This window comes from Arthrobacter sp. Soil764, assembly GCF_001428075.1.
Classification (GTDB): Bacteria; Actinomycetota; Actinomycetes; order Actinomycetales; family Micrococcaceae; genus Arthrobacter.
On sequence record NZ_LMSI01000021.1, the window covers coordinates 103,233 to 160,903 of the forward strand.

Annotated in this window: 52 protein-coding genes and 3 pseudogenes; 25 read left to right on the plus strand and 30 right to left on the minus strand. The window is 65.6% G+C overall.

Annotation, left to right across the window (positions count from 1 at the left end; genetic code table 11):
* The 6 genes and pseudogenes from ASG86_RS20805 to ASG86_RS14785 all read left to right on the plus strand — a co-directional run.
* Positions 1-397: pseudogene (locus tag ASG86_RS20805) on the plus strand (hypothetical protein); the annotation flags it as partial.
* A gap of 101 nt (positions 398-498) precedes the next feature.
* A complete protein-coding gene (locus ASG86_RS14765) occupies positions 499-1,287 on the plus strand; it encodes a class F sortase (protein ID WP_056335840.1) in 789 nt (262 codons plus the stop codon).
* Positions 1,288-1,376: 89 nt separating this feature from the next.
* A complete protein-coding gene (locus ASG86_RS14770; protein WP_056335843.1) occupies positions 1,377-1,889 on the plus strand; it encodes a universal stress protein in 513 nt (170 codons plus the stop codon).
* Positions 1,890-2,176: 287 nt separating this feature from the next.
* Entirely contained in the window at positions 2,177-2,542 is a 366-nt protein-coding gene (locus ASG86_RS14775) for a metal-sensitive transcriptional regulator (RefSeq protein WP_056335846.1), read from the plus strand.
* Between the two features lie 55 nt (positions 2,543-2,597).
* The gene (locus ASG86_RS14780) at positions 2,598-2,834 is read left to right on the plus strand and encodes a heavy-metal-associated domain-containing protein (RefSeq protein ID WP_056335849.1); all 237 of its coding nucleotides are present in this window, start codon (positions 2,598-2,600) and stop codon (positions 2,832-2,834) included.
* A gap of 27 nt (positions 2,835-2,861) precedes the next feature.
* Positions 2,862-5,216, plus strand: a complete 2,355-nt coding sequence (locus tag ASG86_RS14785; RefSeq protein ID WP_056335852.1) for a heavy metal translocating P-type ATPase — start codon at positions 2,862-2,864, stop codon at positions 5,214-5,216.
* Between the two features lie 4 nt (positions 5,217-5,220).
* Here ASG86_RS14785 and ASG86_RS14790 read toward each other — a convergent pair whose 3' ends face one another.
* The gene (locus ASG86_RS14790; RefSeq protein ID WP_056335855.1) at positions 5,221-5,493 is read right to left on the minus strand and encodes a DUF2277 domain-containing protein; all 273 of its coding nucleotides are present in this window, start codon (positions 5,491-5,493) and stop codon (positions 5,221-5,223) included.
* Positions 5,494-5,705: 212 nt separating this feature from the next.
* On the opposite strand from ASG86_RS14790, the gene ASG86_RS14795 reads away from it, so the two are divergent.
* Positions 5,706-5,969, plus strand: a complete 264-nt coding sequence (locus ASG86_RS14795; RefSeq protein WP_056335858.1) for a WXG100 family type VII secretion target — start codon at positions 5,706-5,708, stop codon at positions 5,967-5,969.
* Positions 5,970-6,068: 99 nt separating this feature from the next.
* On the opposite strand, the gene ASG86_RS14800 is transcribed toward ASG86_RS14795, so the two are convergent.
* Complete coding sequence (locus ASG86_RS14800) at positions 6,069-7,115, minus strand: EamA family transporter (RefSeq protein ID WP_156386195.1); 1,047 nt, start codon at positions 7,113-7,115, stop codon at positions 6,069-6,071.
* A gap of 71 nt (positions 7,116-7,186) precedes the next feature.
* Here ASG86_RS14800 and ASG86_RS14805 point away from each other — a divergent pair, with 71 nt between their 5' ends.
* Positions 7,187-7,732, plus strand: a complete 546-nt coding sequence (locus ASG86_RS14805) for a CGNR zinc finger domain-containing protein (protein WP_056335861.1) — start codon at positions 7,187-7,189, stop codon at positions 7,730-7,732.
* Between the two features lie 57 nt (positions 7,733-7,789).
* Here the strand turns inward: ASG86_RS14805 and ASG86_RS14810 are convergent, their stop codons facing one another.
* The 3 genes from ASG86_RS14810 to ASG86_RS14820 all read right to left on the minus strand — a co-directional run bounded on the left by ASG86_RS14810 (position 7,790) and on the right by ASG86_RS14820 (position 10,277).
* A complete protein-coding gene (locus ASG86_RS14810) occupies positions 7,790-8,167 on the minus strand; it encodes a hypothetical protein (RefSeq protein ID WP_056335864.1) in 378 nt (125 codons plus the stop codon).
* A 99-nt stretch (positions 8,168-8,266) separates the two neighbouring features.
* Positions 8,267-8,857: a hypothetical protein gene (locus ASG86_RS14815; RefSeq protein WP_056335866.1), complete on the minus strand. Its 591-nt coding sequence runs from the start codon at positions 8,855-8,857 to the stop codon at positions 8,267-8,269.
* A 94-nt stretch (positions 8,858-8,951) separates the two neighbouring features.
* Positions 8,952-10,277, minus strand: a complete 1,326-nt coding sequence (locus ASG86_RS14820) for an MATE family efflux transporter (RefSeq protein WP_056335870.1) — start codon at positions 10,275-10,277, stop codon at positions 8,952-8,954.
* Positions 10,278-10,413: 136 nt separating this feature from the next.
* Between ASG86_RS14820 and ASG86_RS14825 the strand changes: the two genes are divergently transcribed.
* The 4 genes and pseudogenes from ASG86_RS14825 to ASG86_RS14835 all read left to right on the plus strand — a co-directional run bounded on the left by ASG86_RS14825 (position 10,414) and on the right by ASG86_RS14835 (position 16,670).
* Positions 10,414-10,848 carry a DoxX family protein gene (locus ASG86_RS14825; protein ID WP_056335873.1) on the plus strand — a complete coding sequence of 145 codons (435 nt, stop codon included), beginning with the start codon at positions 10,414-10,416 and terminating at the stop codon, positions 10,846-10,848.
* A 424-nt stretch (positions 10,849-11,272) separates the two neighbouring features.
* Positions 11,273-13,156 (plus strand): annotated as a pseudogene (locus ASG86_RS21220) (GDSL-type esterase/lipase family protein); the annotation flags it as partial.
* 630 nt (positions 13,157-13,786) lie between these two features.
* Positions 13,787-15,598, plus strand: a pseudogene (locus tag ASG86_RS21225) (rhamnogalacturonan lyase); the annotation flags it as partial.
* A gap of 100 nt (positions 15,599-15,698) precedes the next feature.
* Positions 15,699-16,670, plus strand: a complete 972-nt coding sequence (locus tag ASG86_RS14835; RefSeq protein ID WP_056335880.1) for an acyl-CoA thioesterase — start codon at positions 15,699-15,701, stop codon at positions 16,668-16,670.
* 1 nt (position 16,671) lies between these two features.
* Here ASG86_RS14835 and dnaB read toward each other — a convergent pair whose 3' ends face one another.
* On the minus strand, positions 16,672-18,054 hold the full coding sequence (gene dnaB, locus ASG86_RS14840) for a replicative DNA helicase (RefSeq protein WP_056335884.1): 1,383 nt from the start codon (positions 18,052-18,054) through the stop codon (positions 16,672-16,674).
* 645 nt (positions 18,055-18,699) lie between these two features.
* Here dnaB and ASG86_RS14845 point away from each other — a divergent pair.
* Positions 18,700-19,005, plus strand: coding sequence for a hypothetical protein (locus ASG86_RS14845; RefSeq protein ID WP_056335886.1), 306 nt, complete (start codon positions 18,700-18,702; stop codon positions 19,003-19,005).
* Between the two features lie 13 nt (positions 19,006-19,018).
* Positions 19,019-19,585 (plus strand): hypothetical protein, encoded by a 567-nt coding sequence (locus tag ASG86_RS14850; RefSeq protein WP_056335890.1) that lies wholly within the window; start codon positions 19,019-19,021, stop codon positions 19,583-19,585.
* A 151-nt stretch (positions 19,586-19,736) separates the two neighbouring features.
* Here ASG86_RS14850 and ASG86_RS14855 read toward each other — a convergent pair whose 3' ends face one another.
* From ASG86_RS14855 to rpsF, 7 genes are all read right to left on the minus strand, one after another.
* Positions 19,737-21,038, minus strand: coding sequence for a hypothetical protein (locus tag ASG86_RS14855; RefSeq protein ID WP_056335893.1), 1,302 nt, complete (start codon positions 21,036-21,038; stop codon positions 19,737-19,739).
* Between the two features lie 288 nt (positions 21,039-21,326).
* A complete protein-coding gene (locus tag ASG86_RS14860; RefSeq protein WP_056336124.1) occupies positions 21,327-21,953 on the minus strand; it encodes an FMN reductase in 627 nt (208 codons plus the stop codon).
* A 103-nt stretch (positions 21,954-22,056) separates the two neighbouring features.
* Positions 22,057-22,905: a PhzF family phenazine biosynthesis protein gene (locus ASG86_RS14865; RefSeq protein ID WP_056335896.1), complete on the minus strand. Its 849-nt coding sequence runs from the start codon at positions 22,903-22,905 to the stop codon at positions 22,057-22,059.
* A gap of 78 nt (positions 22,906-22,983) precedes the next feature.
* Complete coding sequence (rplI, locus tag ASG86_RS14870; RefSeq protein ID WP_018769834.1) at positions 22,984-23,436, minus strand: 50S ribosomal protein L9; 453 nt, start codon at positions 23,434-23,436, stop codon at positions 22,984-22,986.
* A gap of 17 nt (positions 23,437-23,453) precedes the next feature.
* A complete protein-coding gene (gene rpsR / locus ASG86_RS14875; RefSeq protein WP_003800144.1) occupies positions 23,454-23,693 on the minus strand; it encodes a 30S ribosomal protein S18 in 240 nt (79 codons plus the stop codon).
* Positions 23,694-23,818: 125 nt separating this feature from the next.
* Positions 23,819-24,394: a single-stranded DNA-binding protein gene (locus ASG86_RS14880; protein ID WP_056335900.1), complete on the minus strand. Its 576-nt coding sequence runs from the start codon at positions 24,392-24,394 to the stop codon at positions 23,819-23,821.
* A 73-nt stretch (positions 24,395-24,467) separates the two neighbouring features.
* Positions 24,468-24,773 carry a 30S ribosomal protein S6 gene (gene rpsF, locus ASG86_RS14885; RefSeq protein ID WP_015939036.1) on the minus strand — a complete coding sequence of 102 codons (306 nt, stop codon included), beginning with the start codon at positions 24,771-24,773 and terminating at the stop codon, positions 24,468-24,470.
* A 238-nt stretch (positions 24,774-25,011) separates the two neighbouring features.
* Between rpsF and ASG86_RS14890 the strand changes: the two genes are divergently transcribed.
* The 8 genes from ASG86_RS14890 (at position 25,012) to ASG86_RS14925 (ending at position 32,599) form a co-directional block, all read left to right on the plus strand.
* Positions 25,012-25,746 (plus strand): glycoside hydrolase family 16 protein, encoded by a 735-nt coding sequence (locus ASG86_RS14890; RefSeq protein WP_235565191.1) that lies wholly within the window; start codon positions 25,012-25,014, stop codon positions 25,744-25,746.
* Between the two features lie 272 nt (positions 25,747-26,018).
* Positions 26,019-27,110 (plus strand): hypothetical protein, encoded by a 1,092-nt coding sequence (locus tag ASG86_RS14895; protein ID WP_056335904.1) that lies wholly within the window; start codon positions 26,019-26,021, stop codon positions 27,108-27,110.
* Between the two features lie 11 nt (positions 27,111-27,121).
* A complete protein-coding gene (locus ASG86_RS14900) occupies positions 27,122-27,940 on the plus strand; it encodes a glycosyltransferase (RefSeq protein ID WP_056335907.1) in 819 nt (272 codons plus the stop codon).
* The gene (locus tag ASG86_RS14905; RefSeq protein WP_056335910.1) at positions 27,930-29,216 is read left to right on the plus strand and encodes a polysaccharide biosynthesis protein; all 1,287 of its coding nucleotides are present in this window, start codon (positions 27,930-27,932) and stop codon (positions 29,214-29,216) included. Before ASG86_RS14900 ends, ASG86_RS14905 begins: the two co-directional genes overlap by 11 nt.
* On the plus strand, positions 29,213-30,991 hold the full coding sequence (locus ASG86_RS14910) for a hypothetical protein (protein ID WP_056335912.1): 1,779 nt from the start codon (positions 29,213-29,215) through the stop codon (positions 30,989-30,991). Before ASG86_RS14905 ends, ASG86_RS14910 begins: the two co-directional genes overlap by 4 nt.
* The gene (locus tag ASG86_RS14915; protein WP_056335915.1) at positions 30,988-31,329 is read left to right on the plus strand and encodes a hypothetical protein; all 342 of its coding nucleotides are present in this window, start codon (positions 30,988-30,990) and stop codon (positions 31,327-31,329) included. The genes ASG86_RS14910 and ASG86_RS14915 overlap by 4 nt, the downstream gene beginning before the upstream one ends.
* Positions 31,326-31,544 carry a hypothetical protein gene (locus tag ASG86_RS14920; protein ID WP_056335917.1) on the plus strand — a complete coding sequence of 73 codons (219 nt, stop codon included), beginning with the start codon at positions 31,326-31,328 and terminating at the stop codon, positions 31,542-31,544. The genes ASG86_RS14915 and ASG86_RS14920 overlap by 4 nt, the downstream gene beginning before the upstream one ends.
* On the plus strand, positions 31,541-32,599 hold the full coding sequence (locus tag ASG86_RS14925) for a hypothetical protein (RefSeq protein WP_056335921.1): 1,059 nt from the start codon (positions 31,541-31,543) through the stop codon (positions 32,597-32,599). Before ASG86_RS14920 ends, ASG86_RS14925 begins: the two co-directional genes overlap by 4 nt.
* A gap of 163 nt (positions 32,600-32,762) precedes the next feature.
* Here ASG86_RS14925 and ASG86_RS14930 read toward each other — a convergent pair whose 3' ends face one another.
* Together ASG86_RS14930 and ASG86_RS14935 are read right to left on the minus strand one after the other, a co-directional pair.
* Positions 32,763-33,761, minus strand: a complete 999-nt coding sequence (locus ASG86_RS14930) for a glycosyltransferase family 2 protein (protein WP_056335925.1) — start codon at positions 33,759-33,761, stop codon at positions 32,763-32,765.
* Between the two features lies 1 nt (position 33,762).
* Positions 33,763-34,578, minus strand: coding sequence for a glycosyltransferase family 2 protein (locus tag ASG86_RS14935; protein WP_056335928.1), 816 nt, complete (start codon positions 34,576-34,578; stop codon positions 33,763-33,765).
* A gap of 619 nt (positions 34,579-35,197) precedes the next feature.
* Between ASG86_RS14935 and ASG86_RS14940 the strand changes: the two genes are divergently transcribed.
* Together ASG86_RS14940 and ASG86_RS14945 are read left to right on the plus strand one after the other, a co-directional pair.
* Positions 35,198-37,939, plus strand: a complete 2,742-nt coding sequence (locus tag ASG86_RS14940; protein WP_056335930.1) for a helix-turn-helix transcriptional regulator — start codon at positions 35,198-35,200, stop codon at positions 37,937-37,939.
* A 191-nt stretch (positions 37,940-38,130) separates the two neighbouring features.
* Positions 38,131-38,790, plus strand: a complete 660-nt coding sequence (locus tag ASG86_RS14945) for a PglD-related sugar-binding protein (RefSeq protein ID WP_056335933.1) — start codon at positions 38,131-38,133, stop codon at positions 38,788-38,790.
* Here the strand turns inward: ASG86_RS14945 and ASG86_RS14950 are convergent.
* From ASG86_RS14950 to ASG86_RS15010, 15 genes are all read right to left on the minus strand, one after another.
* On the minus strand, positions 38,787-40,094 hold the full coding sequence (locus ASG86_RS14950) for a M18 family aminopeptidase (RefSeq protein ID WP_056335934.1): 1,308 nt from the start codon (positions 40,092-40,094) through the stop codon (positions 38,787-38,789). The two genes, ASG86_RS14945 and ASG86_RS14950, sit on opposite strands and share 4 nt — an antisense overlap.
* 22 nt (positions 40,095-40,116) lie before the next feature.
* Entirely contained in the window at positions 40,117-41,523 is a 1,407-nt protein-coding gene (locus ASG86_RS14955; protein ID WP_056335937.1) for an amino acid permease, read from the minus strand.
* Between the two features lie 273 nt (positions 41,524-41,796).
* Complete coding sequence (locus ASG86_RS14960; RefSeq protein WP_056335940.1) at positions 41,797-42,690, minus strand: ABC transporter permease; 894 nt, start codon at positions 42,688-42,690, stop codon at positions 41,797-41,799.
* A complete protein-coding gene (locus ASG86_RS14965; protein ID WP_056335943.1) occupies positions 42,690-43,613 on the minus strand; it encodes an ABC transporter ATP-binding protein in 924 nt (307 codons plus the stop codon). The genes ASG86_RS14960 and ASG86_RS14965 overlap by 1 nt, the downstream gene beginning before the upstream one ends.
* Positions 43,614-43,760: 147 nt before the next feature.
* Positions 43,761-45,257 (minus strand): bifunctional phosphatase PAP2/diacylglycerol kinase family protein, encoded by a 1,497-nt coding sequence (locus tag ASG86_RS14970; protein ID WP_056335946.1) that lies wholly within the window; start codon positions 45,255-45,257, stop codon positions 43,761-43,763.
* Positions 45,258-45,279: 22 nt separating this feature from the next.
* Positions 45,280-46,494, minus strand: a complete 1,215-nt coding sequence (locus ASG86_RS14975) for an MFS transporter (protein ID WP_056335949.1) — start codon at positions 46,492-46,494, stop codon at positions 45,280-45,282.
* Positions 46,491-47,264: a DeoR/GlpR family DNA-binding transcription regulator gene (locus ASG86_RS14980; protein ID WP_056335955.1), complete on the minus strand. Its 774-nt coding sequence runs from the start codon at positions 47,262-47,264 to the stop codon at positions 46,491-46,493. Before ASG86_RS14980 ends, ASG86_RS14975 begins: the two co-directional genes overlap by 4 nt.
* A gap of 120 nt (positions 47,265-47,384) precedes the next feature.
* Positions 47,385-49,067: an ATP-binding cassette domain-containing protein gene (locus ASG86_RS14985; protein ID WP_056335957.1), complete on the minus strand. Its 1,683-nt coding sequence runs from the start codon at positions 49,065-49,067 to the stop codon at positions 47,385-47,387.
* Positions 49,068-49,092: 25 nt separating this feature from the next.
* Positions 49,093-51,081 (minus strand): penicillin-binding transpeptidase domain-containing protein, encoded by a 1,989-nt coding sequence (locus ASG86_RS14990; protein WP_056335961.1) that lies wholly within the window; start codon positions 51,079-51,081, stop codon positions 49,093-49,095.
* 69 nt (positions 51,082-51,150) lie between these two features.
* Positions 51,151-52,590, minus strand: coding sequence for a phytoene desaturase family protein (locus tag ASG86_RS14995; protein WP_056335964.1), 1,440 nt, complete (start codon positions 52,588-52,590; stop codon positions 51,151-51,153).
* Positions 52,583-54,043: a glycosyltransferase family 87 protein gene (locus ASG86_RS15000; protein ID WP_056335967.1), complete on the minus strand. Its 1,461-nt coding sequence runs from the start codon at positions 54,041-54,043 to the stop codon at positions 52,583-52,585. Before ASG86_RS15000 ends, ASG86_RS14995 begins: the two co-directional genes overlap by 8 nt.
* A gap of 48 nt (positions 54,044-54,091) precedes the next feature.
* The gene (locus tag ASG86_RS21115; protein WP_268760610.1) at positions 54,092-54,220 is read right to left on the minus strand and encodes a hypothetical protein; all 129 of its coding nucleotides are present in this window, start codon (positions 54,218-54,220) and stop codon (positions 54,092-54,094) included.
* A gap of 355 nt (positions 54,221-54,575) precedes the next feature.
* Positions 54,576-54,710, minus strand: a complete 135-nt coding sequence (locus tag ASG86_RS21120; RefSeq protein WP_268760611.1) for a hypothetical protein — start codon at positions 54,708-54,710, stop codon at positions 54,576-54,578.
* 155 nt (positions 54,711-54,865) lie between these two features.
* On the minus strand, positions 54,866-55,450 hold the full coding sequence (locus ASG86_RS15005; protein WP_018769863.1) for a histidine phosphatase family protein: 585 nt from the start codon (positions 55,448-55,450) through the stop codon (positions 54,866-54,868).
* A complete protein-coding gene (locus tag ASG86_RS15010) occupies positions 55,447-56,955 on the minus strand; it encodes a CCA tRNA nucleotidyltransferase (RefSeq protein ID WP_056335970.1) in 1,509 nt (502 codons plus the stop codon). Before ASG86_RS15010 ends, ASG86_RS15005 begins: the two co-directional genes overlap by 4 nt.
* Before the next feature lie 208 nt (positions 56,956-57,163).
* On the opposite strand from ASG86_RS15010, the gene ASG86_RS15015 reads away from it, so the two are divergent.
* Positions 57,164-57,664, plus strand: coding sequence for an NUDIX hydrolase (locus ASG86_RS15015; RefSeq protein ID WP_056335973.1), 501 nt, complete (start codon positions 57,164-57,166; stop codon positions 57,662-57,664).
* Positions 57,665-57,671: the final 7 nt, after the last annotated feature.

Consider the following 57,671-nt stretch of genomic DNA (forward strand, 5'->3'; position numbering starts at 1 on the left):
AGGCGGAGGCGGCGACACCAACACCGGAGGCGGAGGCGGCGACACCAACACCGGAGGCGGAGGCGGCGACACCAACACCGGAGGCGGAGGCGGCGACACCAACACCGGAACCAACAACACCGGCGACACCACCAGTGGAACTGCTCCCGTAACCCCGGCTGCTGCGCCCGCACAGCCGGTGCCTGCCAAGCAGGTGGCCGCCGTACCAAAGGCAGCACCAAAGGCCGCCCCGGCCGCAGCACCGGTCAGCGTCGGCACAAACCAGGGCTACAACGCTCAAACCGCGGTGGGAGCACCCGACGCCGGCCCCGGTTGGCTTGCAGGCGTGGGAGCAATGGCTGCCGCAGCGGCAGCAGTGGCCGTACGCCGCCGGACCCGTCCAGAGCAGGCCGGCTAGCCGGCAAACCGCCACTACCAGTGGCCCTTTGACAAGGAAGGCGTCCTGCCAGTGCCCGGCAGGACGTCTTCCTTCCAACCCCGCCAACCGTCAGGAGTGCCATGCGCCAGGATCGAAGCCGGCATGCAGCGCCCACGCGGCGCCGCATCCTCCGCTGGAACCGGGGCGATGCGGCCATCCTGCTGTGCGGGCTCCTCGCGTTCCTGTCCTTCACCCTGGGCGCTCCCCTGTTCCAGGCGGCGCCGTTCCATCCGGCATCACCGCGGGCACACGGAGACGCCACCGCCTCAGCAGCCCTGGTTCCAGGCGGCAATGCTTCCGCCAGCCTTGGCTTAGGAAGCGGGGCGGCTCCCATCGCGGAAACCGGCCTGCAGGATGGGTCAGCGCTGCAGGACCCGGTCCCCGGCAGAACGGCAACGGAGGCTGCGCCGGGACCAGAGCTTCCGCCGGCCGCCCAGCCGGTCCGCATCCGTTACCCGTCGGCGACCGTGGACGTGGCCATCCATCCGCTGGACCTGGACGGCGAAGCCCAGTCCAGCCGGACCATAGAACCTCCAGCCACCAAGGACGGCTACTGGCTCACCACGTTTGGCGTTCCGGGCAACGGCTCCGGCAACACCACCTACATCATCGGCCACAGCTGGGAGGGCGCGGACGCTCCCTTCAACCACCTCAGTTCAGCGGCAGCCGTGGGCGACCGGCTCGAAGTGCAAACAGCCGCCGGAACCATCAGCTACCAGGTGGACAGCGTCACCACCTATTTGAAATCAGGGCTCAAAGACAGCCCCGTCTGGGACATGGTGCCCAACCGGCTGGTCCTCATCAGCTGCTACACCGAGGATCCCTGGGGCAAGAACGTGGTGGTCACGGCGTACCCCGCATTGTCCTGAGTCCTTCCTGCCATGCCCCCTGGCACCCGGGGAGTTATGGGCCCAACGTACCTGTTCACAGCCAGCAGGGCGGGCGGACAATTGTCACCATGACATGGGAAAACTTCGACGTCGCCCCGCTGCTGATGGGAATCATGCCTAAACAGCACCCGGAGGTTCTCCGGACTGCGGCCACGCTTGCGGCCCGGCTCTCCGCGCCGCTGGTCTGCGCCTACGTGGACGAAGCCAGCTACCTGGTGGAATGGGATCCCGCCCGTTCCGCCCACCGGCTTTCCCTGCACCCGGACAAAGATGAGGACATGCTGGCGCTGACAACGGAGTTGAAGGAACAGGTCCAGGCGGCAGTGGACAAGCTCCCGTCCGACGGCGGGCCCATCCAGTGGTCCTTCCGCACCCTTTCGGGGGACCCCGCCCGGGCCCTGGCCCAACTGGCGGCCGAAGTGGATGCCCCAATGATCATTGTGGGCACCTCTGAACGCGGATTCACGCACCGGCTCTCCGAAGCACTCAACGGCTCGGTGGGGCAATGGCTAAGCCACCACCAGGGCCGCCCTGTGCTGGTGGTTCCCTACCGGATGCCCGCCCACGAGGACAGGCCCTGAGCGGGAGGATTTCGGGGAAAATACCCATGGTGGAGGCCTGCTTAAAGTAAAGCGAAAGTAGTTATTCGTGGTGCTGGCGCAGGGCCGGTACCAGCCAGTAAGCTGATTCAAGCAAGGCCGGTCCACACCACTGGTAACCGGAATTGCCCAAGAGCTGCTCCGGAGTGCGTATCCCCCAATAACGCACTCCGGAGCTTTTTTGTGTCCTGAAACCGCAGGCCGGACCGTTGCCGGATACCCCTCGGGGGTACTTGCGTCGATACCCCTCCGGGGTATAGGTTCGACCTATGAACGCTATCGAAGAAGCCGTCGCCGCCTTGGAAGGTGAAGCCTCGGCCACGGAGGCCGGCGCTGCAGCCCACCACGGTTACACGGGAAACAAGGATGCATACCTTCGCCGGCTGAAGCGCATCGAGGGGCAGGTCCGGGGCATTGCCCGGATGGTGGATGAGGACAAATACTGCATCGACATCCTCACCCAGGTTGCCGCCGTCACCAAGGCCCTGCACGCCGTCAGCCTCGGGCTCGTCGAGGAACACATCGGCCACTGCGTGGTGGGTGCCGCCTCGGAACCGGACCCGGGAGCACGCGCTGAGGCCATCGATGCCAAGGTCAAGGAAGCCGCCGACGCCATCGGCCGCCTCCTTCGCTGACACCATTCCACACCCAAACCCCGGCCACCGCCGGCACCCTACAAAGGAGCAAGCCATGAGCACCACCTCCCCCACCACCACCATCAGCGTCTCCGGCATGACCTGCGGGCACTGCGTGTCGGCCGTCAGTGAAGAACTCGAAGCCCTGGAGGGCGTTGAAGCAGTGGACGTCGATCTGAACGCCGGCGGCATTTCAACAGTGACCATTACCTCAAGCAAGGAACTCCACCCTTCCGAGATCGGGGAGGCCGTCGCCGAGGCGGGCTACCTGGTCGTCGCCAACGAGGCCTAGAAGCCCCAACACCCCCGGAAAGCTGACATGAGCCACCAAGAACTGCTGCACCAACCCGGTACCCGAATCGTCGAACTGGACATCGAGGGGATGACCTGCGCGTCCTGCGTCAACCGGGTGGAGAAAAAGCTCGGGAAGCTCGACGGCGTGTCGGCAACGGTAAACCTCCCGCTGGAATCCGCCTACGTCACGGTCCCAGAGGGCATCACCGACGAACAGCTAGTGGATACGGTGAACGCTGCAGGCTACACCGCAAGCGTCCGTGCGCCGCGCCGTCCGGCCGGCGATGGCGGGGACTTGCGGCAGCATGCGTCTAAGCGAGGAACGAGCGAGCATGCAGAGCAAGTGTCCGGCGTCGCCGCGCAGCTCCGCCCGCGCCTCATCCTCGCCGCGGTGCTGACCATCCCGGTGTTCCTTGTCAGCATGGTCCCCGCGTTCCAGTTCCCGAATTGGGGCTGGGCGGCGGCGGTGCTGGCGTTGCCGGTGGTCACGTGGGCGGCCTGGCCCTTCCACCGGGCGGCAGCGGTCAATGCGCGCCATCTGGCCTCCACCATGGATACCTTGGTGTCACTCGGGGTGGCGGCCGCTTACCTGTTTTCGGCGTGGCAGCTGCTGGCGGACCCCCGCATGACGGAGCATCCCGGCATGGAGGGCATGCCCGGGGGCCTGTACTTCGAGGTGGCGTCGGTGGTCACCACCTTCCTGCTCCTGGGCCGGTACCTGGAGGCCAATGCCAAGCAAAAGGCAGGCGACGCGCTCCAGGCCCTGCTGAACCTGGGCGCCAAGGACGCCACCGTCCTGCGTGGCGGCCTGGAAGAGAAGATCCCTGCGGACCGCCTGCAGGTGGGCGATGTCCTGGTGGTCCGGCCGGGCGAGAAGATCGCCACCGACGGCGTGGTGGTGGACGGCGCCTCCGCCGTGGATGCCTCCCTGGTCACGGGTGAGTCCGTCCCCGTCGAAGTGGGCCCGGACAGCCGCGTCACCGGTGCAACCATCAACACCTCCGGCCGCCTGCTGGTCAAGGCAACACGGGTTGGCTCGGAAACCACGCTGGCCCAGATGGCACGCCTGGTATCGCAGGCACAGACCGGCAAGGCCCCCATCGCGCGGCTCGCCGACCGCATCAGCGCCGTCTTTGTCCCGGTGGTCCTGGCCATCGCCGCCCTGACGTTCATCCTCTGGCTGGTCCTCGCCGGCCCGGGAGCCGACGGAAGCAACCTGCGGGAGGCATTCACGGCCGCCGTCGCGGTCCTTGTGATCGCCTGCCCATGCGCACTGGGCCTGGCCACCCCGGTTGGCCTGCTGACGGGCACCGGCCGGGGTGCACAGCTGGGCATCCTGATCAAGGGCCCGCAGGTACTGGAGGACACCCGAACCGTGGACACCATCCTGCTGGACAAGACCGGAACGGTCACCACCGGCGTCCTGGCCGTGGACGCAACGGCAGCGTTCCCCGGCTTCCAGGAAGGGGACGTCCTCCGGCTCGCCGGGGCCGTTGAAGCCGCCAGCGAGCACCCGGTGGCCCGCGCCATTGCGGCAGCAGCAGCTTCCGCCGCACCTTTGGCCCATACAGGGCACGACGGCGGCGCGTCGCCTTCCGCGCGCTTGGCGGCAGTTCACTTGCCGGCAGTCCAGGGGTTCAGTTCCGCCCCCGGCGGTGGCGTATCGGGGACCGTCGAGGGCAGGCGCGTGATGGCTGGGCGGAGCGGCTGGCTGGAGCAGAACGGCATTGCCCTGGACGCCGGCCAGCATGCGCAGCTGGCGGCTGCCGAGGAGGGCGGCGCCACGGCCATCTGCGTCGCAGTGGATGGGACACCGGCCGGAATCATCAGCCTCAGGGACAGTGTCAAGGAAGGTTCCGCCGCCGCCGTCGACCGGCTGAAGGCGTTGGGCCTGCGGCCCATCCTGCTGACCGGGGACAACGCCGCCGTCGCCGCCCGGGTGGCTGCCGCCGTCGGCATCGCTCCGGACGATGTCCAGGCCGGTGTCCTGCCAGAAGGGAAGGTGGAGGCAGTCCGGAAGCTCCAGGCGGGCGGGGCCACGGTGGCCATGGCCGGGGACGGCGTCAATGATGCCGCAGCCCTTGCACAGGCGGACCTCGGAATTGCGATGGGCTCCGGTACTGACGTGGCCATCGAAGCCGCCGACCTGACCGTGATGGGCAACGACCTCGCCCAGGTGGCCCAGGCCATCGAACTGTCCCGGAAGACCCTGGGCACCATCAAAACCAACCTGTTCTGGGCGTTCTTCTACAACGCGGTGGGCATCCCGGTGGCCGCCCTGGGCCTGCTCAACCCCATGATCGCCGGCGGGGCCATGGCGGCCAGCTCGGTCCTGGTGGTGGCCAACTCGCTGCGGCTGCGCAGCTTTGGGAAACGCTGAGGACTCAGGCGGCGCCGTAACGAACCGCGGCGCGCGCCCTGGCCTTGGCCGCTTCGGCCTCCCGGTCCTTCGGTGGAGCCTGCGTCACCAGGGAATCCAGCAGGTGCTGCGTGATGTGGGCTATCTGGTGCACGGCCTCGTCAAAGGCCTCCTGGTTGGCCTTGGACGGTTTGGTGCTGCCGCTGACCTTGCGGACGTACTGCAGCGCGGCGGCATTCACCTCCTCGGACGTGGCGTGCGGCTCGAAGTTGTGGAGGGTTCGGATATTCCGGCACATAACGCCATGCTAGGCTCTTCCAACGCCTGGGATCGACCCCCTTTTTCATGGTCTTCACCCGGCGTCGATGGGGAGCCCGGCATGGGCAGGGCTGCCCATCGACACTGTTGGGGGGCCGGGATAGGTTTTAGGCAATGGATCTTCCGGATGAGCCGGGGGGCCGCTGGGGATGCCGATCTGGTTCGGATCCACTACCTAACAAGGAGAAACTGATGGCTATTTGGGGTGCAGACGTTGAGCAGCTTCGCCAGCTCGGCAGCAAGCTTCAGGCAGGGGCGTCCGAGATCGAGACGCAGAAGTCCACTCTTACCAAGGTCCTGAGCGGCACCGACTGGAAGGGCCCGGACGCTGACAAGTTCCGCCAGGAGTGGTCCGGAACCCACACCACCATGCTGACCAAGGTTGCCGAGGCACTGAAGGAAGCCGGCAGCCAGGCCAAGCGCAACGCCGAGCAGCAGAGCCAGGCATCGAACTAGGCTTATTGCCACATTTTGGCGGGGCAGGGACACCAAAAGGTGTCCCTGCCTTTTTGGTTGGCGTCCGACGGCGGCCCCTGGCTTGGCGGGCCTTCTCGCCTAGGGCACGGGCTCGACGTCGTTCGCGTGGTCCAGCGGCGACGCCGGCACTTGGGTGCCCCTGCCGCCGTCGTTGAAAGCCGCAGCGGCGGACAAACGCAACTCGTCGAGCCGGACCAGGATGACCCCGCCCACGATCAGCAGGCCGCCCACGAGCTGGATGGCACCGGGAAGTTCCCCCAGCAGCAGCCACGCCCAGACCACGGCGAACAGCACCTCGGTGAGTGACACAAAGGACGCCACTTTGGAGCCGAGGGCCCGGGCCGCCATCACTCCCGAAACGTACGCGAGGACGGTGGCCAGCACCACCAGCCCGGCAAGCGAAACCCACCATGGCACGGTCCATGGGCCAAGGGCTGTGTCCGCAGTGCCGAAGGCCATGGGCAGCAGGCCCGTGGCGGCAGCGAGCCACATGACCGCCGCACCCACCATGAGGCCGCCGGAGGCCAGCACGATGGGCGGCAACGTGTCGTTTTCCTTTGCCGTGATGAAGAAATAGATGGCCAGGCAGACCGCGGCCGCCATGCCCCACAGCACACCCACCAGGTCAACCTTGACGGCCCCGGTCAGGTCAAGGACCAGCACCAGCCCGGCCAGGGACAGCAGCGTCCCACCCGCAGTCAAAACGCGCGGGCGCCGGCGGCTCGCGACCCAGAGCCACAGGACGATAATTACCGGGGCCAGGTACTCCAGCAGGAGCGCGACGCCCACGGAGAGCCGGGCCACCGCATTGAAGTAGAACAATTGACAAGCCGCCACCCCAATGAGCCCGAACAGCACGATGGTGAGCCAGTTGTCCTTCAACTGGCCCCAGCGGCCCTTCAGTGCCCATGCTGCGGGCAGCGCAAGGATCAGGGCGGCTCCCGTCAGGCGGGCCGTCACGGCGGCCCCCGGCGTCCAGCCGGTTTCCAGCAGCGATTTGGCGAAGGATCCGGACAGGCCAAAAACAGCAGAGGAAAACAGCGCCATACCCAGCCCGGAGGCCTGGAAGCCGGTACGCCGGGTGGGCAGTTCCCGTGCGGGAGTGTGGTTTTGGGCGGCAGGCACCGTCGCCTCCTGTCAGGAGTAAAGTGGGGTAACGCCCATGACACTACGCTTGGGTGCTGTAAGGAGTCAACATGGTTTTCGCCCCTGACACTGAAGTGGCGCTGCGGACGGTGCTGAACCTCATCAACACATCCGCAAACGGCAGGGAAGGGTTGGCCTCCGTTGCGGACCTGGACAGCTTCCTGGCCGCGGAGGGATTTTCCGGTTCCCGCAGCCGGGATGCCGGGGAACTGGAAAGCGTGCGGCAGTTGCGGCGGGAACTGTGGGCACTGTGGACGGCGGATGAGGACGCCGCCGTGGAGACGGTCAACCGGCTGCTCCGTGATGCCAACGCGCTGCCGCAGCTGATGAAGCACGACGGATGGGACTGGCACCTTCATGCCACGGCGCCGGAGGCACCCCTTGCGGACCGGATGAGCACCGAGGCAGCCATGGCCCTGGCTGATGTAATTCGCAGCAAGGAGATGGAGAGGCTGCGGGTGTGCGGGTCAGAGGACTGCGATGCGGCGGTGCTGGACCTGAGCCGCAACCGGTCCAAGCGGTACTGCGATACCGGCAACTGTGCCAACCGGGCGCATGTTGCGGCCTACCGGGCCCGGCAGGCTGCCGCCGGTTAGCGGTTACGGTGCACGTTGTCCCGGGATCCGGGCTCCGGCGGCATCAAAGTGCCGCAGCTACCGCTGGGGCGTGCCGTCCGTGTCCTCGCCGGATGCGGGCGGGTTCTGGCTGCCGGGAGCACCAAAGCCGTGGCCCGGGGGTGCCTGGGATGGCCTCTTAGGTGCCGAGCTCAGGTTCACCCCTGATCCCTTGCCCAGGTGTTCGGCGTTCTCCTTGTAGCTCATCGACAGCATTGCGGCCACCACCAGGGTGGCAATAAAGGCGATGCCGGCGGCGGTGAAGGCAAGGTCGAACCGGGGTGCGCGGGCGCTTCCCCCGGAGGCGAAGATCAGCACTGCAACGAAGGCGACGACGGCCCAGAATGCCGAAAACATCAGCGGCCCCTTCACCGAGGTCCGCAGCCTGCGCGGTTTTCCTTGATGCTGGTCAGCCACAGTGGTTCCTCCCTGCAGGCGGCGCACGGGCGGCCTGGATTATGAATTACGGTGTTGCGCCGGATTTTCTACACAAAGTAGAAGGGCGCTCCTCCTAGTTTACGGCTTCCCCGCGCCGGCACGGGCATCGTGCCGCAGCGTCAGTCCGGAAAGTACCCACAGGACGCCGGAAATAATGGCGCCTCCACCGGCCACGCCCAGCAGTGCATGGGCGCCCAGGTTGATGAAGAAGGGCAACAGCACTGCAGTTCCGATCCCGATCGCGCCGGACGCGATCCAGTCGCGGGCAAGATCATGGCGCCCCCTGTACTGCAGGCCGCAGGCAAGCTCGAGAATGCCGGCCACGCCCAGGCCCAGGGCTGCGATCACACCGAACAGCAGGTCACTGTGCAGGAGGAGCACGGCAAAACCGGCGCCCGCCAGGACGGCTGCGCCGGCGGACAGCAGCTTGCCGGGCGCCGAATTCTGCGCGAAGCCGGCTGCAGGGACGGTCCGCAGGGAGAGCAGGCCGGACGCCAGGAGGTAGAGTCCACCGGCCCAGCCCATGACCTCCACGGACGGTGACGTCCAGAAGACGGTAATGGCACCAAACACCAGGGCGACGGCGGCGCGGAGCAGGACCGGCTTCCAGAGGTAGTTACGGGGCGTGGTTCCGGGAGCAGCGCCCGCGGGGGTGGATGGTTGCGTCACCGGTCCAGTTTAGTGGCGGCAGCTCGAAGATCTAACCGGGCTGCGTCCCGCCGGATCGTCATGCTGCGCCACGCCCCAGGGCAGAACCTCACTGTCAGGCAGAGCCCAGCACCATCCAGCGGTCCGACCGGGCACGCAGGCCAAGGGTCACGGCACGCGCCGCCATGTACCCCAGCGCGAAGGCCACCCAAAGCCACGCGAGCCCGGCGCTGCCGGCAGCACCCGACAGCGCAACCCCTGCCAGGAGCGGCGCGTAGACCGCAAGGTTCACCAGCCCCGCCAAGGCGAGGTACCGGGCGTCCCCCGCGCCGATCAGCACACCATCCAAAACAAACACGTAGCCGGCGATCGGCTGCCCGGCCGCCAGGATCCAGAGGGCAATGGTGAGCACCTGCTGCACTTCGGGATCCGTGGTGAACAGCACTCCGGCCCACGGGGCGGCCGCTGCCAACAGCAGGCCCGTCACCACGCCGAAGCCCGCACCCCAGCGGATCATCGTCCGGGTCAGCAGCCGGGCCCTGTCCGCATTGGACGCACCAAGCTCCTTGCCAATGAGAGCCTGCGCAGCGATCGCCAGGGCATCCAGGGCGAACGCCAGGAAGGAAAAGATGGTCATGGCCAACTGGTGGGCGGCAAGGTTGACCTCGCCTTGGGCCGTCACCACCAGCACCGTGGCCAGGATGGCGGCGCGCAGGCTGAGCGTGCGCAGCATCAGCCAGGATCCCACCCGCGTCGTGCTGCGGATCCCGCGCCAGCTGGGAAGCAGGCTGACGCCATGCCGGACGGCGCTGCGCCGCACCATCACCACGTAGACACCCGCCATGGCCCACTGTGCCAGGCTGGTCCCCACCGCCGAGCCCACCACGGACATTCCCAGGCCGTACACAAGCCACAGATTCAGGACGATATTGACAGCGAATCCTGCCGTGGCCACCACCAGCGGCGTGCGGGTATCCTGCAGTCCGCGGAGCGCGCCGGTGCCCGCGAAGATCAGGAGCATTGCCACCAATCCGGGCATGGACCAGCGGAAGTAGTCGATGGCAAAGGTCCGGACGCTTCCCTCGGCGCCCATCAGGTCGATCAGCGGCTCTGCCGCCGCGAAGCCCGCCACGGCGAGGAGCACGCCGAGGAGCAATGCCAGCCAGACGCCGTCGCGCCCTGCCGCAAGGGCTTTGCCCAACTGCCCGTCACCAATGGCGCGGGCCACGGCGGGCGTGGTGGAGTAGGCCAGGAAGACCATGAGTCCGACGGCGGTCTGCAGCACCGCGGATGCCAGCCCCACACCTGCGAGCTGGGCAACACCAAGGTGCCCCACGATGGCGGAGTCCGCCAGCAGGAAGAGTGGTTCAGCCACCAGCGCGCCGAAGGCCGGGACGGCAAGGCGGAGAATCTCGCGGGCATGGCCCTGGGTGCCGGTCACGGCGGCGGGAGCGGGTTGTTGGGGCACGGTGCCAGCTTAATGGTGACCGGAGACAGTGAGGCCCGGGGCATGAGAAAGGCCACAGTCCGTCACAATTAGTTGACAGTTCAACTATTAGCTTGGGAGGGTGGTATCCATGAACCAGTCACGACTCACCACCACCGCCCTCGCCGCCCTGCGCATCATCCTCGGCTTCCTGTTCGCAGCCCACGGATGGCAGAAGTTCAATGAATGGACCATCGCCGGCACCCAGGCATCGTTCGCCAAGATGGGCGTACCGGCAGCGGAGGTCATGGCACCCGCCATCGCCGTACTGGAACTCGCGGGCGGCATTGCCCTCATCCTGGGGATCCTCACCCGGGTGGTGGCCGCCCTCCTCGCCCTGGACATGCTGGGCGCCCTCTTCCTGGTGCACGCTCCCGCCGGCGTCTTTGCCGCCAACGGCGGCTACGAACTCGTCCTGCTCCTGGCGGCGGCCGCATTCGCCCTGGCACTCACCGGCGCCGGCCGGCTTTCCCTGGACCGCGCCCTCTTCGGCCGCGGCAATTCCCGGCTGGCCGTCCTGGCCTAGGAACACCTGCCCCAAAGCGTCCGACGGCGGCTGGCCACCCAAGGTGCCCGGCCGCCGTCGGGCATTTAAGGCGCTGCCCCAAGGCCCTCCGGACGCGCCGGCCCATCTCCGACAGAACATTCGGGACCCGTCGGGAAAGTTGGGAAAACGCTTGCTAAGGCGGTGTGAGGGCTGGTAAACCATAAGTTGTTGCAGCGAGAGCTGCATCACCCGCACCCAGGTCTCAGTTATCCACAACGGGTATTTCCCCGGAACCTCATTCCCCGCGCTTTGATCCAACTGGAACGCTGGCGCGTACTTGAATCGTTCCAATACCGCTCCCTGGGAACCGCTTTGCCGCTCATCGAAGGAGATGTCAGTGAACAAACCCCCGCAAGCGATCCCCCGGCCCCCGGAAGGGCCGCCATCCCGCAGACGCCCCGCCATGTCTGCCGTACGTGCGCTGACGGCCACAGCAGCGTCAGCCGCCCTGGCCTTCACCGGCCTGCCCGCGGTCCAGGCCGAGACTGCACTGCCTCCCGTGGGAAGTGGATTCAAGTTCGACTTTGGCCCCGGCGCAACCGCCGAGGGCTATACAGCCGTGGATGCCGGCGCGCAGTATTCGGCGGCAGCAAAATTCGGTTTTACGGACACCACCGTCACCTCCGGCGCTGACCGCAGGACGGGTGATGCCCTCCGGTCCGACTTCGTCCAGGCCCAGGGCAGTACCTTCCTGGTTGACCTGCCCAATGGCGACTACACGGTAAAGCTCATCGCCGGCGACGCCACGGAAGCGACAAACATCGCCATTACCGCGGAGAAAATCGCCAAAGTTCAGGCCACGGACAAGCCTGCAGGCCAATACCTGGAGATGGAATTCCCCATCTCCCTGGTGGACGGACAACTCAACCTCGACTTCAGCGGTACTGCCGCCAAGATCAATTCACTGGTCATCGCTGCGCGGGCCCCCCGCACGGCCACCACCGACCCCGGCGTCTACCTTGCGGGCGACTCCACTGTCCAGACCTACGATGCCGGGTACGTTCCGCAGGCGGGCTGGGGACAAATGATTGACCGCTACTTCGACAGTGCGGTGACGTTCCGGAACCATGCCATCGGCGGCCGGAGCTCCAAGAACTTCATCAGCCAGGGCAGACTGGACGAGATCCTTCGCGTGATCAACCCCGGGGACTACCTGATGGTGCAGTTCGGCCACAACGACGCCACCATCGGCGTTGACGACCGCTACGCCTCCCCCGCCGACTACAAGGAATACCTGCGGACCTATGTCCACGGGGCGCGCCAGCGCGGCGCAGTCCCCATCCTGGTCACCCCTGTGGGCCGGCGCGATTACGACGAAGCCACCGGCAAGTTCAACGTCAGCTTCCCGGAATACGTCGCAAAGATGCAGGAGCTGGCAGCCGAGGAGAGCGTGGCCCTGGTGGATCTCTCCGCTTCCAGCCGCGCCTACTACGACGCCATTGGACCCGAGGACACCAAGTCTGTGTTCCTTCATGTGGACGCCGGGATCTACCCCAACCGGCCCACCGGAACCGTGGACAACACGCACTTCCAGGAGTACGGCGCCATCCAGATCGCACGCCTGGTGGCCAACGGGGTGAAGCAGCTCAACCTTCCCCTTGCTGCGCGCGCCAAGGAAATCGCGCCGCCGTCGTCCGTTCCCGCACAGCCGCAGGGCCTGGTGGCGGGCAGCATCTCGAACGCCGGCGCGCTCTTGAAATGGCAGCCGGTTGACGGCGCGGACATCTACAAGGTGTACCGGAAGCTGGCAGCCGAACCGGACAGCGAATACAAACTCACCACGACGGCGACGGTAGCCACCGCCAACCTCGCAGGCCTTGCTGAGGGCACGGCGTACAGCATCCGGGTGGCGGCCATGAACGGCAAGGGCCTCTCCGAGCCCAGCTCACCACTGGCGGTCACCACAAAGCTGGCCAAGTACAAGTTTGACTTCGGTCCGGCCGGAGCGCCGGTGGAGCCCGGCTACACCGAAGTCAACCGGACCATGCCCTACACACCCGGGCGTGGATTCGGCTTCAAGGACATCTCCGTGCTCAGCGACCGGGACCGGGGCGCCGTCACCAGCAACCTCCTGCGCGACTTCGTGCTCAGTGGGTCCAGCTTCGAATTCCAGCTTGACGTGCCGAACGGCACCTACGCGCTCAAGACCTACCACAGCGACTGGATCGGCTCCACCAGGACCGATGTTGCCGCCGAGGGCACGCCGTTCGGACAAGTGTCCTCCAGCAAGGCTTCGTCCGCCACCAAGATCATCAACCAGGTCCTGGTCACCGACGGCCAACTGAACCTCACCATCAGCGGTTCCGGCCAGCGGTTGAACGGGCTGGAGGTGACCCCGCTGCTGGTGGGGCCCACCAACCTCCACACCACCGCTGTCAATGCCGCAGCCGAACCGCCCACTGTGGACCTGGCCTGGGACGCGGTGCCTGACGCGGATTCGTACAAGGTCTTCCGGCAGGCATCCTTTGAGACCGAACCCCAGGTCATCGCGTCCGGCGTGAAGGACGCGGCATACCGGGACACCACCGCATTTGCAGGGCTGAACTACAAGTACTTCGTCACCGCCGTCGACAACACCGGCCTGGAATCGGTTCCCTCCAACACGCTGGAAACCGCCCTGGTGGATCCCGCCACCCCGGCGCCCGCAGCCCCCGGCAAGGTGGATGTCAAAGCCGTGGAAAAGACGAGCGTCATCCTGAAATGGCAAAAAATCAAGGATGCCGCGGCCTACCAGGTGTACCGCTCCACCTCCCCGGACGGCCCCTTTGAGTACGCAGGCCGCGCCACTGAGGTCAATTTCACGGACTTCACCGTCCTCACCACCATCCGTTACTACTACCGCGTCACGGCAGTGAACAAGGGCGGCGAATCTGCACCCTCCCCTGTGGTGGGCACGGAGAAGGTCACCGTGGTGAACCGGCAGATGGAGAACCTGGACCGTGCACCGGTGGCCCTGCTCACCGGCGACGGCGTGCGGGTGGGCTGGCGCATGCTGGGCCTGGACCCGGAGCAGGTGGGCTTCCACGTCATCCGTGACGGCGTCCAGCTCACCGACGAGCCGATCCGGGACAGCACCACGTTCCTGGACCCGGCAGGAACGGCTTCCTCCACGTACGTCATCAAGGCAGTGGGCAACGGCGGGGACCAGCTGACCGCAGAGTTCCAGCCAATGTCCCGGAACTACCTGGCGGTCAAGCTCGACAAACCGGCGGACGACTACACCAAGGACGGCCAGCCCTACACCTACTCCGCCGGCGACGCCAGCGTGGCGGACCTGGACGGCGACGGGACCTACGAGATCCTCCAGATGTGGTCCCCGTCCAATTCCAAGGACAACTCGCAGTCCGGTTACACCGGAACCGTGTACGTCGATGCCTACAAGATGGACGGCACCAAGCTCTGGCGGATCAACATGGGCCCCAACATCCGTGCCGGCGCCCACTACACCCAGCTGCTCGCCTACGACTTCGACGGCGACGGCAAGGCCGAAGTGGCCATGAAGACGGCTGACGGCACGCGTGACGCGGCCGGAACGGTGATCGGAAACGCCGGCGCTGACTACCGCAACAGCAGTGGCTACGTGCTCACCGGACCCGAGTTCCTCACGGTCTTCCACGGAGCCACCGGCACCATCATGGACACTGTGCCCTACGATCCTCCCCGCGGAGACGTGGGCGCGTGGGGCGATACGTACGGAAACCGGGTGGACCGGTTCCTGGGCGCCGTGGCCTACCTTGACGGCGAGCACCCCTCCATGATGTTCAGCCGCGGCTACTACACCCGGACCGTGCTGGCCACCTATGACCTGGTGGGCGGCAGGATCAGCAAGCGCTGGACCTTCGATTCGGATGTTGCCGGTACCCAGTACCGCGGCCAGGGCAACCACAACATGTCCGTCCTGGACGTGGATGCTGACGGCAAGGACGAATTCGTCTTCGGTTCCATGACCATCGACGACAACGGCAAGCCCCTCTACAGCACCGGCCTGGGCCACGGGGACGCCATCCACACGAGCGACTTCGATCCGTCCCGTCCCGGGCTGGAGACCTTCGCCGTGCACGAGGAAATGGGCGCCAGCGGAAACCTGGGTGCCACCTTCCGGGATTCGAGGACCGGTGAGGTGCTGTGGAGCATCCCCGCCGTCAAGGACACGGGCCGTGGTGCCATGGGAGACGTGGACCCCCGCTATCCCGGCGCCGAGGGCTGGGCCATCGGCGGCGACGCTGCCTGGAATTCCCCCGTAGGGCAGATGCGCTCCGTCAAGGGTGAGCTGATCTCGGAAAAGATCCCCGCGGCCAACTTCCTGGCGTGGTGGGACGGCGACCTGCTGCGCGAAATTGTCGACCACGACTGGGATGCAGCAACCAACAGCGGAACACCCAGCATCGCCAAGTGGAACTGGGAAACCCAGTCGAGCGACCGGTTGCTCACCGCAACGGGTGCCAAGTCCAACAACGGCACCAAGGGAACGCCTGCCATCCAGGCCGATCTCCTTGGCGACTGGCGGGAGGAAATTGCCTGGCCCTCGGCGGACAGCACCGAGCTGCGCATCTACACCACCGCCGCTTCCACGGACGTCCGGCTCCGGACCCTCATGCACGATCCCGTGTACCGGCAGTCCGTGGCCCGCGAAAACGTGGCCTACAACCAGCCCCCGCACCCGGGCTTCTTCATCGGGGCGGGGATGGAACTGCCGGCCCAGCCGGACATCGTTTACACCCGCCGCTAAGCCCTGCACCCACAGCTGCCCCGTCCGCCGTTTCGGCGGGCGGGGCAGTTTGTTTCGGGCCCAACCGGCCGGTAACCCGGGCCCTCAGTAAGATCGCAGCATGACTGAGACCGGCCGTCCCAACTCCGTGACCCTCCGCTTCCTCGCAGCACCCATGGACGTGGGGCACAGCGGCTCGGTGGACGCGGGGACGGTGCTCGAATGGGTGGACAAGGCCGCCTATGCTGCGGCGGTGGGCTGGGCCAAGTCCTACTGCGTGACCGCCTACGTGGGAAACATCCACTTCGCCGATCCCGTCAACAGCGGCGACATGGTGGAGGTGGAAGCCACCATCGTCTACACCGGCCGGTCCTCCATGCACATCCACACCGTGGTTTCCTCCGGCGACCCGAAGGGCGGCCCTGCCACCATGCGCAGCCAATGCATGGTGATCTTCGTAGCTGTCGGCGAGGACGGCAAGCCCATCCCGGTGCAGCAGTTCGAACCAAGCACCCCGGCTGAGATAGAGCAACGGGACCACGCGCTGGCCAGGATCAAGGTCCGGGAACAGATCGTCGAAGCCATGAACCGGCAGGAATATACAGACGCCGGTACCGCCGAACGCGTGACGCTGAGGTTCGTGGCTGCCCCCACCGACGTGAACTGGGGCGGCAAGGTTCACGGCGGCATCGTCATGAAATGGATCGACGAGGCCGCGTACGTGTGTGCCTCACGCTACTGCGGGATGGATACCGTGGCGGTCTTCTCCGGCGGCGTGCGCTTCTACCGCCCGCTGCTGATCGGCCACGTGGTGGAGGTGGAGGCCCGGCTGGTTTACACCGGAACCAAGGGAATGCACATCGCCGTCCACGTCCGTTCCGGCGACCCGAAAGGCCGCGAACTGGCCCTCACCACGTACTGCCTCACCGTGATGGTGGCGCGCGACAACGAGGGCAACTCCGTGCCTGTTCCCGCCTGGGTGCCGGTCAGTGATGAAGACAAACGGCTGCACGACCATGCGCGCGAACTCCTGGAGATCCGGGGAACAGCGCCGGGCAACCGCCTGCCGAACCACCTGCTCACGCAGGGCTGACCTAGAAGCCGCCACCGCCGGTGTCGCCAGCCATGTTGGCGAAGCGGGAATAGTGGCCCTGGAAGGCCACCACGATGTCCTTGGTGGGGCCGTTACGGTGCTTGGCCACCAGGATGTCCGCTTCCCCGGCACGGGGTGATTCCTTGTCATAGACGTCTTCGCGGTGGAGCAGGATGACCATGTCGGCGTCCTGCTCAATGGAACCGGACTCGCGGAGGTCAGACACCATGGGCCGCTTGTCCTGCCGCTGTTCCGATCCACGGTTTAGCTGGGACAGGGCGATCACGGGGACCTGGAGTTCCTTCGCAAGCAGCTTGAGTGCACGCGAAAACTCGGAGACTTCCTGCTGGCGGGACTCCACCTTCTTTCCCGAGCTCATGAGCTGCAGGTAGTCCAGGATGACCAGCTTGAGGTCATGCTGCTGCTTCAGGCGGCGGCACTTGGCCCGGATTTCCATCAGGGACATATTGGGGCTGTCGTCAATGAACAGGGGGGCATCATTCATGCGGCCCATGGTGGTGGCGATCTTGGACCACTGCTCGTCCTTGATGGTTCCCTTGCGGAGGTCCTGGAGGCCAATGGTGGCCTCGGCGGACAGCAGGCGCATCGCGATCTCGTTCCGGCCCATTTCCAGGGAGAACATCACTGTGGAGAGATTGTTCTTAATGGCCGCGGAGCGGGCAAAGTCCAGGGCGAACGTCGACTTACCGACAGCAGGGCGGGCCGCGATGACGATCATCTGGCCCGGGTGGAGCCCGTGGGTGAGTTCGTCGAGCTCGTAGAAGCCCGTTGGCACGCCGGTCATGCCCTCTCCGCGGTGGCCGGACGCCTCGATCTCGTCCACCGTGGACTCCATGACGTCCTTCAGAACCACGTAGTCCTCGGCGGTGCGGCGCTCGGCGACGGCGTAAACCTCCGCCTGCGCCTGGTTGACCAGGTCCTCGACCTCTCCGTCCGAGCCGTAGCCCAGCTGGACGATCTTGGTTCCGGCGTTCACCAGCCGGCGAAGGACTGCCCGTTCGGCCACGATCTCCGCGTAATAGCCGGCGTTGGCTGCGGTGGGGACGGTCTGGATCAGTTCGTGCAGGTAGGCAGGGCCGCCGATCCTGTTGATCTCCGCGCGCTTGGTGAGCTCATCGGACACGGTAACCGCATCCGCAGGCTCCCCGCGGCCATAGAGGTCGATGATGGCCTCATAAATGGTCTCGTGCGCCGGACGGTAGAAATCCTGCCCGCGGAGGATCTCAACGACGTCGGCGATGGCATCCTTGGACAGCATCATGCCGCCCAGGACCGACTGTTCGGCAGCAATGTCCTGCGGAGGCTTCCGGCTTGCGTCCGATCCACGGGTTGCCTCGACAGGGTCCAGATGCGCGATTGACAAAGCTGCCGTCCTCCATTTGTGCCGGGCCTGGCGGCCCGGCGATCCATCCTGTTTGCGGCAGCCGATAACCGGCCCCGCTACCTGTCCAGGTCTACCCGCAGGCCCTGACAATCAAGCGCCGGCGAATCCGGACGCCACGCTCCGGCCCGGAGTTATCCCCACAATCCACAGCTTTTCCACAGAGACGCGTAGGAGGCGGTCCGCCGGGGTCCGAACCATGGCAGGAACGCCCTGTTTGGGCCGTGGAGAACAGGTACCCCGCTACGCTAACCGCCGCGGCCCCAGCGGCAAAGCCAGCAGTCCGCACATGCTGTGGATAACCTGTGCACTACAGGGAATACCTTGTGCACAGTCTGTGGGGAACTCTGTGGATATCAACTTTTTTTGGGGCGTTCCATGGCGCTGACCTGCGGAAACACTCGCACCAGCATGTGGAGTAAATATTTCTTCCACGGAATTTCATCCACAGGCCCTGGAGGGGGCACTCAGGGGAAAGAGGGTGGAAGGCGCTGGCCGGGGAGTGTTTGGCCGGCCACGTGTCGCTCCTCATATTCCCGGCCGGACGTTTGACCTGCCGCTACGGGCCCTGTATGCGAAGCAGTGAATATTGCTGTGGATAACTGCGATCTGGAATAAGCTCTACATATGGGCGATCTACTGCTGGTCCTGTTGCCGGCGATAGTTTTGGTGGCGCTTATGTGGGGCATTGCCACCGCCCTGCGGCCGCGCGATGGCGGGACGTCGGAGGCCGAAAAGTACCAGCGCGAACTCGCTGAGCGTTCTGCCCGGCACTACGCCGCCCAGGTCGAAGCGGCCACCGCCGCACGCGCACGGCTGGAGGCGGCCACCCACCCAAGCCAAAACCGGCAGCAGTACATCCAACAGCAGGAACATGGCTGGGCGAATGGCCAGCCAGGCAACAACACCTGGCGAGGGCCAGGAAGTACATAGAACGGATCATGAAATGGAATCGCTTGTGGTCCCGGTCCTTATCCTGCTCACCGTGGTCGCGGGGGTCACGCTCGCTTACCGCGCCGCCCGCAGCCGCAAAGCAGCCCACGCCTCCTCCCACACCCAGCCTGTTGCCACACCGCAGGAACTGGCCCGTGCTGCTGCAGCCCGGCTGTCCGAAGATGAACACCGCCGACTGTATGCCTTGATCGCGCAGGGCCAGGCCATGGCTGCCATCAAGCTCTACTACGAGGTCACCGGAGACGGGCTGAGGGCCTCGCGCGACGCCGTAGGGGCCCTGGCGGCACACCCGCAGCCCTACCGGAGCCCGGAGCCGGCGCAGGCGCCCGAGGAGGACGACGACGAGCCGCAGCGGTTTCCGTACCGCTACAGGGCGATCGCCAGCAAGGGGGACGTAACCCGCGAAGTGAGCAGCAACATGCTTAACGACGAGATCTACGGCAGGATCCGCACCCTGGCCCGCAGTGGTGACACCGAAGCCGCAGCCACTGCACTAACCAGGCACTCTGACATCTCCCTGAAGCAGGCCCGGGAGTTCATCGCATTGCTGGACGACTGAGACGCTTTCAAAGCAAGCCCGGGCCCCCTACGGTCCATAGGCCAGCATGCAAAAGGAGGCCGGGACCGCATCCTCACGGATACAGTCCCGGCCGTCCTGTTTATTTGCCCATACCTGGCTCAGGGCCAGGATGAGTCGGCTGCAACCCGGCCTACCCGGCGCCGCCAGTGGAATCGTAATAGGACCAGTACCGGTTTGTGGCATTCACATCAGCGAGCACCAGCAGACCGCTGTTGGCCGTGCCACGGGCAGAACTGTTGAGGTTCTGCTTCGTCGACGTCACGTTATGCACATACTGGTCGGCGTCCACGATACGGGCCGTCTTCGTGGTGGTGAATTTAAGGTCGCTCAGTGATGCGGATTTCTCGTAGACCGCACCCCCCGAACTGGTGCAGACACCGGCGTTCGTAGTACCACTCGGCTTCGGGTAGGTCGCAAAAGTACGCACCTTTTTCGCGTACTCGTCAATCATGACGATCACCCTGTTCGGGCACTCAGCCACGGTGGCAATCGTGCTTGCAGTCCAGGTTGAAGTCGACGTATTCAATGACAGCAGCTGGATCAGCGGTTGGGACGATGATGTGTACGAGGTTTTGATTGCAGCAAAGACCTTGTCTGCCGTAGCGTCCAGCCACTTCAGGTTCATGTGGTCGTCGCCGCTCCGCTGCCCCTTCACCGCCGCAACCGGCGTGGTCCAGGTGGTTTTGGACGCTCCGTCGACGTGGTAGCTCCAGTACATGCCGTCAGTGGAGTCCCCCACCTGCCTGCTCCACATCACGCCGATCTTGTTGCCGCTATAGGCGATCACAGCCGAGTTATCGTCCACGGACACACTGCTCAATGACGCCGGATGGGCGAACGGGGTGCCCCACGTGGCACCATCCGTGCCAGTGACGTTCATATAGATCCGGTTCCCCTGCTGCCAGGTGGCCCAGATACGGCCTGTGGAGTCCTTATCAATGGAGATGGTCTCGATTTTTTGGTTGTTGATTTGGGTCGATCCCAGACTCGTGTACGACTTGGTGCTCGAGTTGTAGCTGTAGCGCCGCATCGTCGTCGGGAAGTTCGGTTCGGCCGGCAGGCCGTCGTTGACGAACCGGAAGCTCGCGACATACAACGTCTTCCCGTCCCACAGCACGTCATGATGGGTGTTCGCCCGGGACTCGGTCACCACACCCGTACTGGTCCACGACTTTGTCGAGGCATTGAACCGGAAGATGCGGAAGCTGGAACTGGCTGCATCCCACAGGTTCCCCCACCAGATCCCGTCGTTGAACCACAACGAATTTGTTTGCCGCTTGGTACCGGTCGGCGTCCCCGTTCCTGAGTGCGACGGGCCTTCCGCTCCCACGTCACCTGTGGCCGCGGATGCGCCCACGGGTGCCACCAGCCCAGCAAGCACAACCAGCAGCGCTGTCAGCAGTGCGGGCAACCCCAGCCGGGATCGACGCAAGCGGCCGCTCCCAGGACTGGCAGGTCCCCTTCTGCAAAAAGGCCAGGAAGCTCTGGCAGCGTGATCGTGCCCGTCCCCGTCGGATATTTGATGGTCTCTCAACTTCACTCCCCGGTGTTGAATTATCAGTCAACCCCCAGATTGCTCAGTGTTGGCTGTGGAGCCACCAAAAACAATCCCCGGCGCGCCCCCTAAACCCTGCGGCCCCGAGCCCCTAACCCCCGAGTCTCCACAGGGAGTGACGTCAGTTCCATCGCTGGCCCGGCAGGATGCGGGGCCGACCGCCGGTCAGCGGCCCCCGGAAATGCCGGCCAGCAGCTGCTCGAACGGAAGGGACTCCAGCGGGGCGGGCTTCCGGCCGGGCTGCGGCCCTTCGAGCAGTCGCGCGAGCTCAGCGGCGGCCCGCTCGATCCGGTCGGCGAGTGACGCCCCGCCCTCTTCGGCGGTTCCCCAGTCCTGCGGTCCGGCGAAGACGCCGGTTGCAGCGATGCGTGTGCGGAGGTAACTGAACAGCGGGCGAAGCGCGTAGTCCAGGACCATCTGGTGCCGGTCCGTACCGCCCGTGGCACCCAACAGTACCGCCTTGCCGTCCAGTGATTTCGGGTCGAGGACGTCCATGAAGGATTTGAAGAGACCGCTGTAGGAGGCGCTGAAGACCGGCGTCACGGCAATAATGCCGTCCGAGGCCTCCACGCCGGCAATGACCTGCGCCAGGCGTGGCGCGGCGTAACCGGTGACGAAGTTGTTGGCGATATCCACGGCCAGGTCCCGGAGTTCGACGACGTCCACGGCCACCTCGTAACCACTTGCCCTGAGCTGCCGCTCGGCAGCGGCCGAAAGCTGGTCAGCCAGCAAGCGGCTGGATGAAGGTACGCCCAGTCCTGCGGAAAGGATGGTGAGACGGCGGGTTTCCATGGCGTTCTCCTGGTTCTCGTTCAGCATACATGCAAATGCATCTACACTCCTGAACTGCCGGCGGCAGGGAACTATTCCCGGACACCAACTCCAGCCCACTGGATCAGAGCAGGACACTCCCCCGGATGCACGTGGTGGAATCACCGCCCACCCAGATGTCCCCGCCCTCAGCACTGACGTGGATGCGCCCGGACCGGCCCAGGACGGTCCCCTGCGAGGCGACGTACTCCTCCGGTGCCCTGCCGCTTCCAATGAGCCACTGGGCGGCACCAGCGTTGAAGCTGCCGGTGACCGGATCTTCCGCCATGGCATCACCAGGCAGGAAGGTGCGGACTTCGAAGTCGGTACCGGCGCCGGGCTCGTGGGGCCCGATGACGCCGATCTTCAGGTCACCCATCGCCGCCTGGTCCGGCTCAAGAGCCAGCACCTGCGCGGCTGACTCCAGCAGGACACCGATCCATTCGGGGCCATTCACCAGCCATGACGCGTCAACAATGCCCGAAGCGGGCAACCGCAGCGCCTCGGCCAGCTGCCGGCGCACAGCTGCATCCACCGGGCCGGAACGTGTCAGCGGCGGTGCCGCGAAAGCCAGCCTCCCGCCGTCGCGCTTTATCCGGACCAGCCCGGCGGCGCACTCCTGCACCAGGTGGCCGTCTGACTGGGGTACTCCCCCGGCCTGCAGCCAGGCGTGCGCCGATCCCAGCGTGGGATGGCCTGCGAAGGGGAACTCCTCGGTGCCGGTGAAAATCCGGACCCGGTAATCCGCGAGGGGATCCTCGGGAGGCAGGAGGAAAGTGGTCTCCGAAAGGTTGGTCCAGTTGGCGAAGTGCTGCATTGTTGCCGTGTCCAGCCCTTGGGCGTCAAGCACGACGGCGAGCGGGTTGCCGCGGTAGGCCTGGCCGGCGAAGACATCTACTTGGTGGAAGGGGCGGCTGCGCGGTGTCGGTTTCACCGGAGCAGGCTACCACCGGACAACGAAAGACCCCCGCCGCCGGAACCGGCAACGGGGGTCTTCTGATGCAGTTGAGGACTACTTTCCTGCAACCACGTCGAGTTCGATCACAGCAGCAACGTCAGCGTGGAGGCGGACGTTGGCCTGGTAGGAACCAACCGACTTGATGTGGGCGGGCAGTTCAACCTTGCGCTTGTCGATCTTGCCGAGGCCGGCGGCCTCAACAGCGTCGGCAACGTCGCCCTGCTTGACGGTGCCGAACAGGCGGCCGGACTCGCCGGCCTTGACGACCAGCTTGACCGGCTTTGCGGACAGTGCAGCGGCCTGCTTCTGAGCATCTTCCAGGGAAGCGTGCTCGCGGGCGGCGCGGGCAGCCTTGATGGACTCAACCTGCTTCTCGCCACCCTTCGACCAGGTCAGGGCGAAGTTGCGGGGCAGCAGGTAGTTACGTGCGTAACCATCCTTGACCTCGACAACATCGCCAGCAGCACCGAGACCGGTTACTTCGTGGGTCAGAATGAGCTTTGCCATGTTAGTTAATCCCTTCCTTAGCCGCGGCCAGCGCCGGAGTAAGGCAGCAGAGCAACTTCGCGGGCGTTCTTGATTGCCTGGGCGATCTTGCGCTGTTCCTGCACCGTGACGCCAGTGACGCGACGGGCGCGGATCTTTCCGCGGTCGGAGATGAACTTGCGCAGCAATGCTACGTCCTTGTAGTCGATGACAGTGATGTCAGCGGCCTTCAAGGGGTTGGACTTTGGTTTGGGCTTACGGAGTTCAGCCTTAGCCATCGTGGAGCTCCTATTCTATGGAGCCCGTGGATATTGATCCACGGGATGGTGGTGGTCCGACGGCGGCAGTACCCTGGGTGCCTTTCGGCACCCCGGCAGCCCCGCGCCGGGCCGTTGTTTGGGTTTTAGAAGGGAGGTTCGGAATCGGGGCCGTTGCCCCAGCCACCTGCATTGGAGACTCCGGGCGTAGCCCAGGGGTCGTCCTGTGCAGCCTGCTGGTTGCCGCCGCCCCAGCCTCCGCCGGCGTTGCCGCCCTGGTTTCCACCAGAGTTGCCTCCGCCGAAGCCACCGCCGCTGTTGCCGCCGCCGAAGCCGCCCCCACCCTGTCCGCCTGAGCGCTGGGTGCGGTTGACCTTGGCATTGGCGTAGCGCAGGCTGGGGCCGATCTCGTCGACCTCAAGCTCGATGACGGTGCGCTTTTCGCCTTCTTTTGTTTCGTAGGAACGGCTCTTCAAGCGGCCGGTAACGATGACGCGCATACCCTTGGTCAGGGATTCGGCAACGTTCTCGGCTGCTTCACGCCACACAGCGGCGCGGAGGAACAGGGTCTCCCCGTCCTTCCACTCGTTGGACTGGCGATCAAAGGTACGGGGGGTGGAAGCGATGGTGAAGTTCGCTACTGCCGAACCGGACGGTGTGAACCGCAATTCCGGGTCATTGGTGAGGTTACCGATGACCGTAATGGTGGTCTCGCCTGCCATCTACTGCCTCCTTGTTCGATCCTGGGTGAAGAGTGCGTGTCCTGCGGGGTAAAGAATGAAGAAAGGTGCTGAATTACTCAGCAACAACCTTCTGCTCTTCGGGGCGGGTGATCTTGGTGCGCATGATGGTCTCGTTAAGAGACAGCTGGCGGTCAAGTTCCTTGGCGGTTTCCGGCTTGGCGGTGAAGTTCACCACGGCGTAGATACCTTCGGACTTCTTCTTGATGTCGTAGGCCAGACGGCGACGGCCCCAGATGTCAACCTTTTCGATGGTTCCACCATCGTTGGTGATGACGTTCAGGAACTTCTGAAGCGACGGCTCAACGGTACGCTCTTCGACCTCGGGGTCGATGATTACCATCAATTCGTAAGGACGCATATGTGAACCCACCTCCTTTGGGCTAAGCGGTTACGGCATTTCCGTAACAGGAGGTTCATTTGCGATTCCGTGCGATGCCCCGCTTCCGGAACGGAGGCAGGACGCAGCACAGACTTCAATATCTTAGTGCATTTGGACCCGATAGGCGATTCGCGCTTGACTCAAGGTTAGTGGCGTGTTGCAGCACGTGCAGTCCGTGCCATGGGCTATGTGGAAAACCAGGCCTATCATCTGACGTATGCGTCGACCCCTGATGGCCTTTGGCATGGCGGCCCTGTTCCTGTCCGGGTGCTCGCCTACTTCAGCCCAACCCATGACGGACTCCGCCGCGGCACAGCTGCACTGGGGCATGCCGATTGCCGGCGACGAGTTCAACTACGCCGGGGCTCCGGACGCCGCCAAGTGGTCCGTGTACGACAGTGACGGCCACGCGGGGAACGGCATTCGCAGTCCCCGGCAGGTATTGGTGGATGGTTCCAAAATGGTCATCACCGGAACGCCGGACGGGACAACCGCCGGGATCAGCGCCAGGTTCGGCCTGCAGCAGTACGGCCGCTGGGAGGTCCGCGCGGCCGGTTCCGGTGACGATGAATACCATCTGGTGTCGATCCTGTGGCCGGACAGTGGAAATTGGCCTTGTGACGGCGAAATCGACTACGCAGAGACAACGGGCGACTGGAACCGGATCAGTTTCTTCCATCATTACGGATGTTCGAACTCGAAGACGTCCATTGCCAAGGCCCTCGACGTCAACGAGTTCCACAACTACGCAGTTGATTGGTCTCCCCAAGGCATCGTTGGCTACATCGACGGGGTGAAGTGGTTTGAAGACAACGACCCCGCCCACCAGCCTCCCGGTTCAATGCACCAGACGCTGCAACTGGACTGGTTTCCGGACAGCACTCCCAACGGACCCGGCGAGATGCGGGTGGACTGGGTCCGCGTCTATGCGCAGGGTACCCCCTCTACCTGACCCCTGAAGGGGCTAAACCCCCAACGTACGTAATGCGGCAGTCAGAGCTGCCCCTCCACCCCCGGCCCTGCCGAAAGCGCGCCTTTCCCCACGTAGGAGGCGATACAAAAGGCGAGTACTCACTACCGGTGTTTACCTGCCCGGCCTCACCTACGCTCGATTCTGCCGGCGGCGTTTCACGGCCGGGGGTTTCGAATCCGTCTACGGGCACTGGGTGGATTGGCCCGGGCCGGAGCTGAATTCGGCCGACACCAATCAGACAGGGGAGGACTATGAGCACCAGGCGGGCGAAGGCACTGCACTTCGACATTCACGGCCGCGTCACGATCAGCGTCGACGCGATGGCCCCCACGGCCAGGCAGCTTCAAAGCATGTTGGCGTGTTTCGCCACCGATACCGAACGGCAGCCCGACATCATCGTTGACGACCAGCCGGAACCAATGCCCGATGCCGGTTTGGTCGAGCATGAGCTGGCGTATACCGACAACAGCGTGCGATTCCAGGCTGACCGGGTACAGGTGGTCAGGGATGCAGATCAGTGGCGCGTGCACGGGCCGGGGGAACTGTTGACTTCCGTGGTACCGGTTCTCGATGCCGCCATGATCGGTAAGGGAGCGGCGATGATCCATGCCGCAACCATGGCCTATAAGGGCCACGCAATTGCGCTGCCCGCCGCCGGCGGCACCGGCAAGACGAGCACCGCCGCCAAGTTGATGCGGCGTGAAGGGTGGTCGTTCATGGGCGACGACTGGGCATTCCTCGCAGAGGATGCGACGCTGCTCGGTTACGCGAAGCCCATGTTCATCAAGCCGCATCACCGCGCAATCTACCCGCACCTTTTCGAAGGAGCGCGCAAGCCGCTTGTACCTTCACGGTTCTCCGGGAGCATCGGACGCCTCACCACCGTGGTGCACCCGTTCGTTATCCGCTATCCGCGCCTGGCAGACTTCTCCCGGCGGTGGTCTCCCGAGCACAGGATGGTCACCCCGGAGGCCGCGTTCCCGGGCCGGAAAGTGACCACCTCGGCACCACTGGCCGCAGCCATCTATGTCGAGCGCTACGAGGGTTCACGCTCCCGGGTGGTCGAGAGGTCGCGGGACTGGATGGTGGACCGCATGATCGGCAACTTCCACATCGAGATGGCCGGCTTCTCGCAGCGGGTTGTGACCGGCCTGGCCGCCACATCCGTGGTCCCATGGCGCGAGCACTTTGCGGCGAAGGGGCTGGTCTTGAGCAAAGCCCTTGACGGGCGTCCCTGCCACCTGTTCCAAATCCCATCCGCCTACTCGGCGGACCAGGCATCGGACGATATTGTCCGGCACCTGGACGAGCTGCTTCCGTCGATCCTCGACGAGCAGGCCTAAAGGGGGACACCGTGGGCTACAGTACAGCAGACGTCACCGCGGTCGTCCCGGCCCGCAACGCGGAGCAACTCCTTCCGCGCTGCCTGGAAGCCCTGCGCCAGTCCGGTGTCGCCGAAATCATCCTGGTGGACGGGTTGTCGACCGACCGCACTGTCGAAATCGCCCGTGCGGCCGGCGCCCGGGTACTCAGCGACGAGGGGCGCGGCCTGCCCTGGGCCCGCACCCTCGGTGTCCAAAGCAGCAGCACCCGCTGGGTCCTGCTCGTGGATGCGGACGTGGTCTTCGGTGCCACGGGGGTCGCGGACCTTCTCATTGAGATGGTGGAGGACGGATACGACGCTCTCCAGGCAGGCCTGGAGAGCGTCGCCGGCCCCGGTTACTGGGGGCAGGCCCTGGCGCACCACCATCGCACCGGACGCAGCCGCAACTGGTTCGGACTTGTCGCGACGCTCGTTGACCGGGACCTGATGCTGGGCCTTGGCTTCGACGACGCATTCAAGTCGGGCGAGGACATCGAACTGCGGTGGCGGATGCGGCAGTCAGGGATGAAGACCGGGGTCTCACAGCGGGTCATGGTCGAACACAGGTTTGCCGCAGACGACTTTGACTTCGCACTGGACCAGTTCCTCATGGACGGTACGGGACTTGGACGGATGGTCCGCAAGCATGGCTGGGGCGGTGCCAGGCTGGCGCTCCTGCCCGCGGCCGCGGCAGTCCGCGGCAGCGCACTAAGCCTCGCCTCAGGCCAACCGAAATGGCTGCGTTATTACATCGCCTTCTGCTGGTACAACTATGCGGGTATGGCGAGGGGTTTAGGTCGTGACGGCTGAACGTGAGCTCGTTCCAACGGATGCCCCTCCCGTCGTCCGGCACTCCCCCCTGCGAAGTTCGCTCGGACTCGTCCTGGCCAAGGCCGCCCAGACGGGCACGGGGTTCGCCTTCTGGGTGGTAGCGGCGCACGCGACGTTCGACCGCGAGGTGGGGCTTACGACTGCTGCGGTTTCAGCGGTGATGATCTGCACCCAGCTTGCCGTCCTGGGCACCGGATCCGCTGTCATCGTCTCGGTGGGACGGGGGGAGCCGCCCGCGCGGGTGCTGGACGCGGCGTTCGGCATCGTGGGCGTGGCAGGAACCGTGCTGGCCCTGGGCTACCTCATGCTGGAGTTGTTCGTGGCGCCGGACACGGCCCCGATGTCCGTCCTCTTCTGGATGACATTCATCGTCGCCGCCGTCACAGGAACCATGTGTACAGTGCTGGACCAGGCGCTCGTAGCCTTGGGGCGCGGCAGCAGTGCGACGCTGAGATACACCCTGGGCGGCATAGTTTCGCTTGGGGCCGCTGCAGTGGTGGCATGGCTGGCCCACGGCGCTTCGGCCGACGTCCTGATGGCCTGCTGGACCCTCGGCTCGGCCGCCTCCTGCATCATCGGAGCCATCCAGTTGAGAAGGCTGGTCGGCTACCGGCCGCGTCCCTCCCTGCACCCTGCACGCGGGCGTTTGCTACTGAAGATGGGAATTCCAAACCAACTCCTCACCCTCACCGAACGCGCCCCCGGGCTGGTGCTGCCACTCCTGCTTGCGCATTTGGTGTCACCGGAGGTGGCGGCTTACTGGTATCCCGCCTGGATGATGGCCTGGGCTGCCTACACCGCACCAATGCTGATAGGCATCGTCCAATTCTCCGAGGGTGTCCGTGAACCGGCCCGTCTGGCGGCAACCACCTGGGCCAGTTTCCGTTGGTCCCTTCTGTTTGGTGGCCTCGCTGCCATGGTCCTCATCGTCCTGGCCCATCCACTGCTTCATCTGCTCGGTGACAGGTACGCCAATGCCTCCACCAGCACCCTGCGGTTGCTGGCCGCCGGGGTGGTGGCATATGCAGTGCTGCAGGCCTACAACTCCGTTTGCCGGGTTCTGGGCCTCTATACAGAATCCATTGCGGTCGGGGTGATCCTCGGAGCGGCCCTATGCTCCTCAGCCCTGCTGGCCGCCGGCAACGGCTCCAGCGCCATGGCCCTTGCGTGGCTGGTGGTGCTCTCCGTCGGGGCCGTCATCATCGGAATCCGGCTTATAGCTATTCTCCGCCGCACCAAAAAGGAGGCATCATGACCAGCACGCTCAAGGAGACCATCCGCCCCCAGGCGCGCTGGAAACCCCGCGACGTCTGGTGCGCGGTGGCAGGCGCCGTATCGCTCGCACTTGCAGCGTGGGCCGCCTCCACGGTGGTACTGCCCGTCAACAGCGATGTGGGGCTCGTCGGCGTGCTGCCCTTCCCGTTCTGGGCGGGGGTCCTGATCCTCAACGTCGCCTTCGTCATGGCGCTGCGGGGGGATGCCGCAGGCCCCGCACGCAGCCCGGTCATGGTGTGGCTCCTGGTGGTACTGGTGCTCGTTCTCTTCGGCGCCGCAGTCTTCGTGACGGACGTACCCCGGGGTGAAGTCGCGTTCCGCCATCTCGGCATCGCGGACGCCCTGTCGCGCAATGTGGCGATCGACCCCAACATCGACGCGTACTTCAACTGGCCGGGCTTCTTCGCCCTCCTGGCGACCGTGCTCGGGGCCGCCGGGCTCGATCCCGTGACCCTTGCACTCTGGGCACCGGTATTTAATGTGGGTCTGTGGCTCGTGGGCGTGGCCGTGGTGACACGCTGCCTGACGAGCGACCCGCGACGGCGGTGGCTGGTGCTCTGGCTCTTCTGCCTCGGCAACTGGCAGGACCAGGACTACCTTTCCCCCCAGGCTTTCGGCTTCTTCCTCTACTTGGTAGTAGTGGCGCTGGCCCTCGGTCCGCTGGCCGCAAAGGCCCCGCCTTTCCGCGGCTTCCGGCGCGCCGACCTCGCAGCGTGGTGGCGCGGCCGGTACCCGGCAGAGCCCCGTCCGGGGTACCGGGTGGCTGCCCTGGCCGCAACCCTCCTGCTGATCGTGGTCATTTCTGCGAGCCACCAACTCACGCCGTTCATGGTACTTATCGCCCTCACCGCCCTTACCTTGGGCGGACGTCTCCTGCCCAGCAGGCTGCCCCTGATTGCCGGCGTCGTACTGATGCTCTGGCTCGTCTTTCCCGCAAGCACGTACCTCGTGGGACACCCGCCCCTGGCGGACGCAGGCTTGCAGACCGCCATTGACGCGAATGTCGTCGACCGGACGAACGGGACTGCCGGCCACGTGCTGGTGGTGCAGGTCCGGATAGCCCTCACCCTCCTGCTGTGGACCCTCGCCGCGATAGGAACGGTGCGCGACTGGCGCAGGCGGCGTCTTGACATCCGGGTGCTCCTGCTGACCGTCACCCCGGTGTTCCTCTTTCCCGCGCAGTCCTATGGAGGGGAGATGCTCATCCGCATATCGCTGTTCGCGCTCCCCTTCGTTGCGCTGCAGGCGTCTTCGGTCCTGCTTCCCACGAACATTGGATACCGGCCCTCTTCCCGGGCTGCGGGAGGCCTTGTGCTCACCTGCCTGGTGCTTGCAGGGATGACCGTGACAGGCCGCTTTGGCAACGCTCAGTACGACGTGTTCACCGACGATGAGATAGCCGCCATCACCACCCTGGACCGCATGGCGCCCCCTGGCTCGGCCATCATCTCCGCTGCCCATCCAACACCCTGGCGCAACACGGACTACCTCGGACACCGCTACCGGACCATTGAGGACCTCTGTCCACCCGATTTGTCCGCCGCAACGTGCGGGCCAGTGGTCTACCACTACGCCAAGCACAATGCTGCCGGCAGCTATCTGCTTCTCATGAGTTCGGCGGAGTCGAGCCTGGTCCTTCAAGGTCAGACCACCCCAGGCGGATTCGATGATCTGGAAGCCTGGCTCGATGCCCAGGACGGCGTTGAGCTCGCCTACAGCAACAACAACGCACGCGTATACAGGGTGGAGCCATGAACTTCCGAGAATTGAGCCGGCCTACGCTGGCGCTGGGTGTTGCAGCCGTGGTGCTGTCCCTGGTCACGCTGGTCGGGTTGCCGACACCGCTGCAGACGCTCGCCGCGATAGGAGTCCTCATCCTGCTCCCGGGCCAGGCGCTGGCCCGGCTCATCCCCACCACCGACGCCGCGCTTGGCGTGCTCCTCGTCCTGGGACTCGGCCTGGCCACGCTCACTGCAGTGTCCACGGCCATGTTCTACCTCACCGTATGGTCGTGGCAGGCGTGCGTCGTGGCAATGGCCGTCATTACTGTCCTCGCCTGCCTGGCGCGGGCACGGCAGGAGGTTGCATCATGATGGAACTGGCAGGAGTGCTTGCAGCCGCCGTGCTGCTCGTTACCCTCGTAACCCTCGAGGTCCGGCGGCTTGGACCAGACACCGGACCAAACACCGGGAAAACCACTGGCCCGGCGGTCCAAAACCGGGCAAGGAACACCAGGATCGTCGTTGGTGTCATGTGGGCGGCCTTCCTGCTCCTCCTCCTGCCGCGCGTCCTCGGACTGCTTACGTGAGCCTGGGCCGCGCGGCGCGATGGTTGCTTCTCAGCGACCTCCACCTGGACGCGGGCGACGACGATCCCCGCCACCCGGGCAGGGTGTTGCCTGAGTTCATCCGCCGCCAAGTGCCGGCAGCCCCAGGACCGCAGCAGCACCTGGTCTTCGTTGGTGACACCTTCGAACTCGCCGGGTTGAACGAGGATGAGAGCCTGGCCCGGCTTGAATCCATCCTCGCCCGGCACCCGGACACCTTCCGGGCGCTGGAGGCGTGCGCGGCGAGCGGCGTCCAGCTGCACTTCGTGTGCGGGAACCATGACGTGGAGCTGGCCCGGCCCGCCGTGGCCGGGCGGCTGTCCGCGCTGCTGGCGCCGGACGACCCCACACGGGTCCGGGTGCACCCGTGGCTCCTCTACGTCCCCGGCGTCCTCGTAGCCGAGCACGGGCACCTGCACCACGCACTGCACCGGATACCCGAGGTGCTGCGCACGGCAGTCAACGGCACTGATGAGCTGGACTTGCCACCCCTCGCCGCCTGGCACGCCCAACCGACGGGCTCGCGCCTGAACCGTGCCGGCGCCGTCGCCCGGGCCTGCCTGGCGTCAGAGCGCGCGGAACGCCGTATCCGCCGCCCCGAATACGACGAGCTGCTGCAGACCGAATCGCAGCGGCTCAGGCTCAATGGGACGGCAGTACGCGAGCTGGCACGCCTGTCCCGGTTCCGGACGGTGCAGGCGCTTCCGCTCACCGCAACCCGCATGGTGCTCGCGGCCACCGGACGCAACGCCAGGGGCGGGCAGGCTCCTGCTGCGGCAGCCCGGGTGGCTGGAATTCTTGACACGCACTCCTCCACGGTTGCCTGGTACATTTCCGCCCACACGCACCGGGCGCTTGAAGCGGCGCTGGAAACATCGTCAACCCGGTACATCAACACCGGCACCTGGTCATCGGACATCCGTGGCCAGGGCCCGGATGTCCTGGACCGCCAGGCCTTCCCCTATGCGCTGATCGATGTGGCCGGGGACGGGACCACCAGCGGCGGGCTGCGGTACTGGAACCCGGACGGCCGCTGACCCCACCTTTGCAGCTTTGCAGCGCGGCAGACAGCTTTGCAGCGGCGCGGGACGGCACGCGCAGGGAACTGATGGATCTCCCAACAGGAAAGACCTCTTAGGTTTGCAGCAACCTAAGAGGTCTTTCCTGTTGGCGACGTAAACCTTGCCTAGAAATCCACGCTCATTGGACTTCCCGCCACACCGCACCCTGAGGAGTGGCGCTGGTCAGCTGGGTGGAGGAGGAGTGGGCCAGCCGGCGGCCACGCAGGTAGCCGGCCGAGGTGAAGGCCAACACCGCCAGGACCGAACCCGCACGCCCCAGTCCCATGGGGTTGTCGCCCCGGCTCCAATCGCGGATTCCCGAGAACACCGCCCTTGGGAGGGTGCTGCGGACATAGCGCCGCTCGGGACCCAGGGCCCGCTTGTGCCCCACAACGTGGCTGACCTGCGCCTTGGAGAGACCCTCCGACCAGGACCTCGAGAGCATGTAGCGCACAGTCCCCCGCTCCTCCGGCACGTGATGCCGCACCAAGGCAGCGGGCTCGTAAACGATCCTGGAGCCGGGAGTGCCCATTGTGGAGCGGATGCAGATCTCTGTCTCCTCACAGCCAAGCGGCAAGTTGCCCTGCCGGCCAAGCGCAATGTTGAAGCCGCCAACCTGTCGGAGGACGTCCAGCCGGAAGGACATGTTGGCCCCGATAAGGTTCCGGACTTCGGAGGCAACAGTGGGCATTCCCCGGTGGCTGCATCCTACGATCCAGTCCAGTTCCTCACCGAAGTAGCCCGGGCGGCCCCGGTCCCATACGGGCTCGACGCGGCCGCCAACGGCCAGCACGTCGGGATCGTCGTAAAGGACCAGCAGGCGCTCCAGCCAGTTGGGCGTTGCCACGGCATCGTCGTCGAGGAAGGCCACGATGTCGCCCTCGGCCAGTCCAACACCTGTGTTACGGGCGCCGGAAAGGCCGGGAGGGCCTTCGCTCTGCACCACTGTCACGTCATCCACAATCGCCAGGAGCCGCTCGTACAGGTCCTCATTGTGGTCGACGACCACCAGGATCTCCTGGGGGGCCACCGTCTGGGCGCGGACAGACTCGATAACATCCAGCAAAAGGTCCCAACGGCGCTCGGTGTAGGCGCAAATCACGATCGACACGCTCGGACGGACAATACGATCCAACATGTCAGGCCCCCTGAACCAATGCAAGAATGCTCTGCGGGTCGGTTGGGGTCCGCGGAACGCTGACGTTGGCATAGGCGTACTTGACCCGACGGAGAGCTTCGGGCCGGGCGCCGGCCGTGGGTGCCTCCCACATGACGCATTCGTGGGCCAGCTTCCGCAGCACCCGCCAGCCGTCGCGGAACGTCTGCAGGTTGGACGCTCCGGAGATCCGGTCAAGTTCGATGCTGGGAACCTCCGCGATCCTAAGCCCTGCCCGGGCCGCCCGGACGATCAGCTCAGTCTCGATTTCAAATCCGTCTGATTCCAACTGCAGGATCTCGAGGCATTCACGTCGAAACGCAATATATCCGTAGCAAAGATCGGAGTAATTGCTGTGCAGCACCGCATTGGCCAGCTGGGTCAGCGCCTGGTTGCCGGCTTTCCGCAACCGGGTGAGGTCTTCCGATCCCCCACCGGTGACATGGCGCGAGCCTTTGACGAAGTCATAGTCATGCTGGAGCGGGGAAACGAACCATCCGATCTCCTGCGGGTCCATGCTGCCGTCCGCGTCTAGCATGACAATGATGTCCCCCGAGGCGGCGGCGAACCCTGATCGAAGGGCCACGCCCTTCCCCTTGCGTGGCTCATTGACAATGACAAGATTGTCGCGGATGGCCTGGGCTACCCCCACGGTGTTATCGGTGGACCGGCCGTCCACGATGATTACCTCATCAACGTAGGACGGCATCCTGCGAAGGACCCATGGAATGTTCCTGGCTTCGTTCAGTGTTGGAATGACGACGCTGACGGAGGCCTTACCGGGCTCCGCGCCCTGCATCGCTAGAGTTATTGGGAGCTGGATGGAAATGGACAAATACCTCACCACTTCATGACGTGTGCGGATAGTTACAATGAACCCGCCCGCTTGGAAGCCGAGCGCGACTTTGACGCTTTATCCGGTCATGGGTCTGGTCTCGGGCCCCAGCTCTCGTTAGCCTTTGACTCTGGCCGTGAAGAAAGCCTATTTGGGCCGCTTTCGAGTGTCACCAGTAGCGAGTACTCAGTTTCTACAGCCAGGTTCCCTGCAATAAGGCAAGTACAGGGTTATAGGACTGATGCGGATATTAGGTATAGGGGATATTGCGTTCCGCAGGCTTTTTAAGTAGGGGGCGGGGCATCCAAATCTTCGTGATTCAGCCTGGACAAGTGGTGCGAATGCGGCCACCGGCACCGCTGTCCGCGGGTCCCCGGGCGTCAGCGGCGGCCGGCGGCAAGGCTCCACCAGCGGAGGCGGAGCCTTGACCGATTATGACCGCAATCTTGATGCAATCCAGCGGCAATTAGCGTGGCATAGGGTTTATATTCGCATGTATCGGCCCGCGCATTGGGGTGGCGGGGCCGGCATTTAATCCGGCAGTACAAGAAAGCGGTCTCCTTCTTCGACGATTGGGGACGCCATGCCGCTTGTGGGTCGAAACAAAGAAATTGACCGGATTCTTTCCGCGATCCGGGGGCCCAAGGAAACGGCCTTGGCAGTCATCGGCGGCCGGGGCATGGGCAAATCAGCCCTGTTATCCGGAATACGTTCCCTCTCCGATTACCGGACCGTCTTCCTGTCCCCCAGCGCCGCCGAATCGGGCTGGCCGCTGTCCGGACTGACTGCCCTCCTGAATGAAATGGACGATCCGGTCCTTAACCGGGCCGCTGATGATCTGATGCGGTCCAGCGCGGAGGCAATGACGGTGCCTGCCGTGTCCGCCATGCTGCTCAGCAGCCTGCACCAGCGCCCATCATCGCGGACCATCATCGTGATCGACGACGCCGACACACTGGATCCGGCCACCCAGTCAGTCATTGGGTTCCTGGCACGGCGGCTGGCCGGCACGGAGGTGGTGTTGATCGCCGGCATGCGGGAAGAACGTCCCGGCAGCCCGCTCAGCGGCCTTCCCGCGCTGCACCTGCGGTCATTGAGCCACAGCGACACGGTGCGGATGCTGGAAGGCCTCCCGACTGGAAGGACCACGACGGCGGCGGCCCACGCGGTTGCCGCAGCCACCGGCGGCAACCCGCTTGCCGCCGTCGAACTCCATAACCGTCTGCTGGCGAGGTACGACGATGGCAGGCATGCCCTCCCTGTCCCGCTGTCCACCCAAAGCAGCTTTGACGCAGAATACGCATCAGCAGTGGGGGCATTGCGCTCCGGCGCGCGTACTCTGCTGGACCTGCTCGCCCTCTCCTTTCACAGCGACGTCTCCACGATCGTGAAAATCCTCCCGGAGGTGTGGACTGCGACGGATGAACTGCTGACGGCCGGCCTGGTGAAGAGATCGGGACAACACCTCTGGATCGCGGACCAACTGCTGCGGGGCCATGTCTACGCGGCCATGCCGCCGGATGTCCGCACCGCCAACCACCGTGCCATGGCGGAAGCGGCACGGGACACGGATCGCCAAGGCCACAGCTGGCACGTGAGCTTTACCGCCTTGGACGTTCAGACTCCGTTCCAGCTGCTCCGCCACGCAGTGGACCTGGTCCGGGGAGGAGAAGTGCCTTTCGCCGTGGAGTTCATCGAGCGGGCCATCACCCTCAACCCGTCGGAAGCGGAAACGGCTGAACGCCTGACCGGCTTGGCCGAACTGCTCTTCACCCGCGGCGAATTGGTGTACGCGCGCCGCTACGTGGAATGGGCGCAGGGCGTAACGCGCAACCCCGCCCTGATCCTGCGGCTGACCGGGCTGTCCTTCGAAATCCAGTTCGTCCAGGGCGCCGCCGTGCGGTGCAGCATGGTGCAGCGGCTCGTGCAGGAGTTCGGCCAGCACCATCCGGAATATTCAGCGGGTTTGCTGGCCGTCGGCGCCCTGTATTACGCGGAGCGTTGGGAGCTGAAAGAGGCCGCTGAGCTGCTGCGGCAGGGCGGCGCATTCCGCGGCTCCGCATCCGTGCAACACCTGGGCATGGCCGAGCACGCCAAACTCCTGCTCGAATCCCTCAGCGGCACGAGGCCCAACCCCGCGCGCAGGCACGAGCAGGCAGGCGGGCACGAGCAGGCAGTCCGGCACGAGCAGGCAGGCGGCCACGCCCGGCAGGGCAGCGCCCGGCCGGCGGGCCTCCTGCTGCGCGGCCGGGCACTCACCTATGCCGAGCAGCACGAAAGCGCACGTGAAGCCTTCGCGATGCTCAACGGCTCCACCGCACCGGAGCACGCCAACTGGCGGCACACGGGAGCCCTCATGGCCATTGATAATGAGATCCGGGCCGGCAATGTGGGAGCGGCCGTCAGGCTGATCGACGAACTTGAGCTGTCCGAACCCGGGATGAATTACCACCGCGGGACGCGGCACCTGTTCCGGGTTTGGCGTGCCTATTCCCTGGGTGACGACGAACTCGCGCGCACCGAGGCCAGTGAAGCGCACCGTTATGTGCAGGCCGGCGGCCATCCTGCCCTGACGGCACAGCTGGCGGGCTGCCAGGGCCACTTTGCCCTCCTGCGGGGTGATCTGGCGGAGTCTGTTGCCCAACTGTCCAGGGCAGCCGAGATTGGAACGGGGCTGGGCAATCCAACCCTGCTGCGCTGCGAGGCGGACCTGGTGGAGGTTCTGGTCCGCCTGGGCCGGCACCGCGAGGCCACGCAGGCACTGCAGCGGCTCGAAAGCCGCTCCGTGGGGCTGCGCTCACCGTGGCTGCTGATGGTGGTTGCCCGGAGCCGCGCCATGCTTGCCGATGGCGAGCAGTCCCTGCAGCTCTTCGGCCAGGCGCTTGAGGACAGGAACGGGAACAGGCTTGAACGGGGCAGGACCCTGATGTGTTACGCGGAACGGCTGCATGCCTTCGGCCGGCTGCGCCACGCTCGGGAGGCCTTGCTTCGGGCCAAGGTGATGTTTGATGAGGCCGGGGCAGATGCCTGGACGCAGCACGTGGACGCCCTTCTGCTGGACGAACGGTGGGAGCCCGCCCGCCCGCAGGGTAATCCGTCGATGCTGCTGCTCGCAGACCATGAGCGGTCGCTGGCCATGATGGTGGCCCGGGGCATGCGCAACAAGGAAATAGCGGCCACGCTGTATGTTTCCGTCCGTACGGTCGAAGTACGCCTCACGGCCATCTACCGGAAGCTCGGCGTCGAGTCCCGGGCACAGCTGACCGCCCTTGCTGCCGGCAAGGGAACCACGGCTGCGCAGCCGTACGTCCTGCCCGTCCTGTAAGTGCGCAGCTACCCGCAGTTTCCACATGGTTCCCGGGCGGAACCCACAACGCTTTCCAGGTCCAACCAGAGGATACGGGCCGAAGAATATCCTTGTGCCACGTTGGGAGGACGTCAAGCACGGCCGGAAAGGTACAGCATGGAGCGGACCCCAGTAACGACCCCCCGGCAGACTGCTGCCTGAGTGTTCACGTGAGCGAACTGATCCTGGTAAGTGCCAGCGGCCTGGCGCGTGAAGTGCTGGCCATGGTCCGCAGCAGCGGCCAGTATGACGTCGTTGGGCTGCTCGACGATGACAGGGAGATGGCCGGTGTCACGGTGGACGGCGCTCCCGTCCTCGGCAGCATTGATGATGCCGTGAACTACACGCACGCCTTCTTCCTGGTGTGCATCGCTGCGAGCAAGGAACGCGAGGCGGTGGTGTTGCACCTGGCCTCCCTCGGGATCGGCGAGCCAAGGTACGGCACTGCCGTGGATCCTTCAGCCCAGTACCCGGAAGGCTGCCGGGTGGGGCGCGGCAGCATCCTCCTGCGCAACGTCACCCTGACGGCCGCCGTCACCCTGGGTTCCCATGTGGTGGCCATGCCATCGGTCACGTTTTCCTACGACGTGGATGTATCCGACTTTGCGACGTTTGCCGCCGGCGTTTCGCTGGGGGGTGGCGTCAGGATAGGCAAAGGCGCATATCTAGGCTTGAATTCGAGCGTCCGGGAAAGGACGTCGGTGGGAGACTACGCAACGATCGGCGTGTGCGCCGGAGTGCTCAGCAATGTTCCCGACGGCGAAACCTGGGTGGGGGTGCCGGCCCGCGAAATTGATCACGGGACGTTCAGCTACGGCAGGATCCGTTAGCGCTGCGCCGCAGTCCGGAAGAACAGTTCCGTCACGGCGGCGAGGCGGCGTGGATCCTCCACCCCGCACAGCTCCCGGGCTGAGTGCATGGACAGCAGCGGTACACCGACGTCAACGGTCCGGATTCCCAGCCGGGTCGCGGTGAGGGGCCCAATGGTGGAGCCGCAGGGCACCACGTTGCTGGACACGAATTCCTGGTACGGAACGCCGGCTTCGCCGCAGAGCCGCGCCCAGAAGGCGGCTCCAAAGGCGTCGGTCGCGTAACGCTGGTTGGCGTTGATCTTCAGCAGCGGGCCGCCGTTCAGCACCGGGTGGTTGGCGGGGTCGTGCCGCTCCGGATAGTTGGGGTGGACCGCATGCCCGGCATCGGCAGAGAGGCAGAACGACGCCGACAGGGCCTGCCGCCGCTGGCTCACCGTTGCGCCCAGGCCGTCAGAGATCCGTACCAGGACGTCCTCGAGGATGGGCCCGCAGGCCCCTGAGCGGGAGTTGGAGCCGATCTCTTCGTGGTCGAAAGCGGCAAGGACAGCAATCGGGCCGGCTTCAGCTGCGGTCCCCGCATGGGCGGCCAGCGCCGCCAGGCCGGCGTGGGTGGCTGAAAGGTTGTCCAGCCGCCCTGATGCGAAGAACTCCCCCTTGCCCCCGAAAACCGCAGGCGCCTGCGTGTCCGCAATAACGACGTCGTACCCGCCAATCTGCCCCGGATCAACGGATGCGCCGGCAACGGACGCCGCCAGCACACCCAGCAGGTCGGAATCCGTTGGATTCCCCAGCCCCCACACCGGGTTCATGTGGCGCTGCTTGTCCAGGGTCAGCCCCTCATTGACGGCCCGGTCCAGGTGGATGGCCAGCTGCGGGAAGCGGAGCAGCGGCCCGGTGGCCGTAAGGTGCTCGGTGCCGTCAAGCAGCACCAGCCGGCCCGCGAGCCGCAGCTCGCGGTCCAGCCAGGAGTTCAGCAGGGGGCCGCCGTAGATCTCCACCCCGGCCTGGAGCCAGCCGTGGGCACCGGTGGTGGGCTTGGGCTTGAGCTTGAACGACGGCGAATCGGTGTGCGCGCCCAGGATGTTGAATCCCGTGGCTGGTCCCGCACCTTCGGGGACCACCCACGCGATCAGGGCGCCGTCACGGATGATGAAGAACGAACCGGGCCCGCCCTCCCACGGCTGTAGCTCATCCAGGCGGGTGAACCCGGCTTCCTCCAGCCGCCGGCCCCCCTCATGCGCAGCGTGGAAGCTCGACGGCGATGCGCTGACATAGGCGCCAAGGTCCTGGATGTGGTCTGCGGCAGAGGAAGGCAAAGGCATGGTCCCGAGTCTAGCGAAGCGCCTACTCGGCAGGTGCCGATGCAGCCTCGGCTGCCACGGCCGGCTGTCCGGCGGTGGCCGGGCCCTTCCCGCGGTAGCGCAGGACGCCCACCGCCACCACGACGGCGGCCAGGGCAAGCGAGAGCAGCAGGGACTCCCTGGTGGATTCGACGATCACCATGCCGATCAGCAGGGCCACGATGCTGATGATCGCTGCCCAGGTGAGGTACGGGAAAAGCCACATCTTCAGCTGCAGGTCCTTCGCTGCCGCTCCCATGCGGCGCCGCAGGACCAGCTGCGAGGCGGAGATGACCAGCCACACGAACAGTGCGATGGCACCGGAGGTGTTGACCAGGAAGAGGAACACCGTGTCCGGGGCAATGTAGTTCAGGCCCACCGTGACGAAGCCAACCACCGTGGAGGCGAGGACGGCGGCAGCGGGGACGCCCCGGCGGGAGATGCGGGTCCAGGCACGCGGTGCGTCGCCACGGGTGGACAGGGAGAACAGCATGCGGCTGGCGGTGTAGAGGCCGGAGTTCAGGCAGGAGAGCACGGAGGTCAGCACCACGACGTCCATGATGGTTCCGGCGCCGGGGATGCCGAACAGTTCGATGACCGCTACGTAGGGGCTCTTGGCCACGGAGGCCGAGTTCCATGGAAGCAGGGTGACCACCACGGCGATGGAGCCGATGTAGAAGACCAGGATGCGCCAGACGGTGGACTTCACGGCCTTCTTGACGGCGTCCACGGGGTTTTCGGATTCCCCGGCGGCAATGGTGGCGATCTCGGCGCCAAAGAAGGAGAAGACCACCACGAGGATTCCGGCAAGGACAGCGCCCGGACCATTGGGCATGAAGCCGCCGTTGTTGATCAGGTTGCTCAGGCCGGGGGCCGGGACGCCGGGGATGAGCCCCAGGATGGCGGCGGCGCCGAAGATCAGGAAGAGGACAATCGCTGCCACCTTGATGGAGGCAAACCAGAACTCGAACTCGCCGTAGGACTTCACCGAACCGAGGTTGGTGAGCGTCAGCAGCACCATGAGGACCAGGGCCCAGACCCACTGGTCAATGCCCGGCACCCAACGGTGCATGATGGCCGCACCTGCTGTGGCCTCGATGCCCAGGACGATGATCCAGAACCAGGCATAGAGCCAGCCGATGCTGAACCCTGCCCAGCGGCCCAGTGCCTTGTCCGCATACGTGGAGAAGGAACCGGTCTCCGGGTTTGCAGCGGCCATCTCCCCCAGCATGCGCATAACGAGGATGACCACCAGGCCCGCGGCAGCATAGGCGACGAGGATGCCGGGGCCTGCCTGCTGGATCGCGGCGCCCGAGCCGACGAAGAGGCCTGCACCGATGACGCCGGCAATGGCGATCATGGACAGGTGCCTGGGTTTCAGGGACTTTGAGAGTTGCTGGTCAGCATGCATGGAAGCGCCGTCCTGTTGGGAAAATAGCAGAGGTTGAGCGGGGTGCCGTGGCGGACCACCGGGGACCGTGTGGTGCACCACATCGTCGTTTCACCCTAGGTCCGCCATTATGCGCCGTGCTTTGTGCACTCCAACAGACCTGGTTGCGCCCAACAGGACGTGACTCCAAGCAGGAACCGTCAGGGGCAATTAAAGTTTCCTCACAGGCATTTTCGTAATGTGCCGGAAACCACGCGCCGTTCGTTCCCTGCTGAGCGGATGCCGGGGTTTCCCCTAGACGTCCCGCCGTTTCAGCAGGACTGCGGCAAGCACGACGGGGATGACCACCCAGCCGCCGAGGACCAGTGCCGCCTGCCAGGTTTCCAGCGTGTCGGGAACGTGCTGGGCGGCCGTCAGCGGCTCAACCGTGTTGCCTGGCAGGTACTTCCGGGCCTCCTTGAAGAAGTCCCCGGGGATGAGCTGGAAAGCGATGGGCGCCACGAAGAAGATACCCACCAGGCTCATGATGCCGCCGGCGGAGTTCCTGATCAGCGTGCCGAGCGCCATGCCGATGGCGGCGACGGCTGCCACGTAGACGCTGTTGACCAACAGGAGCTTCACCGACTGTGAGCTGCCGGGATCCAGCGTGAGGCCGTAGTTGTCCAGAATGGGCACGGCCACCAGTGCGGCCATCCAGGTGGACACAGCGGTAACCACGAACGATGTCACCATGACTACCACGAGCTTTGCCGCGAACGCAGGCAGCCTCCTGGGCACGGCGGCGAAGGTGGACCGCGCCATCCCGGTGGTGAATTCCGAACTCATGAGGAGCACGCCGAGGGACCCCAGGATCAGCTGGGCGAAGGCGATGCCGGAGGTGGGCACACTGACGGCAAGGTCGCCGCCCTGCGATGCCATCCGGGCGGCGGCCTGCGGATCCCGCGTGGCGGCATCCGCGAACTGGCCGGTCCCCCATGCGGACAGGGCGCCAAACCCGACCATGACCACCACGGTGGAAGCGAGCAGGATCAGCGTGGAAAGCAGGGTGCGGAACTTGATGACTTCCGAGTTCAGCACCCGGAGGAACGTGGGGCCAGGCAGGGAGCGGCCGCCGTTGCGGACGTTGCGGCTCCCGGCGGATGCTGCAGGTTCGGGCGAGGACGTGGATTCAGTGGCCATTGCGCTCATTACTTGCTGACCTCCGCAGCGGGAAGGGAGTGGTATTCGACATCGTCCTTGGTCAGTTCCATGTAGGCCTCCTCGAGGCTGGCGACGAGCGGCGTGAGTTCGTAGACCATGACCTGGTTTTCCAGGGCGGCTGCGGCGATGGTTCTGGGCTCCAGGCCCGTCACTTCGAGCAATTCCCGTTCGGGGACGTCGATGGAGGCTCCCCGTGCGGCGAGAAGCTTGTGAAGCCGGTCAGGTTGATCCGTGCGCACGCGGACCCGGGACTGGCCCTTGCCGGTGATGATGTCGCGGATGGGTGCGTCGGCTATCACGCGGCCGCGACCAATGACGATCAGGTGGTCCGCGGTCTGCGCCATCTCGCTCATCAGGTGGCTGGAGAGGAACACCGTGCGTCCCTGCCCCGCGAGGTAGCGGACCAGGTTCCGCACCCAGACCACGCCTTCCGGGTCCAGTCCGTTGACGGGTTCGTCGAGGATGAGGGTCTGCGGGTCCCCCAGCAGGGCCGCGGCAATGCCCAGCCGCTGGCCCATTCCCAGGGAGAAGCCTCCGGCCTTCTTGCGTGCCACCGCGTCCAGCCCCGTCATTTCAATGACCTCGTGCACCCGGGACTTGGGGATGCTGTGCGTGGCAGCCATGGCCAGCAGGTGGTTGTAGGCGCTGCGGCTCGTGTGGACTGCCTTGGCGTCAAGCAGGGCACCTACTTCGCGCAGGGGTGCCTTGTGCCGGACGTACGGGAGGCCGTTCACGGTGACAGATCCCGACGTCGGCCGGTCCAGCCCCATGATCATCCGCATGGTGGTGGACTTTCCTGCGCCGTTTGGGCCCAGGAAGCCGGTAACTTGCCCTGCCCTGACGGTAAAGCTGACACCGGCCACGGCGGTTTTGGCACCGTAGACCTTGGTCAGCCCGTTTGCCTCGATCATGGAGAATCCTTTGCACGGCAGCGCGCGGCTGCGGATGGTGTTTGGTGGGTGTTCATGCCCTACGCTACCGACGCCGGGGCTGGTTTTCCCGGGAATCAGGGATGATTCAGGGGCGAATCAGGGTTGGTCGCCAGCCGCCACTGGTGGTCAGCGGCGCGGCGAGTAGTACGTCAGGGCCCGTGGCCGGATCCGGTAGGACACGGTGCGCACTCCGGCCAGCGCTTCTCCATCCACGGCCAGCGCCATGGGCGAACCGCCCGCGTCAATTCTGACCTCCGTGGCCTCCCGCAGGTGCGTGATGCCGGAACTTGCCACCGTGCCCGTCAGCACAGACCACAGCAGCCGTACCCGCGCGAACGATTCATCGGCGGTAATCATCCGCACATCGAGCACCCCGTCATCCATCACCGGCCGGAAAAGGGGTGCATGGTCCCGGGGGTAAAACCGTCCCCGGCCCAAATAGGCGATCCACACTTTGCGCACCACTCCGTCCACGGACAGGGTGATGGGGGTGCCTGCGGCAAAGGTCCTGAACATCGCCACGACGCCGGCCAACGGCTTCCCCAGCGCCGGCTGCAGGTGCTCCCGCCGACGCACGAAGTTCGGGTACAGGCCGATGCTTGAGGTGTTGAGCATGACCATCTCGGATACCTCGGGGCTTCCCGCCAAGCCACGTTCCGCGGTTACGACGCCGATGTCAGCCAGGGCCGCATCACCTTTTCCCGCCGCTTCCACGGCATCCTTCAGGCTTCCCGTCCCCGCGTCGCGGGCAAAGTGGTTCAGGGTTCCCCCCGGCAGGACCAACAGGGGGATGGAACGTTCGACGGCGGCGGCGGCCGCCGCTCCGACGGTTCCGTCCCCGCCCCACACGCCCAGGGCACGGGTGCCGGGGAAATCAGCGGTGGCGGCAATCCGCTGCAGCAGGTCCTCATCCGGCTGCACAGTGTTTATATGCGCCATGGGAAATACTTCTTTGAGCGCCGAGGCGGTTTCTTCCTTGAACGATCCACCCAGAGTGTTGACCACGATGCTCAAGCCCTCGCCGTCCGGCAGTTCGGGTGCACTGGTCCAAGCCCTCGTGGTCTGCGGTATCGGCGGACGGACCGGCCACCAATGCCGGGTCACCAGGGCGGCGCCGGCACCCAGCGCTGAACCGAAGAGGACGTCCGAGGGCCAGTGGGCGCCGGTGTGCACCCTTGAATAGGCAACTCCAAGGGCGGCGGGAGCCAGGGCGGCACCCACGGCGGGGCGAACAAGGCCGGCGCCGACGGCAAACGCTATGGCAGACGCTGAATGCCCCGACGGCATGGAGGAGCTCGTGGGCTGCGGATGCACGAAGCGGAAGACCGGCAGATGTTCGGGGAGCGGGCGGGTCCGGGGGAGCAGCGTTTTGAACACCACGTTGGTGACGGCGGAGGCCACCCCTTGGGCGAGGAGGCCATGCAGTGCGGCCCTCCGCGTCCTGCCTGGAAAGAGCGCCAGGACGGCCGCCGCCCCCATCCACAGTTTGCCCTTGTTCGCCGAGGCTGAGAGCCGGCGGAAGAACAGGTCGTGGTTGCCGCCCGGCAGGTTGGATACATGCTTGAGAAAGTATCTATCGAGGCGGCTGATCCAGCTTCGTCCCCGCGGCCTTGCGCTTTGCATGTGATCACCCTAACCCCAACGGCTACTCCCGCTCGGCGGCTTGCTCCTCCATCCGCAGGGGCCTCGCGGCTCCGGCCAGGAGCAGGGCCACCAGGATGGGCGCCATGATGGCCAGCAGGGCAGTGTGGATGCCGGTGAGGTCACCGAGGTAACCCAACAGCGGCGGTCCGGCGAGGAAGGATATATACCCGAGCGTGGATACGACTGAAACCCGAGCGGCGGAGTGCTGCGGATCATCGGAGGCAGCGGACATGCCCATGGGGAAGGCCAACGCGGCACCAACGCCCCACAGGGCCGCGCCGATGCCGGCGAGCCAGATGTTGGGGGCCAGCACAAAGAGTCCCAGTCCCGCAGCTGCCGCGGCCATGCTGGCGCGCAACACGGCGACCCGTCCGTACCTGTCGATGACGCGGCCGCCGAGGAACCGCATTGCCGTCATGGCCAGGACGAAGAGGGCGAACATGAGCGCACCGGTTGACTCGGAGGCCGCGAGTCCGTCCACCGAGGCCTTGGCAATCCAGTCGTTGCCCGCGCCTTCAGTGAGCGTGGCGCCCAGGACTACCACTCCGATCAGCAGCGTCCTGCTGTCCCGCCAGGCGGAGGGTCCCTTGGCCGGCTTCGGTTCCCCTTCGGCGGTGGCCGTCGAGATGTGCGGAAGGAAGTAGCGTGGAACCACCAGGGCAACGAGCACTACCACGGCGGCAATCACCAGGAGATGCAGCGGGAGGTCGATGCCCAGGGTGGAAAGCCCTGCACCCACGAGGGCTCCAACGAAGGCGCCGCCGCTGAAGGCCGCGTGGAACTGGGGCATGATGGTGCGGCGGAGCTTATGCTCCACATCGGCCCCTTCAATGTTTTGAGCCACGTCCCAGAGCCCGATGCCAATGCCAAAGAAGAACAGCGACACCGCCGTTCCGGGAATAGACGTGGCTGAGAGTGACAGGGCAATGCCCACGCCGGCCGCCGCAGCCAGCAGGCCGGCAAAGCGGACCGTGTTGGCGGTACCGATCCTGCCCACCACCAGCCCGGCGGTGGGAAGTGCCAGCAGTGAGCCCACGGCCGTGCACAGCAGCAGCGTGCCCATTTGGCCGGACGTGATGTGCAGCGTTTGCGTGACGGCAGGGATCCTGGCCGCCCAGCTGGCGAAGACCAGTCCGTTGATGCCGAAGACCACGAATGTGGCTGCGGCGGCGACCCTCAGGCCGGCCTGCTGTTCGGTGCCGGTATTGGTGCTCATACGCTCACTACTTCCACAGAGTATTTTTCGAGTTCGGCTTTGTCCCTGGCGCTGAATTGCCGGTCCGTCACGATCACATCCACCCGGTCCAGGCCGGCGACGAGTACCCGGGCATTGGCCTGCCACTTTGCTGCTGAGGCGGCCACCACCACGCGTGCCGCAGATTCCAGGCCAGCCTTCTTGACCGCCGCATCGTCGAGGTCGTGGGCCAGCAGGCCGTCGTGGAAATCCACGGCGCAGGGCGTGACCACCGCGGTGTCAAAACGCAGTGACCTGATATTGGACTCGGCCAGGGGCCCGCGGAAACAGAGTTCGCCGGGCACCACGCTTCCGCCGGGAAGCAGCAGGGCTGGGCGGGCACCCCCGGCATTGTCCCCGCCGGCGGCAGCGTTGAGGGCCTGCAGGGACATCGGCATCAGGGTCAGTTCCCGGCCAAGCGCTGCCCGTGCCACCTCCGTCGCGGTACTGCCGCTGTCAAGCCAGACGTGGTCGCCCTGGACCAGCAGGCCGGCCACCGCAGCTGCGATGCGCTTCTTGGCGTCCCGGTCCTCCAGCTCGCGCTGTCCGTAGCCCGGGTTCTGCCCATGGCCGATCAGGCTCCTGGCACCGCCGTGGACCCTGCGGAGGACGCCATGGCCGGCGAGTACTTCAAGGTCCCGGCGGATGGTTGCACCGGAGGCGGCGCAGGCCTGCATCAGCTCTTCGACGCTCACCTCGGGCTGCCGCCGGAGGATTTCGGCAATGGTTCGGTGCCGCTCGTCGGTCTTCATGATCAAATGCTAACAGTCAATGATCATTTGCTCAGGAAGAAAAGAGAGATACTCTGCTTGCTCCATCAGATACCGCTGCTAAACCATCGGTAAAACAGCCATATCTGATGGAGCAACCTCTCAGCGGGCCCGCTGCACCCTTTGTTCGTCCCATACCGGCTCGGCGGACTCGTACACTTTCCCGTCGGAGCCGAACACCAGGAATCTGTCGAAGGTCCGCGCGAACCAGCGGTCGTGGGTGACCGCCAGGACCGTTCCTTCAAAGTGGTCAATGGCCCGTTCCAGTGCTTCAGCGGAATGCAGGTCAAGGTTGTCCGTGGGTTCGTCCAGCAGCAGCAGGGTGGCGCCGCTGAGCTGCAGCAGAAGGATCTGGAACCGTGCCTGCTGCCCGCCGGAGAGGGACTCATACTTCTGTTCCGACTGCCCTGCCAGTCCGTAGCCGTCCAAGGCACCGGCGGCTGCCTCCCGGCCAAGGCCGGAACGGTGTTCATCGCCGCGGTGCAGGATTTCCAGCAGGGTCTTGCCCAACAGGTCGGGACGGACGTGGGTCTGGGCAAAGAAGCCGGGCCGGATCCTGGCCCCAAGTTTTACGGTGCCTTCGTGCGGCACCTCCGCGATTTCAACATCGGAAACCGGCAGGTGCTCGCGTTCGGGGTCGGTGCCGCCGGTGGCCAGCAGCCGCAGGAAGTGTGATTTCCCGGAGCCATTGGAGCCCAGCACGCCCACGCGGTCGCCGAACCAGACCTCCGTGGAGAAAGGCTTCATCAGCCCCGTCAGTTCCAGCTGCTCCGCCACGATGGCACGCTTCGCGGTCCGCCCGCCCTTGAGCCGCATCTGCACGTTCTGCTCGATGGGCAGCGCCTCGGGCGGCCCCACCTCAAGGAACTTTGCCAGGCGGGTCTGGGCGGCGTGGTACCGGTTGGCCATATCGGAGCGGAAAGCGGCCTTGTTCTTGTACATGTTGACGAGCTCCTTGAGCTTGATGTGCTCCTCGTCCCAGCGCTTCCGCAATTCCTCGAACCGTGCATTCCGGTCCGCCCGCGCTTCCACATAGGATCCGAAGCCGCCGCCGTGGATCCACGCGGCGGCCCCGTTGATGCCGGGTTCCAGGGTGACAATGCGCCCGGCGGCGTTGTTCAGCAGTTCCCGGTCATGGCTGATGAAGAAGACGGTCTTCCTGGACTCATTCAGCTTCTCCTCCAGCCAGCGCTTGCCGGGCACGTCAAGGTAGTTGTCCGGCTCGTCCAGGAGGAGGAGATCGTCCGGGCCGGCGAACAGGGCTTCGAGCACCAGCCGCTTTTGCTCGCCGCCGGAAAGGGTCGACGCCGGGCGGTGCTGTGCGCGGTCAAAGGGCAGGCCCAGCGCGGCCATGCAGACCTCATCCCAGACAGTCTCGACGTCGTAGCCCCCGGCGTCCCCCCAGTCCACGATGGCCTGGGCGTACCGCATCTGGGTGGGTTCGTCGTCGTGCTCCATCATGGCCAGCTCGGCATCATCAACCTCGCGGGCGGCGGCAGCCAGCGCCGGGGGAGCGGCAGACACCAGGAGGTCCCGGACGGTGGAGCCGTCCCGCACCTGCCCCACGAACTGGCGCATGATGCCCATGTTTCCGGAGCGGCCAATGACGCCCTCGTCCGGGACCAGGTCGCCGGCGATGATCCGGAACAGCGTGGTCTTGCCCGTGCCGTTGGGCCCAATCAGGGCGGTCTTGGTGCCGTCCGGAACCTTGAAGGTCACCCCGTTCAGGAGCTGGGTACCGTCGGAGAGGAAGTAGTCGATGCCGGAAACGTCAATATGGGCCACACCGTCAATCCTCCCACGGCCGTCCCTAGCCGGCGGCGGTGAGGAACTGCTTCAGCAGGGGACCGGAGGTGGTGGCGCCCAGGCCGCCGTCCTCCACGAAGACAGCCACGGCCAGGTCACCGTGGACCGCCACGATCCAGGCGTGGGTCTTTGGCGGATTCTCGGTGCCGAACTCAGCGGTTCCGGTCTTCGCCCCCACTGGCGCCCCGGGAACGCTGGAGAGGAAGCCTGCGTGGCCTGACGTGACGACGGCACGCATCATGTCTGCCAGCGACGCCGCCTCTGCGGCCGTGATCGGCTTCTCAGAGGCCGTGGAGGGTGCCTCGGCCGTGGCGGTGGCGGACGGTGCGGCGGCGGGAGCAGTGGAGCCGGCCGTGGTTCCGGCAGCCGGCGCCCCGGCGTCGGCGTTGAGGACCAGTTGCGCGGAGACGGGGGCGCCCTTGGCCACCGAGCCCGCCATGATGGCCGCGGCCAGGGGCGAGAGCAGTACCTTGCCCTGGCCGATCATGGACGCTGCGTGTTCGGTGCCTTGGGCCTGCCCCGGAACGGAACCGAGAAAGGCTTCGGCGCCGAGTTTCGGCGCCTCGACCGCAACACCCATGGATGTGGCAGCGGCTTCAAGCTGGCCCTGCGACACCGCGTCCCGCTGGGAAATGAAGGCCGTGTTGCAGGAGTGCGCAAAGGCGTCCCGCAGGGTCACTGCCCCCAGGGAGGTCTCCGGGTACCCTTCGGAGTTCTTGAAGGTCCGCCCGTCCACGGTGAGCGTGGGGGTGCACTGGACCGTGGAGTCCGGCGTCATCCCGTTGCGAAACATGGCCAGTGAATCCACCATCTTGAAGATGGAACCCGGCGCGTACTGCCCCAGCATGGCGGTGTTGTAGCCGTTGCTGCCCGGTCCGGAAGCCGCTGCCAGCACGGCGCCGGTGGAAGGCCGAAGGGCCACGATGGCTGAGGCCGGCCCCACTCCCTCCAGGGTGCTCTCGGCCAAGGTCTGCAGCCGCGGATCAAGGGTGGTCTTCAGCGGCGTCCCGGGCTTGGGTTCCACCTGGAAGAGGACGCGGCGGGGGTCGGTGCCGGCGGATTGGATTTGTTCGCGCGTGAGGTCGGCGCGTTGGGCACGGATGACCACGGCGTCTGATCCGCGGAGCTGTTCGTCGTATTGCTGCTGGAGCCCGCCGATACCCGTGACATCACCGGGAGCCAGGCCACCATCCGAAGCTTCGATCTGTTCGGCGGTGGCTTCCCCCACCGAACCGAGCACGGCACGGGCAAAGGTCCTGCTCGGAGCCAGGGGAATCGATGCCGGGATGCCCCGCGCGCCCGGGATGGCGCTGATCTGCTCATCGGAGACGGTCCGGCCTTCCTGACGGAGGGTGATGGCGCGAACAAAGGCCTGGGCACCGGCCGCCTTGACCTGCTGCACGTAGGCGGCAGGATCCACCCCTACAAGGGCCGCCAGTTTTCCGGCGGAATCGGCAGGGTCCGCGCCGCCCAGTTGGGGCTTGTCGATGCCCACGTCCACCACGGGACGGTAGGTCACCAGCGGGACGTCCCCGGCGCCAAGGATGTCGGCACGCTGGGGCGACTGGGATCCCTTGGTCACAATTTCGCTGTCCCCGAGGCCAGGCGCCAGGAGGCCCGGATTCCAGACGGTGAGCCATTTGTCGCCGGACTTCTTGAAGTTTGCCGGGATGGTGTACTTCCACTCAGCGTCGCCGAACTTCCAGGTGTAGTCCAACGGTGCGGAGGCCTTGTCGCCATCCAGCGTGAGTCCGCCCGCCTGGACCTCGGGCTTTTGCGGATCCAGGGCCGCGAAGACCTGGTGCAGCTGGTCGTTGGCTGCGGCGGCGTCCTTGCCGTCAAACGCAACCGATCCCACGTCCAGGGCCGAGACTGCCTTGGCCAGCTGTTGTGCCGCGGCTTCGGCTCCGGACTTTCCGTCGTCGCAGGCCACCAGCGACGTGCCCAGAATGAGCGCAGCTATGGCAAGCGAAAGTTTTGTTGATTTCCCCATGGCGCCATTATCCCCCGGGCCGGACGCCAAGCACGCCACCGGTGTCTTCTGCCCTTGCCGCTTCGGAGCCTAGAGACCCAGGTCCGGCACCGGCAGTTTGAAGACATCCTTCAAGGCGTGCTTTGCGGCGTGCATCCCGGGCATGCCCGTGACCCCTGGACCCGGCGGTGTCGACGACGAACACAGGTAGACGCCCAGCAGCGGCGTCCGCCAGGGGACCGGGGACACTACCGGCTTCTGGACAAGGCCACGGACGTCCATGATGCCGGCGCTGAAATCGCCACCAATGTAGTTGCGGTTGTACTGGGCCAACTCCGCCGCGGTGATGGCATGTGATTCCACCACCAGGTCGCGGAAGCCCGGAGCGAACCGTTCCAGCTGGGCCGCAACCTGGTTGGTCATGTCCTTCGTGGAGCCGGAGGGAACATGGCAGTACGTCCACAGTGTGTGCCGGCCTGCCGGCGCGCGGTGGGGGTCGAAGCGGGACGGTTGGGCCACGAGCACATAGGGCCGTTCAGGGTGCCGTCCCGCGCTTACCTCGTTCTCCGAGCGCGCCTGCTCGGCCCGCGTGCCGCCCACGTGCACCGTGCCGGCGTCGGAAAGTCCGCTGGCCTGCCATGGCACCGGCCCGGACAGGATGAAGTCAACCTTGCACGAGCCATTGCCGTAGCGGAAGCGTTCAAGGGCGCGCCGGTAGCGTCGGGGAAGTGAGGGGCCTGCCATGTCCAGCAGCCCCCTGGGTGCCACGTCCAGCAACGTTGCGCGGGTGGCAGGAAGCTGCTCCAACCGGTCTATGGGGGTTCCGGTGTGGATGAAGCCCCCGTGGGCGCGGATGTCGTCCGCGAGTGCTGCCGCTATGGAGGCGGAACCGCCGCGCGGGATGGGCCACCCGCCGGCGTGCCCCAGGGCGCCGAGCATCAGCCCGGCTCCCGAGGCCGCCAGGGACGGCAAATGGGAAACGGCGTGGGCGGCCACCCCACTCAGGAGGGCGGGCGCCAGGTCCTCCCGGAACCGAAGGTTCCACAGCCCGGTCCCCTGTTCCAGGGTCCGCAGTCCGTAGACGCCGGCCACCAGCGGGTTCCGGGGGATCCGGAGGAGCTGGTTTTGGGTGAAGTCCATGACGTCGTCAATATGGCGTACCAGCGGTTCCATGAGCCGCCGGTACGCGGGCCCGTCCTGGCCCAGTCCCTCGACCGTCCGGTCCATCGATTTGTAGGCCAGGGCTGCCCGGCCGCCTTCCAGCGGTGAACCGAAGGACACGTCCGGGGTGATGAGGTCCACCCTGCGGGGCAGCTCGAATGCCCGGAAGAACGGGGAGGCCAGGGCCATTGGATGCACTGCGGAGCAGACATCGTGGAAATACCCGGGCTGCATCAACTCCGTGGTCCGCGTTCCGCCGCCAATCTTTGCTGCTGCTTCGAAGACCTCCACAGAAAGTCCGGCCCGCGCCATGACCGCAGCTGCCGAGAGTCCGTTCGGGCCCGAGCCCACTACCGCCACGTCAGGCACGGGTCCCCTCCTTCGAAGTGCGGAATGAGGCCCGGCGCAGTGGCTTAAGCCGGATCCGGTCCCGTGCGTTGGCGAACGGCCCACCGTGCGGATCGTCGAGGTGGTGGCGGCGGATGGGATCGTACGTGGGGTCGTAGATGTCCCACACGACACGTGCCATCAGGTACGCCACCGCGGCCATGTGCGCGGCGACAGCCAGGACGTAGTAGGGCATGTCCAGGTTGTGCTGGGAGGAACCTGCGCTGGTCACCTGTCCAAGGTACATCCAGATCGCGGCCCAATGCAGGGCTTCGATGCCCTGCCAGACAAGGAAGTCGCGCCACCGTGGCCTGGCCAGGGCCAGCAGCGGAATGAGCCACACCACATACTGGGGCGAATAGACCTTGCCGGTGAGGATGAAGGCCGCGACGATCAGGAACACCAGCTGCGCCAGGCGGGGGCGGCGGGGAGCGGTGAGGGCAACAGCGGCAATGCCTGCGCAGGCCACGGCAAAGAACCCGGCGGACAGTATGCTGACGGGGCCGGCGCCAAGCCCGGACCAGCCCAGTCGGTCCGCCACCAGGTTGTAGGCGAACCAGGCTGAACTGTATCCGGCGCCGCGGTCTGCGCTGTACTGGAAGAAATAGGCCCAGCCGGCAGGGTTGGCGGCGGCAAAGGGGAGATTGACCAGGACCCACGTTGCGGCCGCGCTGCCACCGGTCACCAACAGCGGTCGCCACCGTCCCGTGCGCACGGCAAGCAGCAGGATGGCCCCCAGCACCAGGAGCGGATACAGCTTGGTGGCAGTGGCGAGGCCAATCATGACCCCGGCGGGGACCAGCCGCTGCCGGGCGAAAAAGTACATCCCGAATGCCAGCAGGCACGCAGCCCAGAGGTCCCAGTTGATGGTTCCGGCCAGGACGATCCCCGGGGCCACTGCCACCATAGCGGCATCCCAGGGCCTGCGGCCGGGCATGCGGGCAATCACCAGCACGGTGGCCATGGCCACCGCCGCGAGCAGCACGGCATTGATGTCAAAGTAGCCCAGGGCCCGCGCACTGGCCTCTCCACCGGGCACCAGCCAGGCCGTCACCCCCGCGATCAAGCCGAGGAGCACCGGGTATTCGAACTGGCTGCCGCTGCCCAGGATGGGAAAGATACCCTCCGCCATGCCGCGGTTCCGGAACAGTTCGGGGAAATCCGAATAGCAGGTGGCATAGAACTGCGTGGGGGTTTCCCAGCCGTTGGCCCTGCAATACCCTTTCAGCAGGATCCCCACCAGGGCTGCCAGCGCCGTGAGGACAATGAGCACCCGTTGCACCGAGTAGACACCGGGGGAGACCACCCCGGGATCCGACCTGCTACCCAGTGGGCCGCCGATCACCTCGGTGAATTTCTGCAACAGTGCATCGCTGCGGCTGGGCACCACGATTCGGGGCCGTCGTCCACCGTCCGGCGCCTTGGTCTCGTGCATGGCATCGAGCTTACAGCCGGCCCCGTCCCGCGGGATCGGGGCCGGCCGTCAGCGCAGGCCGCCCAGCTGCTGGTGCATGAGCACGAAAACGTCGTTCCTGTGCTGTTCCAGCAGGGCCGTGTTCAGGGAACTGCGGCGCTGCAGGGGGCGGGACAGGAGCCCCATGATTTTTTGCATCAAGGGAGCCACCTCCTTTCTCTGTAATATGGCCGAAAAAGCGCATAACAAATTAGCGCCGCATAACGCAGCGCAAAAGCGGCGCGAATCAGGGCGCAGAAAAACCCATTGATGGGATTAGCGGGAATTGCGCGATAGGCACAATTATGAGGCGGAGCACCGCGAGCTAAGGGCGAAGCGCGACCCCGGGACAGAGTTCTGACGAACCCGGGATTATGCGCCTGCGCAGCGGGTGCCGGGCCAGCCGCATTTGCGGAAAACCAGCCGAAAACTCAGCGGGGCAGCCTGGCAGTCCTGCCAAAACGCATTCCCGGCCCGGGCCGCGCGGAGCGGGTGTCCGGGAAGCCAGCGCCTCTTAGCGGCGTCGCAGCAGGCCCGGGAGGGCCGCCGCCCGGCGGAAACCGGAGTTGACCGAAGCCACGCATGCGTCATCAGCAAAGGCCGGGAATGCATTGATGGGGGCATTCCATTCGCCAGTCAAAGTCATCATTATCCCAACCTCCTTTTCTGCCGTCCGCTGCGTGGGGTGCAATGCGGTCTATGACCCTGGCAGATGGCCGCGGGGTCAGGAATAAAGGTACCCCAGGATTCCAGGGAAGACCAGCAATTCCAGGGAAAAGGAGAAAACTTTTTGAATAAGGGGGATTAGAGGCCCCAGCGCACAATAGCGGGGGTCTTTTTATCCCAGCCAAGCGTGCAGACTTTCGCCGTGCCGAGAATGAAATGCCGGCCTTCGGTGGGCGGCAATTCCAGCCAGCGCGCCGTGAGGATACGGGAGAAGTGTCCGTGCGCCACGATCAGCACGTTGTCCATCCCGGATTCCAGGATCCGGCCGATGATCTTGTCCGCCCGCGCCGCCACCTCGTCGAGCGTCTCACCGTTGGGCACGCCATGTGTCCAGATCAGGTAGTCGGGATTGTCCTTGCGGATCAGGTCCGAGCTGATCCCCTCGTAATCGCCGTAGTTCCATTCGACGGCCAGCGGTTCATGCCGGGCATCGGGGAAGCCGGCGAGTTCGGCCGTCCGCCGAGCCCGACGGAGCGGTGAGGTGAGCACCAGGTCGAAGTCGACGCCGTCCAGCACCTTGCGGGCCTCCACCGCCTGCTGCTCGCCTTCCACCGTCAGGGGAAGGTCCGTCAGGCCGGTGTACTGCCCGCTCTTGGACCATTCGGTTTCGCCGTGCCGGAGGATCCAGAGCTGGGGGCGCGGGGCAAAGGCGGGGTTGGTCACTTGGACTCCTCAACGGGGGAAGGTTCGACGACGGCGGGAGAGGCTTCGGGGCCCTGTGCGGCAGGTGCGGATTCAGGCTGTTCGCCCCACCAGCGGAGCAGCCGCGCCTCGGCTTCTTCGGTGGGCAGTGGTCCGTATTCCATCCGTTCATTCAGGAGGAACTTGTAGGCGCGGCCCACCACCGGCCCCGGCTTGATGTCCAGCAGGGCCATGATCCGGGCTCCGTCCAGGTCCGGGCGCACCGCGTCCAAAGACTCCTGTTCGCGGAGGGCCGCAATTCTGGCCTCGAGGTCGTCATAGGCGAAGGCCAAACGCTCGGCTTTGCGCTGGTTCCGGGTGGTGACGTCGGAGCGGGTCAGGCGGTGCAGCCGTTCCAGCAGGGGACCGGCGTCGGTCACATACCTGCGGACGGCGGAATCGCTCCAGCCCGCATCGCCGTAGCCGTAGAAGCGCATATGGAGTTCCACCAACCGTGCAACGGCCTTGATGGTGTCATTGTCGAACCGCAGCGCCTTCATCCTCTTGCTGGTGAGCTTGGCACCCACCATGTCGTGGTGACGGAAGCTGACCGCGCCGCCCGGTTCGAAGCGGCGCGTCGCCGGCTTTCCGACGTCGTGCATTAATGCGGCGAAACGCAGCACGAAGTCCGGGCCGGGCACGGGCCCCTCCGCGTCGGTTTCAAGCTCTGCCGCCTGTTCCAGGACCTGGAGGGAGTGCTGGTAGACGTCCTTGTGCCGGTGGTGCTCATCGGATTCGAGCCGGAGGGCGGAAACCTCGGGCAGCACATGCTCAGCCAGCCCGGTGTCCACAAGCAGGTCAATCCCCACGCGTGGCCGGGCTCCGCAAACCAGCTTGACCAGTTCATCCCGCACGCGCTCGGCGGAAATGATCCTGATCCGGTCCGCCATGCCCGTCATGGCCTCCCGGACGTCGTCGGAGACCGAAACTCCCAGCTGCGCGGCGAACCTGGCGGCCCGCATCATCCGGAGAGGGTCATCGGAGAAGGACGCTTCCGGCGCGCCCGGGGTAGCCAGCACGGAGGCGTGGAGGTCGCGGACGCCGCCGAAGGGGTCCACCAGCTCCATGGAAGGCAGCTTCAAGGCCATGGCGTTAATGGTGAAGTCGCGGCGCAGCAGGTCATCGGTCAGGGAGGAACCGAAGGCCACCACGGGCTTGCGGGAGTCGGGATCGTACGCCTCGGCCCGGTAGGTGGTGATTTCGATCTGGAAGCCGGCCTTACGCATGCCGATGGTGCCGAAGGCCCGGCCGATCTCCCAGAAGTTGTCCGCCCACTTCTTGATCAGCGCCACGGTCTGGTCCGGGGTGGCATCGGTGGTGAAGTCCAAGTCGGGGGAGGTCCGGCCAAGGAACAGGTCGCGCACCGGACCGCCCACCAGGGACAACTCGTGGCCGGCGTCCACGAAGCGCTGCCCGAGCTCCAGGACCACCGGGTCCACCTTGAAGTCGACAGTGTGGGAATCAATCTTGTGATGTGCGTGCGACATAGTTCCTTAAGCTTGGCAGAAACCAGCGCCGCGGCAGTCCAAAAAAGCGTCACGATCCGCGCGGATTGAGGTTCCCTGCCGGAAAGTGCGTCATATCCCGTCCATGTTGGTGTCATGTTCCGGTCATCACGGGAGGGCAACAGTCGTTAGAGTGGACTCCATGGCCCATCCAGTACCGAGCGCTCCCGGCAGGAGGACGAACGCACCATTGCCGTCGGCAATCGGGGCGCACGTTGCCCCTGCCCAGCAGTCGGCACCGGCGTCGCTGCCCACGGTGGAGGAAGTTTCGGCCGGCGGCGTTGTGGTGGATACGTCCGACGCCGAATTGAGGGTTGCGATCATCGCCCGCCTTAACAGGGGCGGACGGCTCGAGTGGTGCCTGCCCAAGGGGCATCCGGAGGGCAAGGAAAACAACGAAGAGGCCGCGGTCCGGGAAATTGCCGAGGAGACCGGCATCGAGGGCACCATCCTGGCGCCGCTTGGCAGTATCGACTACTGGTTCACCGTCAGCGGGCACCGGGTCCACAAGACCGTGCACCATTACCTCCTGCGTGCCACGGGCGGCGAACTCACCATCGAGAACGATCCCGACCAGGAAGCCGTGGATGTGGCGTGGGTGCCCATCCAGGAACTTGCGCGGAAGCTGTCCTTCCCCAACGAACGCCGCATCGCCGACCTCGCCCGCGAGGTCCTGCCCGGGCACCTCTAAGCCCGGA

Bases quoted from the DNA above. Each gene is read 5' to 3' on its own strand.
- ASG86_RS14850 (WP_056335890.1), top strand. From the start codon at position 19,019: ATGGAATCGCTTGTGGTCCCGGTCCTTATCCTGCTCACCGTGGTCGCG.
- ASG86_RS14770 (WP_056335843.1), top strand. From the start codon at position 1,377: ATGACATGGGAAAACTTCGACGTCGCCCCGCTGCTGATGGGAATCATG.
- ASG86_RS14960 (WP_056335940.1), bottom strand. From the start codon at position 42,690: ATGAGCGCAATGGCCACTGAATCCACGTCCTCGCCCGAACCTGCAGCA.
- ASG86_RS14825 (WP_056335873.1), top strand. From the start codon at position 10,414: ATGAACCAGTCACGACTCACCACCACCGCCCTCGCCGCCCTGCGCATC.
- ASG86_RS14975 (WP_056335949.1), bottom strand. From the start codon at position 46,494: ATGAGCACCAATACCGGCACCGAACAGCAGGCCGGCCTGAGGGTCGCC.
- ASG86_RS14835 (WP_056335880.1), top strand. From the start codon at position 15,699: ATGACTGAGACCGGCCGTCCCAACTCCGTGACCCTCCGCTTCCTCGCA.
- ASG86_RS14910 (WP_056335912.1), top strand. From the start codon at position 29,213: ATGACCAGCACGCTCAAGGAGACCATCCGCCCCCAGGCGCGCTGGAAA.
- ASG86_RS14790 (WP_056335855.1), bottom strand. From the start codon at position 5,493: ATGTGCCGGAATATCCGAACCCTCCACAACTTCGAGCCGCACGCCACG.
- ASG86_RS14765 (WP_056335840.1), top strand. From the start codon at position 499: ATGCGCCAGGATCGAAGCCGGCATGCAGCGCCCACGCGGCGCCGCATC.
- ASG86_RS21120 (WP_268760611.1), bottom strand. From the start codon at position 54,710: ATGATGACTTTGACTGGCGAATGGAATGCCCCCATCAATGCATTCCCG.
- ASG86_RS14930 (WP_056335925.1), bottom strand. From the start codon at position 33,761: ATGTTGGATCGTATTGTCCGTCCGAGCGTGTCGATCGTGATTTGCGCC.
- rpsF (WP_015939036.1), bottom strand. From the start codon at position 24,773: ATGCGTCCTTACGAATTGATGGTAATCATCGACCCCGAGGTCGAAGAG.
- ASG86_RS14980 (WP_056335955.1), bottom strand. From the start codon at position 47,264: ATGAAGACCGACGAGCGGCACCGAACCATTGCCGAAATCCTCCGGCGG.
- ASG86_RS14935 (WP_056335928.1), bottom strand. From the start codon at position 34,578: ATGCAGGGCGCGGAGCCCGGTAAGGCCTCCGTCAGCGTCGTCATTCCA.
- ASG86_RS14845 (WP_056335886.1), top strand. From the start codon at position 18,700: ATGGGCGATCTACTGCTGGTCCTGTTGCCGGCGATAGTTTTGGTGGCG.
- ASG86_RS14785 (WP_056335852.1), top strand. From the start codon at position 2,862: ATGAGCCACCAAGAACTGCTGCACCAACCCGGTACCCGAATCGTCGAA.
- ASG86_RS15010 (WP_056335970.1), bottom strand. From the start codon at position 56,955: ATGTCGCACGCACATCACAAGATTGATTCCCACACTGTCGACTTCAAG.
- ASG86_RS14775 (WP_056335846.1), top strand. From the start codon at position 2,177: ATGAACGCTATCGAAGAAGCCGTCGCCGCCTTGGAAGGTGAAGCCTCG.
- ASG86_RS21115 (WP_268760610.1), bottom strand. From the start codon at position 54,220: ATGCAAAAAATCATGGGGCTCCTGTCCCGCCCCCTGCAGCGCCGCAGT.
- ASG86_RS14955 (WP_056335937.1), bottom strand. From the start codon at position 41,523: ATGCATGCTGACCAGCAACTCTCAAAGTCCCTGAAACCCAGGCACCTG.
- ASG86_RS14880 (WP_056335900.1), bottom strand. From the start codon at position 24,394: ATGGCAGGCGAGACCACCATTACGGTCATCGGTAACCTCACCAATGAC.
- ASG86_RS15000 (WP_056335967.1), bottom strand. From the start codon at position 54,043: ATGCACGAGACCAAGGCGCCGGACGGTGGACGACGGCCCCGAATCGTG.
- ASG86_RS14940 (WP_056335930.1), top strand. From the start codon at position 35,198: ATGCCGCTTGTGGGTCGAAACAAAGAAATTGACCGGATTCTTTCCGCG.
- ASG86_RS14895 (WP_056335904.1), top strand. From the start codon at position 26,019: ATGAGCACCAGGCGGGCGAAGGCACTGCACTTCGACATTCACGGCCGC.
- ASG86_RS14805 (WP_056335861.1), top strand. From the start codon at position 7,187: ATGGTTTTCGCCCCTGACACTGAAGTGGCGCTGCGGACGGTGCTGAAC.
- ASG86_RS14990 (WP_056335961.1), bottom strand. From the start codon at position 51,081: ATGGGGAAATCAACAAAACTTTCGCTTGCCATAGCTGCGCTCATTCTG.
- ASG86_RS14795 (WP_056335858.1), top strand. From the start codon at position 5,706: ATGGCTATTTGGGGTGCAGACGTTGAGCAGCTTCGCCAGCTCGGCAGC.
- ASG86_RS14780 (WP_056335849.1), top strand. From the start codon at position 2,598: ATGAGCACCACCTCCCCCACCACCACCATCAGCGTCTCCGGCATGACC.
- ASG86_RS14915 (WP_056335915.1), top strand. From the start codon at position 30,988: ATGAACTTCCGAGAATTGAGCCGGCCTACGCTGGCGCTGGGTGTTGCA.
- ASG86_RS14890 (WP_235565191.1), top strand. From the start codon at position 25,012: ATGCGTCGACCCCTGATGGCCTTTGGCATGGCGGCCCTGTTCCTGTCC.
- ASG86_RS14920 (WP_056335917.1), top strand. From the start codon at position 31,326: ATGATGGAACTGGCAGGAGTGCTTGCAGCCGCCGTGCTGCTCGTTACC.
- ASG86_RS14860 (WP_056336124.1), bottom strand. From the start codon at position 21,953: ATGGAAACCCGCCGTCTCACCATCCTTTCCGCAGGACTGGGCGTACCT.
- ASG86_RS14950 (WP_056335934.1), bottom strand. From the start codon at position 40,094: ATGCCTTTGCCTTCCTCTGCCGCAGACCACATCCAGGACCTTGGCGCC.
- rplI (WP_018769834.1), bottom strand. From the start codon at position 23,436: ATGGCAAAGCTCATTCTGACCCACGAAGTAACCGGTCTCGGTGCTGCT.
- rpsR (WP_003800144.1), bottom strand. From the start codon at position 23,693: ATGGCTAAGGCTGAACTCCGTAAGCCCAAACCAAAGTCCAACCCCTTG.
- ASG86_RS14970 (WP_056335946.1), bottom strand. From the start codon at position 45,257: ATGCAAAGCGCAAGGCCGCGGGGACGAAGCTGGATCAGCCGCCTCGAT.
- ASG86_RS14965 (WP_056335943.1), bottom strand. From the start codon at position 43,613: ATGATCGAGGCAAACGGGCTGACCAAGGTCTACGGTGCCAAAACCGCC.